Origin of the sequence: Pseudomonas sp. PH1b (assembly GCF_000633395.1) — a bacterium.
Taxonomy (GTDB): domain Bacteria; phylum Pseudomonadota; class Gammaproteobacteria; order Pseudomonadales; family Pseudomonadaceae; genus Aquipseudomonas.
The window spans coordinates 169,767-226,047 of record NZ_AYMU01000009.1 but is presented as its reverse complement, the minus strand read 5'-3'; the positions used below and the strand labels follow the sequence as shown (position 1 = coordinate 226,047).

Genomic DNA, 56,281 nt, shown 5'->3' with positions numbered 1-56,281 from the left:
ACAGGTTGGATGACTCGGGCAGCCGTGTTCCGATGCTGCCCAAAGCGGCGAAAAAGCGCAATCTTCTTGCAAAATCACGCTTGGGGCGGGCCCAGGAGGAAGTTGCCCTTCATATCCGCCGGCGAGTCGCTGTCCAGGGTCTGCACTTGCGCTTCGTCCTTGAGGTTCACCCCCGACAATTGCCGGCGGCAGGCCTCGCGCATCAGGTACAGCAGGCGATGGGCGGCCATGCCATAGCTCAGGCCTTCCAGGCGCACGTTGGAGATGCAGTTGCGGTAGGCATCGGTGAGCCCGACCTTCGGTTGATAGGTGAAATACAGCCCCAGGCTGTCCGGGGAGCTGAGGCCCGGGCGTTCGCCGATCAGGATCACGGTCATCTTCGCCCCCAGCAGTTCGCCGACCTCGTCGGCCACCGCCACTCGGCCCTGTTCCACCAGGATGACCGGCGACAGCGACCAGCCTTCAGCTGCGGTCTGCTCTTCCATGCGCGCCAAAAACGGCAGCGTGTGGCGATGCACCGCCAGGGCGGACAGGCCGTCGGCCACTACCACGGCCAGATCCACGCCACCCGGATGAGCGCTGGCGTAGTCGCGCAGGGCCTGGGCCGACTCATCGCTGAGGCGGCGCCCCAGGTCGGGGCGCTGCAGATAGCTGTGGCGATCGGTGGCGGCGCTATGCACCAGCAGACTGTCTCGCCCGCGCTCGGCCAACTGACGGCTCAGGCCCGGATGGTCGAAGGGCAGATGCACGGCGTCCCGGGCCTGGGCGTGGGCGAACTGGAAGTCCAGTTGGGCGCCGGTGGGCAGGCTGGTACCGGTGCGGCCCAGGGCAATGCGTGCCGGGGTCAGGCGGCGCAGTTCCAGCCAGGGGTTTTGTGGGTCGGTTGGATGTTTTTGCATGAACCTGTTCCTTATCCCAACTGGGCCAGCGCCTGGCGGAACGCCGGCGGCAGGTTGTTGCCGAAATGCACTTTGCCGTCGGCCTGGGTGAAGATCCCGGTCCTGGCCAGCCATTGCTCGAACTCCGGTGCAGGTTTCAGGCCAAGGGTCTGGCGGGCGTAGAGCGCATCGTGGAACGAGGTGGTCTGGTAGTTGAGCATGATGTCGTCGGAGCCGGGGATGCCCATGATGAAATTGATCCCGGCCACCCCCAGCAGGGTCAGCAGGGTGTCCATGTCGTCCTGGTCGGCCTCGGCGTGGTTGGTGTAGCAGATGTCGCAGCCCATGGGCACGCCCAGCAACTTGCCGCAGAAGTGGTCTTCCAGGCCGGCGCGGATGATCTGCTTGCCGTTGTAGAGGTACTCAGGGCCGATGAAACCGACCACGGTGTTCACCAAAAACGGCTTGAAATGCCGGGCCACGGCGTAGGCGCGGGTTTCGCAGGTCTGCTGGTCGATGCCGAAGTGGGCGTTGGCCGACAGGGCGCTGCCCTGGCCGGTCTCGAAGTACATCAGGTTCTGCCCGAGGGTGCCGCGGTTCAGGCTCAGGCCCGCTTCGTACCCCTCCTGCAGCACATTGAGGTTGATGCCGAAGCTGGCATTGGCCGCCTCGGTGCCGGCAATCGACTGGAACACCAGGTCCAGGGGCACGCCCCGGTTGATTGCCTCGATCGAGGTGGTGACGTGGGTCAGCACGCAGGCCTGGGTGGGAATCTCGTAGCGCTGGATGATGGCGTCGAGCATTTCCAGCATGGCGCAGATCGAGGCGATGCTGTCGGTGGCCGGGTTGATGCCGATCATGGCGTCGCCGTTGCCATACAGCAGGCCGTCGAGAATGCTCGCGGCGATGCCCGCCGGCTCGTCGGTGGGGTGGTTGGGCTGCAGGCGGGTGGACAGGCGTCCACGCAGGCCCAGGGTGCCGCGAAACTTTGTCACCACGCGAATCTTCTGCGCCACCAGCACCAGGTCCTGCACGCGCATGATCTTCGACACCGCGGCGGCCATTTCCGGGGTCAGGCCCGGGGCCAGGGCCCGCAGGCTCAGTTCGTCGGCGGCGTCGCTGAGCAGCCAGTCGCGAAAGCCGCCGACAGTGAGGTGACTGACGGTGGCAAAGGCGTCCTTGTCATGGCTGTCGATGATCAACCGGGTGACTTCGTCGGACTCATAGGGGATCAGCACTTCTTCGAGAAAGTGCTTCAAGGGAATATCCGCCAGGGTCATCTGCGCGGCGACCCGTTCGCCGTCGTTGAGGGCGGCGACCCCGGCCAGGAAGTCGCCGGAACGGGCCGGGCTGGCCTTGGCCATGACTTCCTTGAGGCTGTCGAAGCGATAGGTCTGAGAACCTACGCTGTGGGAAAATTGGGCCATCTCAGTCTCCGTTTCAACGATGTAGGGGCGTTGCCGAATGCTGGCGGATCATCAGGATGCCACCTTTTTCAGCAGGTTTTCCAGACGGTTGCCGGCAGCCCGGTGCTGGAGAATGGCAAAGGCCTTTTCCGCCACCAGACTGCCGCCTTCCAGCGGCGGCAGGCCACCGCTGTAGATGTTCGAGATCACTGTGTATTCGTAGCGGATCTGCGGGTTGCCGCTGAACTGCGCCGCGGCCTGGCGAGCCTTTTCGTCCGGCAGGCGGTAGCCCATGTAGGCGGACATGCTGCGCGAGGCCAGGGCATCACCGCCGGGGCGTTCGCCGATCAGCACGATGATCAGTTGCGGTTGCAGGGCCTCGCCCACCGACTCCGCCAGCTTGACCCGGCCATAGGGCGCCAGGATCGGCTGGCCAATACGCAGCTCACGGCTCTGCAGGCCGTCGAGCAGCACGGGCAGCAGCTCGGGGATGTTGTGGTGGATAGCTTCGGCGCTGAGGCCGTCGGAGATCACGATCTGCACGTCGTTGTATTCCGGCTGCAGGTGCTTGAGCACTTCTTCGGTGAGCCGCGCGCCCAGCTCCGGGTCTTGCAGGTGAGCCAGTTTGTCGGGGGCGGCGGTGTGCAGTTCTCGCAGGGGAATCTCGCCGATCTCGGCCGGGCGCAGGTCGACGTAGATCGCCTCCCGGGCTACCGCCAGGTTGGCGCGCACGGTGCGCGAGACGCTGTTGGCCGGGCGTGGCCCGGCGTTGTCGAAACCGTAGGTGGCCGGGGTGGACTCCAGCAGGCGCTGGAAGTCGATGTCCGACTCGCAGAAGATCCGCGGGTTGCCCCAGTTCGGCCCGCGCTGCACGTTGCCGTGGGCATCCTCCTCGAAAATCCCCCGGCCCAAGGCCCAGCGCAGGTACTCCGGGGCCGGCGACAGGTCGTGGACTTCCCGCAGGGTCTGGTTGTCATGGGCGCTGGTGTCGAAGTAGGCGAGCATGCGGTCGGTGCTCAGGTACACGTCCATGAAGAAGTTGGCCCCGGCCGCGGTGAGCAGCTCGGTAGCCATCTGCTGGCCTTCCAGGGTCACTTGGGAGTGCAGGGTGTAGCAGGGCGCCATGCCCATGGGCAGGCCCATCAGCTTGCCCATGAACTGGTCCTGCAGGCAGGAATAGGTCATCTCGAAGTTGTCGAGGTGGGTTTCCGGGCCGATGAAGCCGGTGACGTTGTTCACCATGTACGGCCGGTAGCGCCGTGCCAGCCCGTAGCACAGGGCCTCGCAGGTGGTCATGTCGAGGCCTTCGTGCTTGCCGTAGGTCAGCTCGCTGCCCTGGCCGGTCTCGAAGTACATGAAGTTTTCCGCGACGTCCCGCAGCGGGCCGCGTTCGGCCATGGTCTGCCAGGCCTGGTCCAGCAGCGCCACGGTGACGTCGAATTCGTCGGTCAGGGTGCGCTCGGTGCCTGCCAGGCTCTGGAACATGATTTCCACCGGGGCGCCCTGGTCGAGGCAGGCCAGTTGGGTCTTGATGTGCGAGAGCACGCAGATCTGCGTGGGGGCTCCGGTTTCCCGGCGCAGCTTGTCCAGGTGGCGCAGGGTGGCGCTGATGTTGTCGACGGTGTCGATGGCCGGGTTGAGGCCGATCAGGGCGTCCCCCGAGCCCATGCTCAGGCCGGTGTAGACCAGCAGGGTGATGCCACTGAGGTTGTCGGTGGGGTGGTTGGGCTGCAGCCGTGACGACAGGGTGCCGGGCAGGCCCACCAGGGTCCGGGCCTTGGCGGCCGCGCCGCTCTTGAGCTTCTTCGACAGCAGGATCAGCTCGTGCACGTCCAGCAGCTTGGTCAATGCCGCCACCATCACCCCGGTCAGGGCGCTACCGATGCGACGTATTTCAGTGCCATGGCTGCGCAGCAGGCGATCTTTCAGGGCGCCCAGGGGCAGTTCGGCAATCTCGCTGAAGACTTCGTGGTCAATGTCGTAGTTGACCTGCATGACGCTGTCGATACGGCCCTGGCGATCAGTCAGCGGGTGCTGGAAATAATGCGCCAGAGTCAGTTCGGAGAGCACCTTGCGCGCGGCTTCGCGGGTGATTTCATCGGCCGCCGCCAGGCCGGCCACGCGATCGCCGGCCTTGCTGATATCGGCTGCGCCGAGCACCGCCTTGAGGCTGGCGAACTGGATCTCGCGATCCAGCACCCGGGTGCTGTAGGGGCGTTCGCCGGGGATGGCGGGCAAGCGGATCTGCGGCAGAGGGGTAAGTGACATGGCAAGACTCTCCTTGGCCGGCATCGGTCAGTGCACGCCGTAGAAGGCGACGGGCACGATGTGCTGGTGGGGTTTTCCCAGATTGATGAAGTGCGCCGAGCGTTCACGCACTTCGTCGATGACGATCAGATTGCAAGAGCTGCGCCCCCAATCTGTGGCGTAGTTGCCCAGGACCTTGCCGATATTGCTCTCCAGCAGCAGCACCAGTGGCCATTGGGGCCGAGCCTGGGCCAGCCCCCGGGACAGGCGAGCGCCCAGTTGGCGAATCTCTTCCAGGCGTGGTGCCTGGCCGCCATCGAGCAGTTGCAGGCAGGCCCCATCACGACTGCTCAGGGCCAGGGCCAGGGCATCGTCCAGCTGTTGCTGGGATGCGCGGATGGAGAGGCGAGCGACGATGGGCAGGTCTTTCAGGGGCAAGACCTCGGGCTGGGGCAGGAACAGGGTGCTGCCGGAGATTTCGGTGTTGTGCAGGGTCAGGCCGTAGACCGTGGCCCGACCGCGGTTTTCCGGAACCAGGTGGGAGGCATCCCGGACTAGGCGTGGATGGTCGGCGATGGCTCGGGCGAGTTCGATCCCCAGATCGCCGTAATGTGTAGTGCCGGGCAAGGCCTCGCCCTGCAGGTGGCGATAGAGCAGTTCGCCGACACCGCCGGAAAAGGTCAGGGCCACGGGCACAGGGTGGCGGGGCAGGATCAGCGGCAACTGTTCGGTCGCCTGTCCCAGGGGATTGGCGAAGAACCCCCGATCCCCGTCGACAATGGCCACCAGGGCCTCGACGTACCAGCGGACCACGGCGTGCAGCTCCCGGCTGTCGAGGTGTTGCCCTGAGACTTTGTCGATGCCCAGGTGCACCAGCAATGCCTGGCCAAACTCCGAGACACTGCTGAGTTGGTAGCTGCCCGGCTGGAATTGCAGGTGCCGGGCGCCGATGAAGTGGCAACCGCTGGCCTGTACGTTGCCTGCCAGGCCCCAGGCGGCATTGGTGGTGCCGCCACCGATATCCAGGTTGAGCATCGGCTGCTCGGCGTGGAACCTGCTCAGGGCCGAGCAACTGCCCATGAACGCCAGCCAGGATTCCAGGCCACCGTCATCGGCACGGGTGATCAGCGCATTGCCGATCAGTTGGCCTACCAGCCGTGCCAGGGCCTGGGCATTGCGCCGCCGTGCCGCCAGGCCGGTGATTATCACACCGCCGGAAAACAGCTGTTGCGGGCGCACGCCAGCCTGGTCGAGCCAGGCTTGGATAAGGCCGCGGATGGCGTCCTCGTCGATGACCTCGCCCTCGAAGGGGGTGAACACCGGGTCGCCACGAAACAGTACCCGAGGTTCATTGAGGGCCATGCGTCCGGTGATGCAATGGCTGCTGAGGCTGGCCTGGGCGATCAGCGCGCTGCTGGTGGTGGACCCGAAGTCCAGCCCCAGCAGCAGGACCTGGGCGCCATGGCTGTTGGCTTGCATGCAGGCGTTCCTCGCCGCGCCGGAATCAGGCCGTGGCCTTCTGCCCGGCCGGTACCGGGGACTCCACCGCCGTACCGCCCAGGTATTCGCCTTCGGCGATGATCCCGGCGGCCCGATCCTGAGCTTCCAGTTGCAGCGCCTTGGGCACCGACAGCCAATAGGCCAGGCCCACCGCGACGAACCCGGCGCTGATCTTGCCGATCAGCACCGGCAGGATGATGGTCGGCTGGAAGTTGGCGGTGAAGGACAGGTGGTCACCCAGCAGGAACGCCGCGCAGACACCGAAGGCGATGTTGATCACCTTGTCCTTGGGCGGCATGAAGCGCACCAGGCGGAACATGGCCAGGATGTTGGCGATGGTCGCCAGCATGCCGGCACTGCCCACCGCGCTGAGGCCGATCTTGCCGCCGAGGTTCTCCAGGGGGTTGCCCAGGTACTTGCGCAGCAGGTAGACCATGGGGAAGGCACCGGCCAGCATGATGCCGATGTAGCCGGCGGTTTCCAGGGCACGGGTCTGGTCCTCGGCGTCGGCGATGATCGGGTGGAAGCCCCAGCCACCGAACACCGCGGAGAACGCCCCGGTGAAGTATTCGACGATGGAGAACACCAGCACCAGTTTGATCGCGGCGTCCATGGCCCGGCCGAAGATGATGAAGCCCTTGATCATCATGTCCGGCAAGAAGCGCAGGCCCAGGGCCAGAGCCACGACGAAGATCAGGATCGGCAGCAGGTTGGCGAAGATGCTGCCCAGGCCCAGAGCCAGTTGGTAGCTGGCTTCACCGTTGGTGGTCACCAGTTCACGCACCACCGGGTTGCTGAAGGCCAGGATCAGGCTGGCGATCATGACCCCGACCGGAATGGTCAGGATCCCGGACATGATGCCCAGGGCCATGTACTTGTGGTCGCGCTTGTCGAGCATCGCCAGGCCCATGGGGATCGAGAAGACGATGGTGGCGCCGCCCATGAAGCCGGTGATCAGTGCCATCACCAGCGCTTCCTTGCTGGCTGCCAGGGCCGAGGCCAACTGATAGCCGCCCATGTCCGAGGCGATGATCATGGTCGCCGCCAGGGCCGGGTCGGCACCCAGGGAGTTGAAGAAGGGACCGAAGACCGTCTCGATGACCACGGTCAGGTAGGGGATGGAGGCCATGATCCCCGCCGCCGGGACGAAGATGTAGCCCGTGGCATGGATGCCTTCCATGAATTCCTTGCCCAGTCCGCGCTCGCTGTCATAGATAGCGGCGAAGGCGCCGAGTACGGCGCAGAGCATGATGAGGTAGAGCACGTAGTTGCCGATCTGATCCATTGGGAGCGTCCCTTGTTATTGTTTTTCAGCAGCCTCTTTGGGCCTTGTGCACGACTGTTTTGGCGCAGTACTTCCGACAGCAGTGTCCCGTCCGGCTGGCCCTGGGCGCCGGATCGGAACGGGTCAAGCGTGCGCGGCGATGCCGCAAGAGGCCTCCCGGCGACCTGGGTCGCCGGGAGGGTGGATCAGAAGAAGCCCAGCGGGTTGATGTCGTAGCTCACCAGCAGGTTCTTGGTCTGCTGGTAGTGGTCGAGCATCATCTTGTGGGTTTCACGGCCGACACCGGACTTCTTGTAGCCACCGAACGCGGCGTGGGCCGGGTACAGGTGGTAGCAGTTGGTCCAGACGCGGCCGGCCTTGATTCCGCGGCCCATGCGGTAGGCGCGGTTGATGTCGCGGGTCCAGACCCCGGCACCCAGGCCGAACTCGGTGTCATTGGCAATCGCCAGGGCTTCGGCTTCGTCCTTGAAGGTGGTGATGCTCACCACCGGGCCGAAGATTTCCTCCTGGAACACGCGCATCTTGTTGGTGCCCTTGAGCAGGGTCGGCTGGATGTAGTAACCGGTGGCCAGGTCGCCATCGAGTTTCTCCACCTTGCCGCCGGTGAGCAGCTGCGCGCCTTCGTTCTTGGCGATGTCGAGGTAGGAGAGGATCTTGTCGAACTGCTGTTCGGACGCCTGGGCGCCGACCATGGTGTCGGTGTCCAGGGGGTCGCCGCGCTTGATCTGCTCGATCTTCTTCATCACCACCTGCATGAATTCGTCGTAGATCGATTCTTGTACCAGGGCACGGGAAGGGCAGGTGCAGACTTCGCCCTGGTTGAAGAAGGCCAGTACCAGGCCTTCGGCGGCCTTCTCGATGAAGGTGGACTCGGCCTGCATGATGTCTTCGAAGAAGATGTTCGGCGACTTGCCGCCCAGCTCCACCGTGGACGGAATGATGTTCTCGGCCGCGCACTTCATGATGTGCGAGCCCACCGGGGTCGAGCCGGTGAAGGCAATCTTGGCGATGCGCTTGCTGGTGGCCAGGGCCTCACCGGCCTCGCGACCGAAACCTTGCACCACGTTGAGCACGCCGGGCGGCAGCAGGTCGCCGATCAGTTCCATCAGCACGGTGATGCCCAGTGGCGTTTGTTCGGCGGGCTTGAGCACCACACAGTTGCCGGCGGCCAGGGCCGGGGCGAGTTTCCAGGCGGCCATCAGGATCGGGAAGTTCCACGGGATGATCTGCCCGACCACGCCCAGGGGTTCGTGGATGTGGTAGGCCACGGTGTTGCCGTCGATTTCCGCGGCGCTGCCTTCCTGGGCCCGCAGGCAACCGGCGAAGTAGCGGAAGTGGTCAGCGGCCAGGGGAATGTCGGCGTTGAGGGTCTCGCGCACGGCCTTGCCGTTGTCCCAGGTTTCGCTGATGGCCAGCAGTTCCAGGTTCTGTTCGATGCGGTCGGCAATCTTCAGCAGGATCAGCGAGCGGGCCTGTACCGAGGTGGCGCCCCAGGCGTCAGCGGCGGCATGGGCGGCGTCCAGGGCCTTGTCGATGTCTTCGGCAGTGGAGCGGGGGAATTCGGCAATGGGCTGGCCATTGACCGGTGAAGTGTTGGTGAAGTACTGGCCTTTGACGGGCGCGACGAATTCGCCGCCGATGTAGTTGCCGTACTTGCTCTTGAACGAAACGATTGCGCCTTCAGTACCGGGGTGTGCGTAACGCATGGTGGGTATCTCCTGGCTTTTATGCTTATGGGGGAGGACGCGCTGTAGCGCATGACAAGCGTAGAGCAAAGGTCGGGCCAGCGAGGCGTGGGCCTTGTGCATCAAGGGGTTGCGGATGTTGTGAGGTATCGATGGCAGCCGCCTGTGACGGATCCGGCACAGCCATGAGTGACAGTTTGTAACCTATCTGGCACAAGCTGTGACTCACGGGTCAAGCCGGCATTGCAATGACAGGGCTGCTGGAGGATGCTGGTTCGCGTGCCGAATCTTGTCGGACAGATTCGTGGGGCTACCGCCGCCGCCACTGCTCGGGAAGAGCCGCGGGGGGGCGCGAGCAAGACCTTGCATCCATTTCATGGGGTGTCGTCCAGGACGAGCGTCACCTCCGCCAGCGGCTACAGGATGGCGTCCGCGCGTGACCGCGCAGCAGGAGAATAATAAGAAATGCACAGCAGCAATCATCTGACTCGGCATGCCCAGCAAGTGCTGACCGTGGCCCAGGGCAAAGCCCATTTGCAGGGCCCAGGCAGCGATCCTTCGATCGCCCGCTCCTGGCTGCGCTGCCTTGAGGACTATCACCTCGATCCGTCCCAGGCCATGGCCCCTACCGTGCTCGAGCATGGCCGCCTGCTGGAGAGCCGCGAGCGCCTGCAGGACGTGCTGCAAATTGCCGGTACCGAGATGGCCAACCTGCACCAGCAATTGTCCGGTGCCGGTCACGCGGTGCTGCTCACCGATGCCCGGGGCGTGATCCTCAACTGCATCACTGCCCCCAGCGAGCGCCGGATCTTCGAGCACGCGGGCCTCTGGCTCGGTGCCGACTGGAGCGAGGCTCGGGAAGGTACCAACGGTATCGGCACCTGCCTGGTGGAGCGCCAGTCACTGACCATTCACCAGGGCGAGCACTTCCGTGGTCGGCACACCGGCCTGACCTGTTCCGCGAGTCCGGTGTTCGATCCCCATGGCGAATTGCTGGCGGTGCTCGATGTGTCGTCGGCCCGCCAGGATGTCTCCCGCCAGAGCCAGTTCCATACCATGGCCCTGGTCAATCTCTCGGCGAAGATGATCGAAAGCTGTTATTTCCTGCGCTACTTCGAGAACCAGTGGCTGTTGCGCTTTCATCTGCAGGCCGAGTCGGTGGGGCTGTTCAGCGAGGGGTTGCTGGCATTCGATGGCGAAGGGCGCATCAGCGCGGTGAACCAGAGTGCCCTGAATCTGTTGGGGCACATCCGCGGCGGCCTGCTGGGCAAGCCGGTGGATAGTTTCTTCGACTGCTCGCTGGATGAGTTGCTGGCCCGTGCCAGTATCAACGCCAGCGCCAGTTGGCCGCTGCGGACCCGGGACGGGCGTCGTCTGTTCGCCTTGCTGCGGGGCCAGCCGCAACCGGCGGCGCAGCCCATGCCGCGGCCGTCGCTTGCTGTTGTAGCGCCACGGGCCTCGGGCGGCATTTGCCTGGGGGATGAAGGTCTGCAGAATGATTTTCGTCGGGCCCTGCGCGTATTCGAACGTGATGTGCCGCTGTTGATCAATGGCGAAACCGGCTCCGGCAAGGAAGCATTCGCCAAGGCGGTGCACCAGGGCAGCCCGCGTGCGGAAAAAGCCTTTGTTGCCCTCAACTGCGCGGCGATTCCAGAAAGCCTGATCGAAAGCGAGCTCTTCGGTTATCGCGGTGGCAGCTTTACCGGGGCGCGCAAGGAAGGCATGCGCGGCAAGTTGCAGCAAGCCGACGGTGGCACCTTGTTCCTGGATGAAATCGGCGACATGCCCCTGGCCTTGCAGACCCGCCTGTTGCGGGTCTTGGAAGACCGCCTGGTGGTGCCCATCGGCGGCGAGCCGCAGGCGGTCAACGTACGCATCATCAGTGCCACCCACCGTGATCTATTGGAACGGGTGCGCGATGGCAGCTTTCGCGAGGACCTGTATTACCGTCTCAATGGCCTGGAGATTGCGTTGCCGGCCCTGCGTGAGCGCAGCGACAAATCCCAGTTGCTGGACTTTCTCCTGGCTGAAGAGGCGGGAGGGCAGCCGGTGCAGATGGATGAGGCGGCGCGCCAGGCCCTGCTGGGTTACCCGTGGCCGGGCAACGTGCGGCAACTGCGCAATGTGCTGCGGACCTTGGCGGCCTTGTGCGAGGACGGCCGTATCGGCATGGAGGACCTTCCGCCCTTGATTCGCCACAGTCGCGCGGCGCCAGTCAGCGCTGCGGTCGATGGGGAAGTGGAGCGCCCCCTGGAAGATGCCGAGCGCCTGGCGTTATTGACGGCACTGGAGCAACAGCGCTGGCACATGACCCACACCGCGGAGCAGTTGGGGGTCAGTCGCAATACCCTGTATAGAAAGCTGCGCAAGCACGGTATCGCGCGCTGAGCCGGCCATCCGTTTGCGGATGGCCGCTGCCGCAGGCGGTGTTCGAGCTTCGGAGTCATAGCGAGCCGCATTCAGTCGCAGGCCTTGGGTCCCTGCACGGCCTGGCGCCACGGCTGCATCTCCCCGTCAGCTAAAGGGTGCGATTTACAGCCCTCTAGGCTAACCTGCGCCGATGTTTTATGAGGTCGACTATGCACATCCATATTCTCGGTATCTGCGGCACTTTCATGGGGTCGATGGCGGTTCTGGCCAAAGAGCTGGGCCATCACGTTACGGGCTCCGACGCCAACGTCTATCCACCCATGAGCACCCAACTGCAAGCCCAGGGCATCGAGCTGACTCAAGGCTATGATCCGGCCCAGCTGGACCCGGCGCCTGACCTGGTGGTCATCGGCAATGCCATGTCCCGGGGCAATCCGGCTGTGGAATATGTGCTGAACAAAGGCCTGCCTTATGTCTCCGGCCCGCAGTGGCTGGCCGACCATGTGCTGCAGGGCCGCTGGGTGCTGGCGGTGGCCGGTACGCATGGCAAGACCACCACCAGCAGCATGTTGGCCTGGGTCCTGGAGCATGCCGGGATGAGCCCGGGCTTCCTGATTGGCGGCGTGCCGCAGAACTTCGCCGTTTCGGCGCGTCTGGGCGACACGCCGTTTTTCGTGATCGAGGCCGATGAGTACGACAGCGCTTTCTTCGACAAGCGCTCGAAGTTCGTCCACTACCGCCCACGCACCGCGATCCTCAACAACCTCGAGTTCGATCATGCGGACATCTTCCCAGACCTGGCCGCCATCGAACGGCAGTTTCACCACTTGGTGCGGACCATTCCCAGCGAAGGCCTGGTGATCCATCCCACCACGGAGCCGGCGTTGCAGCGGGTGATCGAGATGGGCTGCTGGACCCCGGTGCAGACCACCGGTGACGGTGGCCAGTGGCAGGTCAAGTTGCTCAGTGAAGACGGTTCGGCCTTTGAAGTGATGTTCGAGGGTGTCAGCCAGGGCGTGGTGGAATGGGCGTTGACCGGGCAGCACAACGTCGCCAATGCCCTGGCCACTCTGGCTGCTGCACGGCATGTGGGCGTGGTGCCAGCAATGGGCATCGCCGGGCTGAGTGCGTTCAAGAGCGTGAAGCGGCGCATGGAGAAAGTGGCCGAGGTGCATGGCGTGACCATCTACGATGACTTTGCGCACCACCCGACCGCCATCGCCACGACCCTGGACGGATTGCGCAAGCGCGTCGGCGAGGCACAGGTGATTGCCATCATCGAGCCGCGCTCCAACTCCATGAAACTGGGCGCGCACCGTGACGGTTTGCCGGAAAGCGTCAAGCAGGCCGATCAGGTGATCTGGTATGCGCCGGCCAATCTCGGCTGGGACCTGGCGGCCATTGCCGGCCAATGCGCGGTACCGTCGACGGTCAGCGACTCCCTGGAAGGCATCATCGAACAAGTGAAAAGCCAGGCCGGGCCGGGCACCCAGGTGGTGATCATGAGCAACGGTGGTTTTGGCGGTCTGCACGGCAAGCTGGCCGAGGCGTTGCAATGAACAACGGCCCGGAACGCATCACCCTGGCGATGACCGGTGCCTCGGGCGCCCAGTATGGCTTGCGCCTGCTCGATTGCCTGGTGCGTGAGGATCGGGAAGTGCATTTCCTGATTTCCAAGGCGGCGCAATTGGTCATGGCCACGGAAACCGATGTGACCTTACCGTCCAAGCCGCAGATGATGCAGGCCTTCCTCACCGAGTACACCGGTGCAGAGGCGGGGCAGATCCGTGTCTATGGCAAGGAAGACTGGATGTCGCCGGTGGCCTCGGGCTCCGGCTCGCCGGCGGCGATGGTGGTGGTGCCCTGTTCCACTGGCACCTTGTCGGCAATTGCCACCGGTGCCTGCAACAATCTGATCGAGCGCGCGGCGGATGTGACCCTCAAGGAGCGCCGGCAGTTGATCCTGGTGCCCCGCGAGGCGCCGTATTCCAGCATCCATCTGGAGCACATGCTCAAGCTGTCGAACATGGGCGTGACCATCCTGCCGGCCTCGCCGGGCTTCTATCACCAGCCACAGACCATCGATGACCTGGTGGATTTCGTCGTGGCGCGGATTCTCAACCTGCTGAATATTCCCCAGGACATGCTGCCGCGCTGGGGCGAGCACCATTTGAGCAGTGATGAGTAAATTCCTGCTGATGCTGTTGGTGGTGCTGCAGGTGGGGGGCTGTGCCACGGTGCGCACCTTGAATGCCGCACAACCCGGCGCGCCGGTGGTGTATTCGGGCACCCGCCTGGATCTGTATGCGTTGCAAGGCGGCTGTTGCGCCATGGACCGCTTTGGCGCCGCAGCGCCCAGCTATCCAGGGGCGGACCTGCCGGCCAGTGCCTTGCTCGATACCCTGTTGTTGCCGCTGTCGGTGCTGACCGTGCTGGGCGTGGGGTTTCAGGCTACGGGAGGGTTGTAGGGGGATCGGCCTAACGGCGCCTGCGCAAGCAAGCACCGGTTCGCCAGTGATGGAGTCATTTGCCCAGCTTGCGCAACTCGTCCGATTCCACGACTCGGGTACCGCTTTGTTCTTCCAGGGCCAGGCGCCACATGGCACGGGCCAGTTGGCAGGCTTCGATGCCGCGGTACTTGCCCGGAATCAGCCGCGACAGCGGACCGGCCAGTTGTTCGCCCAGGCGCGGTTCGATCCGGTCACCCAGTAGCAGGGAGGGCCGGCAAATGGTCAGTTGTGGCCACCCTTGCTGCTTCAGGGCTTCTTCCATCTCGCCTTTGACCCGGTTGTAGAAGATCGACGACTTGGGATCGGCGCCCAGGGCGCTGATGACCACCAGATGCCGTGCGCCCATTTCCAGTGCGCGTTTGCCGAAGGCCACCACCAGGTCCAGGTCGACGGCGCGGAAGGCGGCCTCGGAGCCGGCCTGCTTGATGGTGGTGCCCAGGCAGCAGAAGGCGATTTCAACTTTGCCACTCAACTGCGGGAGAAGCACTGCGGGGTCACCGACGGGGTTTTCCAGCCGTGGGTGCTCGCTCAGTGGTCGCCGGCTGGGTGCGAGGACGCGGGTGATGGTGGGCTCGTTGAGCAGGCGATCCAGCAGTTGCTCTCCGGTCAGGCCGGAGGCGCCGGCGAGCAGGATGTGCTGAGGCGTCAAGTACATAGTCATTCCCCCTTGATACTGTTTCAGCTTAGTTGCTCTGTGCTTCCTTGCTGCTTATAGAGACACTTTGCAGTGCTTTTCGTGCCTGCTGTTTGCGCAGTTGCTGCCAGTGTGCAATGACGCCCTTTGGAGCCCAGATCTGCGGTTCGGACGCTTCGAAGTTATCGGCCTGTTCACGTTCGGCCACGGTAGCCCGCGCCAGTTTGAATGCGTGCTCCAGGTCGTCGGTCTGGTTCAGGGCCTGGGCGAACAGAGCGTCGCCGAAGTAGGTGAAGTCGGCCTCTTCCGAACAGCCGAAGGACACCCGGTCTGCCTGGGAGGCGGTCATGATCAAGGTGTGCTCGTCCTTGAGGGCGGGAATGAAGCCGCCGGAATAGCAGGACGAAATGACGATGATCTTGTCGCGATTTTTCAACGGCGCCAGGGCCGTGGCCAGTTCGTCGGCGGGCAGGTCCGCCAGTTCCAGGCGCGGCTGGTCGAGGACCAGTTCGTGGGCGCTGGTGCCGTGGCTGGTGAGGTAGATGAACACCAGGTCTTCGGGGCCGCTGCGCGCGGCCAGGGTCTGGGCGGCGCGGCGCAGGTTTTCCCGGGTGGCCATGGGGCGGTTCATCAGATGGTCGCGGTGGTTGACCAGGCGGATCTGGCCATAGGCGCCGAAGCGGCTGGCGAGCATGTTGCTGACGTAGTCGGCCTCACGCAGGAAGACGCTCTGCTTGCCATCGCCGGCCAGGGTCAGGCTGTAGAGTTCGATGGCTGCAGTAGAGGCGGGTACCGCATCGAGGGCTTCCTTGAGCAAGGTCCCCTGGACCAGCAGGGCGGTTTCCAGCGGGTCGGGCAGCAGCTTGCCATCGGCGTCGCGGACCCGCAGGCCGTTGTTCCACACGCCGCTTTGCACGCTGCCGTCACGCAGTACCAGGACTCCGTGGCCCTGGTAGTTGTCGCTGTCGAAGCCGCCGACATAAAAGCTGCCGTCGCTGAGGTTCAAGCGCCCCTCGCCGCTGAAGCGCCAGTCGCTGAAGGTGCCGACATAATGGCTGCCATCAGCGCCGATCAGTTCGCCTTTGCCGCCCAGTGCGCCTTCCTTGAACTGGCCGATCCAGACGTCGCCATCGGAGTTCTCATAGCGGCCCTTGCCATTGAGCTGGTTGTGTTTGAAGCCGCCGACGTAGATGTCGCCCTCGGCGCTGTTGAAGGTGCCATTGCCCTCCAGCTGGCCATTGACGAAGTGCCCGGTGAACTGGTTGCCGCTGGCGTCGCTGCGCTGGCCTTCGCCGTTGGGCTTGCCCTTGGCGAACTGGCCCTGGTATTGGCTGCCGTCTTCCAGCTCCAGGCGGCCCAGCCCCGAGTACAGGTCGGCCTTGAACTCGCCACGGTAGGTCATGCCGTCTTCTTTGAGGGTCCCTTCGCCGTCTCGGCGGCCCAGTTTGAAACCGCCGCTGTAGCTGCTGCCCTTGGTGGTCAGGGTGCCCTGGCCATGGAACAGGCCTTGCTGGAACTGGCCGCGGTAAACCTCGCCATTGCTGCCGTGCCACTCCCCCTGGCCATGCCATTGACCGTTGTCGAACTGGCCGGCGTACCAGCTGCCGTTGGGGTAGTCGATGCGCCCTTGACCCTGCAGCAGGCCGTTGACCAGTTCACCGCGGTAGCGCCCGCCGTCCGGCAGACGGGCATCGGGCGGCAACAATGACTCGCCGTCTCCGCAGGCACTGAGCAAAAGGGTCAAAACCAGGGGTGCAAGTGGGCGCATAACGGGTTCCGGATAATTAGGGGACCGAGTATGCCGCAGCGGTGTGGCTTATATATAGAGAGGTTGAGCGAAACAGCGTGAGCTGTTTCGCATCAGGGGGTATTTCAGACGAAGCAGAGCGACAGGGGTTCGGCGATGTAGGCGGGTTTTTCCTGGCCGTCGATCTCCAGGGTGGCGGTGGCCTTGAGCAGCCACTGGCCGGGTTTCTTCTCGGTGACTTCGGTCAGGTCGACCTTGAGTCGTACCTTAGAGTCGACCTTCACCGGCTGGATGAAGCGCACGCTGTCCAGGCCATAGTTGACCACCATCTTCAGGCCCTGGGGCAGCACGAGGATGTCTTCCATCAATTTGGGGATCAGTGACAGGGTCAGGAAACCATGGGCGATGGTGCTGCCGAACGGAGTTTGTGCCGCCTTGACCGGGTCCACGTGAATGAACTGGAAGTCGCCGGTGGCCTCGGCAAACAGGTTGATACGCTCCTGGTCAATGGTGAGCCATGGGGAACGTCCCAGTTCCTTCCCGACATAATCTTTGAGCTCTGCAACAGGAACATAGGGCATTGACACTCTCCTTGGTTCAACGATTTTTTAGTATTCGACGCAGCGTTTCGCGGTCTGAAACTTCCACTCTAGATCATCATGGCGATCTGGCCTGGTAAACATCCATGCTTTTGGCGAATGCCGATCCATAGCGTCTGCGTGCTTATAATGCGCGACGGGTCCTGGCTGGAGAGGCGGTATGTTGTTACGCGGTTTGACATGGCTGGTGCTGTTCCAATTGCTCGGGACGGCGCTCAATCATTTGCTGTTGCCCGTGCTTCCGGGACCGATCATCGGCCTGTTGCTGATGCTGGTATTCCTGATCGTGCGCGGTGAAGTGGGCGAACCGTTGAACCTGGCGGCCAGCAGCTTGCTGCGCTACCTGCCGTTGCTGCTGGTGCCGCCTGCCGTTGGGGTGATGGTCTATGCCCGGGATATCGCCGCGGATTTCTGGGCCATCACCGGCGCGCTGGTGCTGTCGCTGGTGGTGTCCATGGCCTTTGTCGGGGTGCTGATGCAGCGTCTGGTCAAGCGCCAGGCCCGGCGCGAGGAGCGCCCATGATTATCGATTGGCAGGGTGCCTGGGCGGCGGTGATTCACCACCCCTTGTTCGGCATTGGCATTACCCTCGGCGCCTATCAACTGGTGCTGGCGGCCTTCGAGAAGACCCGCTGGATGTTCCTGCAGCCGGTGCTGGTGTCCATGTTGTTGGTGATCGCAGTGCTGCTCGGCTGTGGCCTGAGCTACGCCGAATACCGCAAGAGCACGGAGATCCTGAGTATCTTGCTGGGGCCCGCCACGGTAGCCCTGGCAGTGCCGCTGTACCTCAATCTGCGGCGCATTCGCCAATTGTTCTGGCCGATTTTTACTACGCTGGTGGTGGGTGGGGTGGTGGCGACCAGTCTGGGGGTACTGTTGGGCGGGTGGTTTGGCGCCGAGCACATGATCCTGATGACCATGGCGCCCAAGTCGGTGACTTCACCGATCGCCATGCTGGTGGCCGAGCAGATTGGCGGTGTCGCAGCGCTGGCGGCGGTGTTCGTGTTGATCACGGGCGTGATCGGGGCGATCTTCGGCCCGGGCATCCTCAACCGCCTGGGAGTCCATGCGCCTGAAGCACGAGGCATGGCCCTGGGCATGACCGCTCATGCGGTGGGCACTTCGGTGGCCTTGCAGGAAAGCGAGGAGTGCGGCGCCTTTGCGGCGTTGGCGATGAGTCTGATGGGCGTGGCCACGGCGGTGTTGTTGCCGTTGGCGGTGTCTTTGCTGGTTTAAGGATGGGTGTATGAGCCTGGCGCTGTTTCCGCTGAATACCGTGTTGTTCCCTGATTGCGTCCTCGATCTGCAGATCTTCGAGGCCCGCTACCTGGACATGATCGGCCGCTGCATGAAGCAGGGCAGCGGTTTCGGGGTGGTGTGCATCCTGGAGGGCGACGAGGTCGGTGCGGCCGCACCGGGCTTTGCCTTGGTGGGGTGCGAGGCACTGATCACCGACTTTCATCAGCAGGGCAACGGGCTCCTGGGGATCCGGGTCAAGGGCGGTCGGCGCTTTCGAGTCCTGAGCAGCGAGGTGCAGAAGGACCAGTTGACGGTGGCGCAGGTGCAGTGGCTGGAGGAGGCTGAGGAGCAGCCGCTGCAGGACGAGGACGCCGACTTGATCGCGCTGCTCAAGGCCCTGGCCGAGCACCCGATGGTCGAAGCCCTCGACATGGGCGTCGAAGCCCGGGGCCAGTTGTCCCTGGCCAATCAACTGGCCTACCTGCTGCCCTTTTCCGAGCGGGACAAGATCGACCTGTTGCAACTGGATGAGCCGCAACAGCGGCTCGATGCCATTCAGGTGCTGCTGGATGAGTTGCAGGGCGAGCTCTTCGCCTGAGCGGCTGCCCTCTCATCACGGCTCAATAGGCGTACCGCAGCAGGGCATGGGGCAGATGCCGCATGGCCATGAACCCGCACATCAGTAGCATCACTGGCAACAGCAGCCACCAGGCTTTGGCCGGCATCGGCGGCAGTGGGCATCGCCACTGAATCAAGGTCAGGCTGGCGGCGCAGACACAGACTGCCAGCAAGGTACCCGCGAGGATGTCGGTGGGCCAATGGGCGCCTAGGTAAACCCGGGACAAGGCGATTGCCGCGGCCGGCAGGCAGCCCAGCAGCAGCCAGGTCAGGCGCATGCGCGGTGGCTGACCGCGACCGGCCAGCACCGCCAGGGTCAGGAACAGCGCAAAGGCCCCTGAAGAATGTCCGCTGGGCATGCTGAAGCTGGTGAGCGGTTCGCTCAGCACCTCGGGGCGGAGCCGGGCGAAAAACCATTTGCTACCGGTGTTGGCCAGGGCCGTGCACATCAGGGTTGCACCGGCAAATATCGCCTGGCGCCATTGACGCAATGCCAGCAGCAACAGGGTCAGCACCGCACTGAGGATGAACATGGCGCGAAATTCGCCGATCTGGGTGACCATCACCATGATCTTGTCCAGGACTGGCTCGCGGTGCTCCTGCACCAGGGCGATCAGTCCCTGGTCAAACTGGGTCAGGTAGGGAAAGCCGCTGAACAGCGCGACCAGGAGCAGCAGGCTCAGGCCGGACATGAGCTGGGTCGCCCGGCGATGACGGCGCAGACTGCTGTTGACGCTCAGGCCAATCAACGCGGCCAGGCTGGCGATGACGATCCCGGCCTGGGGCCAGAAACCTTCCGGCAATGGCAGGCGAATTGCCGCGCCTGTGGCCCAGCCAGGGAGCAGGTACGCCACCGACCAGCCGGTGGCAGCCAGCAGGCTGACGGCGAAAAAGCGCGGAAAAGGCATGTCGAACATGCCCGCGACCATCGGCAGCATTGGCCGCAGCGGGCCAATGAAGCGTCCTACCAGCAGGCTGGCAATGCCATAGCGCTGGAAATAGGACTCAGCGCCACTGATCCACTCTGGATGCTGGCGCAGGCCTGGCAGGCGGCGGATGCTCTGATGGAAGCGTCGTCCCAGCACGTAGGACACCACGTCCCCCAGCAAGCCGCCGAGCAGGCCCAGCAGCAGGGTTTCCCCCAAAGACAGCGCGCCGTTGCCGGCCAGCACGGCTATGGCGAACAGCAGCACGGTACCCGGGACGATCAGGCCGGCGATTGCCAGGCATTCTATGCAGGCCACGATGAAGACGGCGGCGGCCAGCCACTCTGGATGGGTGGTCAGCCAGGCGGTTACGCTGTCGAGCCATGGGCCCATAGATTCAACTCCATTGTCAGTGTCTGGCGGGTAGTGGGGCGTCAGTCGAGGCTGAGGTAATCACGGCCTTCGACTTGGCCGCGGCGCAGGGGGTTCCGTGTGCAGTAGGGGGCATAGGCGGCATCGACAAAGCGGTACATCAGGTGTTCGTCGCGCCCGTGGGGGATGCCCAGGCGAGTGGTTTGCAGAATGTGCGGTACGGCGGCGCCTACATCCTCGACCAAGAGGACTTCATGATCGAAGCGTTTCGCATCCCAGTCAGGGACTTTCAGGCCCAGGGCCTTGCACAGCAGTGTCTGGCCGGCACAGAGCTTCTGTGAAGGTCGCGGCCGGCCGGCGCTGTCGGGATTGTTCAAGAGCATTTGCGCCAGGCTGGCAGGTCCGCAGACGTCGTCGACCCAGGGGTAGGCGGATTTGATCAGTACCGCATTGCCGGGGCCCTGGGCGCTGAAGTTCAGCGAGTCACCACCTCGGGCGTAGTACATATAGATGTGCCCGCCATCCAGAAACAAAGCCTTACGCTTTTCTGTGTAGCCGAGGGAGGCGTGGCTGCCTTTTTCCTCGCAGTAATAGGCTTCGGTTTCGATAATCCGCGCGGATAACCACAACTCGCCGACTTTATGGCGGATGACTTTGCCCAGCAGTTCGCGGGCCAGAAGCTGCGCATCACGGTCGAAAAAGCAGTCGGGCAGGGCTTTGGGCAGTTTCGCGGAGGTCAGGATGGACATGGGGCGCAGGGTTATGGCGGAAAATGTGACGGAATCATAACAACTCCAGGCTTAATTCAGGCTGAACCACGAGTATTTCGACCATCCGCCCGTGACCGCTGTCCGTGGGCGGGCGCGACAGCTATAATCAGCCGCTTTCCTCTTTGCCAAGACCACACCAGACCATGACTGAGTCCGTTCTTGACTACATGACCCGTTTGGGTCGCGCTGCCCGCCAGGCCTCCCGGGTGATCGCCCGCGCTACCACCGCACAGAAGAACCGTGCGCTGCTGGCGGCTGCCGATGCATTGGACGCGGCGCGACCGGAACTGACGGCAGCCAACGAGCAGGATCTGGCCAATGGCCGGGCCAATGGTCTGGAGCCAGCGCTGCTGGATCGCCTGGCGCTGACGCCTGTGCGTATCGATGAAATGATCGAAGGTCTGCGTCAGGTGGCCAAGCTGCCTGACCCCATCGGTGAGATCCGCGATATGCGCTACCTGCCTTCGGGCATCCAGGTGGGCAAGATGCGCGTGCCCCTGGGGGTGATCGGCATCATCTACGAGTCACGGCCGAACGTGACCATCGATGCCGCCAGCCTGTGCCTGAAGTCGGGCAACGCCACCATCCTGCGGGGCGGTTCCGAGGCGATCAATTCCAATCGAGCCATTGCGACCTGCATTCAGCAGGGCCTGGCGGCTGCCGATCTGCCGGCCCATGTGGTGCAGGTGGTGGAAACCACTGACCGTGCCGCGGTAGGGGCGCTGATCACCATGCCCGAGTTCGTCGACGTGATCGTGCCGCGTGGCGGCAAGAGCCTGATCGAGCGGGTCAGCCGCGATGCCAAGGTTCCGGTGATCAAGCACCTGGACGGCGTCTGCCATGTGTTCATTGATGTGGCGGCAGACCTGGACAAGGCGATCCGTATCGCCGACAACGCCAAGACCCATCGCTACGCCCCCTGCAACACCATGGAAACCCTGCTGGTGCACGCTGCCATTGCCGATCGGGTATTGCCGCCGCTGGCCGCAATCTATCGCGACAAGGGCGTCGAACTGCGGGGCTGTGCCCAGACCCGTTCGATCCTGGGGGGCGATGTGCTGCAAGCCACTGAAGAAGACTGGCGTACCGAGTACACTGCGCCGATTCTTTCGATCCGGGTGCTGGATAACCTGGAGCAAGCCATCGAGCACATCAACACCTACGGTTCGCACCATACCGATGCGATCGTCACCGAGAACTTCAGTGACGCCCGGCGCTTCCTTAACGAAGTGGATTCCAGCTCGGTGATGGTCAATGCTTCGACGCGCTTTGCCGACGGCTTTGAATACGGCCTGGGCGCGGAGATCGGCATCTCTACCGACAAGCTGCACGCCCGTGGCCCGGTGGGTCTGGAAGGGCTGACCAGCGAGAAATATGTGGTCTTCGGCGACGGTCACGTGCGCACTTGATGGGCAAACGTATCGGTCTGCTGGGCGGCACCTTCGATCCAGTGCATATCGGCCACTTGCGTGGCGCGCTGGAGGTGGCGGAATCCATGCAGCTCGATGAGCTGCGCCTGACACCCAGTGCCAGGCCGCCTCATCGGGATACACCGCAGGTGTCGGCGCTCGACCGTCTGGCGATGGTCGAGTGTGCGGTGGCGGGCGTCTCCCCTCTGGTGGTGGACGATCGTGAACTGAAGCGGGACAAGCCGTCCTACACTATCGACACCCTGGAGCAGATGCGGGCCGAGCTGGCCGCAGATGACCAATTGTTTCTGTTACTGGGCTGGGACGCTTTTTGCGGCCTGCCCACCTGGCATCGCTGGGAGGAGTTGCTCCAGCATTGCCACATCCTGGTGCTGCAACGCCCGGATGCCGACAGCGAGCCGCCGGATGCCCTGCGCAACCTGCTGGCGGCGCGTTCGGTGAGCGACCCATTGGCCCTCAAGGGGCCGGGGGGACACATTGCATTCGTCTGGCAGACGCCGCTCGCGGTGTCTGCCACCCAGATCCGTCAACTGCTGGCCAGCGGTAAGTCGGTACGTTTCCTGGTGCCTGACGCGGTTCTGGCCTACATCGATGCGCACGGACTTTACCGTGCGTCGAACTAAAGCGGCGCGCTTGAAGGCACGAACAGTCGTGTATTGAAGCGCCCGAACATACGAGCAAAACGAGTTTTATATGACGAACAACGACGTAAACAAAGTAAAGCGCAAAGGCACCTTCAAAAGTGCACCGCTGCCGGAAAAAGTCATCAGTGGTGAGCCCCTCAAGGGCGAAGAGCTGGTCAAGGTTGCCGTAGCGGCCCTGGAAGACGTCAAGGCTCAGGACGTACTGGTGATCGACGTACGTGACAAGCAGAGCATCACCGACTACATGATCATCGCCACCGGTACCTCCAACCGCCAGATCGGCGCGATGCTGGACAAGGTGCGCGAGTCGGTCAAAGCCCAGGGCGTCAAGCCGCTGGGTGAAGAAGGCAAGGGCGACAGCGACTGGGTTCTGCTGGATATGGATGACGTCATCGTGCACATGATGACTTCCAATGCCCGTCAGTTCTACGACCTCGAGCGTCTGTGGAAAGGTGCCGAGCAGAGCCGTGCCGCCGATGGCAAGCACCACAGCCCTGAAGTCGGCCACGAGCACTTCAACAAGCTCAACAAAGACCAGGAATAAGGGGCGGTTGTGCGCCTGCGTCTGATCGCTGTCGGTTCACGCATGCCCAAGTGGGTGGAAGAAGGTTGGCACGAATATGCCAAGCGCCTGCCATCCGAGCTGGCGCTGGAACTGGTGGAAATACCGCTCAATACCCGGGGCAAGAACGCCGACGTGGCCCGCTTCATCCGCCAGGAAGGCGAAGCCATGCTGGCCAAGGTCGGGCAGAACGAGCGCATCGTTACCCTCGAGGTGCACGGCAAGCCCTGGAGCACCGAGCAGCTGGCGGTGGAGCTGGATCGCTGGCGCCTGGATTCGCGAACCGTGAACTTCATGGTCGGCGGCCCGGAGGGGCTGGCGCCTGAGGTGTGCGCACGGGCGGATCAGCGCTGGTCGCTGTCGCCGCTGACCTTGCCGCACCCGCTGGTGCGGATTCTCATCGGTGAACAACTGTATCGTGCCTGGACCGTGCTGTCCGGGCACCCTTACCACAAGTAGCCCGCGCCCCTAATGTCCCAGCCGATCCGTATCAAGGACCACGAAAAAGACGCCCGTCTGGTGCGTGGCCGGGTCGTGTTCGGCGCCATTATGGTGGTTTGCCTGATTGGGGTGCTGATTGCCCGGCTGTATTACCTGCAGGTGATCCAGTACGACTATCACTCGACCCTGTCGGAGAACAACCGGGTTCATGTGCAGCCTATTCCCCCCACTCGCGGGCTGATTTTTGACCGCAATGGTGTGGTGGTGGCTGATAACCGTCCCAGCTTCAGCCTGAGCATGACCCGAGAGCGTTCCGGCGATTGGCAGCAGGTGCTCGATGTGATTGTCGAGGTGCTGGAGCTGACCCCGGAAGACCGGGTGCTGTTCGAAAAGCGCATGAAGCAGGGGCGGCGGCCATTTGAGCCGGTGCCGATCCTGTTCGAGCTGACGGAAGAGCAGATCGCCCGCATCGCGGTGAACCAGTTCCGCCTGCCTGGGGTGGAGGTGGTTGCCCAGTTGGTCCGGCATTACCCTCAGGGGGCGCACTTTGCTCACTCTGTGGGGTACATGGGGCGGATCAACGAAAAGGAGCAGAAGTCCCTGGACCCGGTGAACTACGCGGGTATTCACCATATCGGCAAGACCGGCATCGAGCGTTTCTACGAGTCGGAGCTGCATGGCCAGGTGGGTTACGAAGAGGTTGAGACCAACGCCCGGGGGCGGGTACTGCGAGTGCTCAAGCGTACCGATCCGATTCCCGGCAAGGACATTGTTCTGAGCCTGGACATCAAACTGCAGGAAGCTGCCGAGCTGGCCCTGGGTGGGCGCCGGGGTGCCGTGGTGGCGCTGGACCCGAACACCGGCGAAGTCCTGGCAATGGTCAGTCAGCCGAGCTTCGATCCCAACCCGTTCGTCACGGGCATCAGTTTCAAGGCCTATGCCGAACTGCGCGACTCCATCGACCGGCCGCTGTTCAACCGGGTATTGCGTGGCCTTTACCCGCCAGGTTCCACCATCAAGCCGGCGGTGGCGATTGCCGGGCTGGACGCCGGGGTGGTCACGGCTTCGACCCGAGTCTACGACCCGGGTTACTACCAGCTGCCCAATTACGATCACAAGTACCGCAACTGGAACCGTACCGGTGACGGTTATGTCGACCTGGACACCGCGATCATGCGGTCCAACGACACCTATTTCTACGACCTTGCCCATAAGCTGGGCATCGATCGGCTTTCGGCCTATATGAACAAGTTCGGGATAGGCCAGAAGGTCTCGCTGGACATGTTCGAGGAGTCCCCGGGGTTGATGCCGACTCGCGAGTGGAAGCGCGCCACCCGGCGTCAGGCCTGGTTCCCGGGAGAAACCCTGATTCTCGGAATCGGCCAGGGCTATATGCAGTCGACGCCGCTGCAGCTGGCCCAGGCCACGGCACTGGTGGCCAACAAGGGCCGCTGGAATCGTCCGCACCTGGCCAAGAGCATCGAGGGCGAGAAGCCCGTGGATCACAACCCGATGCCGGATATTGTCCTGCGTGACCCCTCGGACTGGATGAAGGTCAACCACGGCATGCAGCAGGTGATGCATGGTGCCCGGGGTACCGCCCGCAAGGCTGCGGCCGGTTCGCCGTACCGGATTGCCGGCAAGAGTGGTACCGCCCAGGTGGTGGCGATCAAGCAGGGTGAGAAGTACGACCGCTCCAAGGTTCAGGAACGGCATCGCGACCACGCCCTGTTCGTCGGCTTCGCTCCGGCAGAAAACCCCAAGATCGTGGTCTCGGTGATGGTCGAGAACGGTGAGTCGGGTTCCGGTGTCGCAGCCCCGGTAGTGCGTCAGGTGATGGATGCCTGGCTTCTCGGCCAGGACGGCCAGCTCAAGCCCGAGTTCACCAGTCCTGTCAGCACGGAGGCTACGGCCCGTGAAGAGTAATTTTGACCGCATCCTCTCCAGTGAAGACGTGATGCGGCGTCGTGCCACACTGCTGCAGCGCTTGCACATCGACGGCCCCTTGCTGATCCTGCTGCTGACCCTGGCTGCCGGCAGTCTGTTCGTGCTGTATTCCGCCAGTGGCAAGAGCTGGGACTTGCTGGCCAAGCAGGCCACTTCGTTTGGCATCGGCCTGGTGTCGATGATCGTCATTGCCCAGTTCGAGCCGCGCTTCATGGCCCGCTGGGTCCCCTTGGGGTATGTGTTCGGCGTGGTGCTGCTGGTGGTGGTGGACGTCATGGGCCACAACGCCATGGGCGCGACCCGCTGGATCAACATCCCGGGGGTGATTCGCTTCCAGCCGTCTGAGTTCATGAAGATCATCATGCCGGCGACCATCGCCTGGTACCTGTCCAAGCGCACCCTGCCGCCTCATCTCAAGCATGTGGGGATCAGCCTGGTGCTGATCGGCATTCCCTTCATCCTGATCGTGCGCCAGCCAGACCTGGGTACGGCCTTGCTGATCCTGGCCGGGGGTACCTTCGTGCTGTTCATGGGCGGGCTGCGCTGGCGCTGGATCCTCAGCGTGCTGGCGGCGGCGGTGCCGGTGGCCATCGCCATGTGGTTCTTCATCATGCACGACTACCAGAAGCAGCGGATCCTGACCTTCCTCGACCCGGAAAGCGATCCCTTGGGCACCGGCTGGAACATCATCCAGTCCAAGGCTGCCATTGGTTCCGGCGGCGTGTTTGGCAAGGGCTGGCTGCTCGGCACCCAGTCGCACCTGGACTTTTTGCCGGAAAGCCACACCGACTTTATTATCGCGGTCATGGGCGAGGAGTTCGGCCTGGTGGGCATTTGCGCCCTGCTGCTGATCTACCTGCTGCTGATCGGGCGCGGCCTGGTCATCACTGCCCAGGCGCAAACGCTGTTCGGCAAGTTGCTCGCGGGCAGCCTGACCATGACGTTTTTTGTTTACGTTTTCGTCAACATCGGTATGGTCAGTGGCTTGTTGCCGGTGGTGGGGGTTCCGTTGCCGTTCATTAGCTACGGAGGAACTTCGCTGGTGACGCTACTGTCAGCGTTTGGGGTTTTGATGTCGATCCATACCCATCGCAAGTGGATCGCGCAGGTTTGATTAAGGTGAAGAACTCAATGCAAGTAATGCGTGGCTGGGCCGCTCGGCATGCGCCGTGGGTCGGTCTGGTAAGCATCCTTGGTGCAGCGCAATCCGCGTTCGCCGGTGATTACGAAGGTTCGCCGCAGGTGGCCGAATTCGTCGGTGAAATGACTCGGGACTATGGTTTCGCCGGGGAACAGCTGATGGGCGTGTTCCGCGAGGCCGAGCGCAAGCAGTCGATTCTTGACGCCATTTCGCGGCCTGCCGAGCGGGTCAAGCAGTGGAAGGAATACCGCCCGATGTTCCTCACCGACGCGCGCATCGCCCGCGGTGTGGATTTCTGGCGTCAGCACGAAGCCGTGCTGGCCCGTGCCGAACAGGAATACGGGGTGCCGGCCCAGGTCATCGTTTCGATCATCGGAGTTGAAACCTTTTTTGGCCGCAATACCGGTAATTACCGGGTGATCGACGCGTTATCGACCCTGGGTTTCGATTATCCGCCACGTGCCGAGTTCTTCCGCAAGGAGTTGCGCGAGTTCCTGCTGCTGGCCCGTGAAGAGCAGCTCGACCCCTTGAGCCTCAAGGGCTCCTACGCGGGCGCCATGGGGCTGCCACAGTTCATGCCGAGCAGTTTTCGCGCCTACGCGGTGGATTTTGACGGTGACGGGCACATCAATATCTGGACCAATCCGGACGATGCCATCGGTAGCGTGGCCAGTTACTTCAAGCGTCATGGTTGGGTGGCCGGCCAGCCGGTGGTCAGCCGCGCCGATGTGCGCGGCGATCGTGTGGATGAGGGCCTGACCACGGGTATCGAGCCGACCAAGACCGTCGGGGAGTTGCGGGCCTTGGGGTGGTCGAGTCATGATGCGCTGCGCGATGATATGCCGGTCACCGCTTTCCGTCTGGAAGGTGACAATGGCCCGGAATACTGGATGGGCCTGAAGAATTTTTACGCGATCACTCGCTATAACCGCAGCGTGATGTACGCCATGGCCGTACATCAGTTGTCTGAACAGCTGGTCCAAGCACGGGGCGTCAAGTAATGCTGGCAATGCCAATTCCAAAACCCCTGAAGCTGGTGGCTTTTGCCGCGTTGTCCCTGCTGGTGGTCAGTTGCTCGACGAGCCGCTCGCCGCAGCAGAAGTCTTCCAGCGCGGTGCGTTCGATGCCGGGCCTGGATGTCAACCGTGCCCACAAGGATGGCGCGCCCTGGTGGGATGTCGACGTGTCGCGGATTCCCGACGCCACTCCGACCCTGCACACCGGCCCCTACAAGGCCAATCCCTACACGGTTCTGGGCAAGACTTACTTCCCTATCCAGGAATCCAAGAACTACGTCGCGTCCGGCACGGCATCCTGGTATGGCACCAAGTTCCATGGCCAGAACACGGCCAACGGCGAGGTCTACGACCTTTACGGCATGAGTGCCGCGCACAAGACCCTGCCGCTGCCCAGTTATGTACGGGTAACCAACCTGGACAACAACCGCAGTGTGGTCCTGCGGGTCAACGACCGCGGTCCGTTCTATTCCGACCGGATCATCGACTTGTCCTACGCAGCAGCGAAGAAGCTCGGTTACGCCGAAACCGGCACTGCGCGGGTCAAGGTCGAGGGCATCGATCCGCAGCAGTGGTGGGCCCAGCGCGGGCGCCCGGCGCCGTTGATGCTCAATGAGCCGCAAGTGGCGCAGAACAACGCTCCGGTGATCACGGCTTCGGCCGGCACGGTCGAGCAATGGACTCCGCCGCCCCAGCAGCACGCAGCGGCTGTGGTTCCCGTACAAGTGAAAAACACCGCAGCAGCCTCTGGCCAGTATCTGCAGGTGGGCGCCTTCGCCAACCCGGACGCTGCCGAGCTGTTGAGGTCGAAACTGAGCGGAATGGTGAGCGCCCCGGTGTTCATCAGCTCGATCGTGCGTAACCAGCAGACGCTGCACCGAGTGCGCCTGGGGCCATTCGGTACGCCGAGTGAGGCCCAGCAAGCACAGAACAGCGTGCGCCTGGCCAACCTGGGCCAGCCGAGCGTGGTCACTGCCGAGTAGCAGTACTGAAGATTGAAGGTCCGCTTGCGGTATTGGGGGGCGGACCCGGGTTGTTGGCTCGTCGAACAACAAAAGCCCGGCAAGGGCCAGTGAGTGAGCAACTGCACACGCGATAGCCCTTCAGAAGGCTGTCTGAAATAGTTTTGCCCCTAGGGCAAGTTTCCATTAGCAACTTCGAGAGACGGATGAACATCACCACCTTTGCCAAACGCCTGTGCCTGCTTGTCCCGCTGATCATCACGCCCGCCGCCTGGGCGGTCGAAGCGATGCCGTCGCCACCGCAACTGGCTGCCAAATCCTATGTGCTCATGGATGCCAGCAGCGGTAACGTGCTGGTGGAGAACAATGGTGACCAGCGTCTGCCGCCGGCCAGCCTGACCAAGCTGATGACCGCCTACATCGCGACCCTGGAAATCCGTCGCGGCCAGATCGGCGAGAACGATCCGGTGACCGTCAGCGAGAACGCCTGGCGTACCGGCGGTTCGCGGATGTTCATCAAGGTCGGCTCGCAAGTCACCGTCAGCGATCTGCTGCACGGCATCATCATCCAGTCGGGCAACGACGCCAGCGTCGCGGTTTCCGAGCACATCGCCGGCAGCGAAGACGCCTTCGCCGACATGATGAACAAGACGGCAACCGACCTGGGCATGAGCAACAGCCACTTCATGAACCCTACCGGCCTGCCGAACCCCGAGCACTACTCGTCGGCCCACGACATGGCGGTACTGGCTCGCGCGATCATTCATGAAGATCCGGCCCACTACGCGATCTACTCGCAGAAAGAGTTCTTCTGGAACGGCATCAAGCAACCCAACCGCAACCTGCTGCTGTGGCGCGACAAGACCGTTGATGGCCTGAAGACCGGCCACACCGACGAAGCCGGCTACTGCATGGTGTCTTCGGCGGTACGTGACGGCATGCGCCTGATCGCCGTGGTGTTCGGCACCAACAGCGAACAAGCTCGTGCTGCCGAGACCCAGAAGCTGCTGACCTACGGTTTCCGTTTCTTCGAAACCCAGACCTTCTACCAGAAGGGCACCGAGCTGGCCCAGGCTCCGGTCTGGAAGGGCACTACCCACCAGGTCAAGGCCGGCTTGGCTGAAGATCTGACCATGACCATGCCTAAAGGCCAGCTTAAGAAACTGGCTGCGAGCATGACCATGAACCCGCAACTGGTCGCGCCGATCGCCAAGGGCGACGTGATTGGTAAGGTCGAAGTGAAGCTGGACGACAAGGTGGTGCACAGCGCCGACTTGATCGCTCTGGAAGCGGTCGACGAAGGTGGTATCTTCCGCCGCATGTGGGATAGCATCCGTCTATTCTTCTACGGCTTGTTCAACTGATATTGTCGACCCGCATGGCCCTCGCTCTGAAGTAGAGCGGGGGTCGTGTTCGTCGCCACGGCTTACGAGGCCGTTACTGCCATGACAGACACTGACGTTAAGTCGCACAAGATTGAATTTCCCGTCGACGACTATCCGATCAAGGTGATCGGTGACACGGTTGTCGGCTTCAAGGACACCGTGATCGAGATCCTTGCCAAGTACGCCACCCTGGATATCAAGTCCCTGGCCGAGCGTCAGAGCAGCAACGGCAAGTACACCACGGTACAACTGCACATCACCGCCACCGGTGAAGACCAACTGCGTGATATCAATAGTGCCCTGCGTGCTACCGGTGTCGTCCACATGGTGCTGTGATGCCACAGACGCTGGGCTTTCGTGAGCTTGGCCAGATGGCTTACGAGCCGGTCTGGCAGGCCATGCAGCGCTACACCAATGAACGCGGTACCGATGCCGCGGACGAAATCTGGCTGGTACAGCATCCGCCGGTCTTTACCCAGGGCCAGGCAGGCAAGGCCGAACACCTGCTGCTACCGGGAGAGATCCCGGTAGTGCAAGTGGATCGCGGCGGCCAGGTGACTTATCACGGTCCGGGCCAGTTGGTGGCCTATCTGTTGCTGGATGTGCGTCGCCTGGGTTTTGGCGTGCGCGACCTGGTGAGCCGGATGGAACTGTGCCTGATCGAGCTGCTGGCCAGCTATGGCGTGCCTGCGGCGGCCAAGCCCGATGCGCCGGGGGTCTACGTCAATGGGGCGAAGATCGCCTCGCTGGGCCTGCGTATCCGTCGCGGATGCTCCTTTCACGGGCTGGCTTTGAACGTGGACATGGATTTGCAGCCGTTTCGACGGATTAACCCCTGTGGTTATGCCGGGTTGGCCATGACCCAGCTGAGCGACCATGCAGGGCCGATTGATTTTGCCGAGGTAAGTGCCCGGCTGCGTGCGCAGCTCGTCAAACACCTCGACTATGCTGAGCAGACGACCCTAACGGGCGGAATCGACTGATATGACTACTGCGCAAGACGCTGTTCAAACCCTGATCCCGACGCTGGATATTTCCGAGCGAGCGGCCCGTCCGAAAGTTGAAGCCGGCGTCAAATTGCGCGGTGCGGAAAAGGTCGCGCGCATTCCGGTGAAGATCATTCCGACCACCGAACTGCCCAAGAAGCCCGACTGGATTCGCGTGCGCATCCCGGTGTCTCCGGAAGTCGATCGGATCAAGCAACTGCTGCGCAAGCACAAGCTGCACAGCGTCTGCGAAGAGGCGTCCTGCCCGAACCTGGGGGAGTGCTTCTCCGGCGGTACCGCGACCTTCATGATCATGGGCGACATCTGCACCCGTCGCTGCCCGTTCTGTGACGTGGGCCACGGTCGTCCGAAGCCTCTGGATGTCGATGAGCCGATGAATCTGGCAGTGGCCATCGCCGACCTGCGCCTGAAGTACGTGGTGATCACCTCGGTGGACCGCGACGACCTGCGCGATGGTGGTGCCCAGCACTTTGCCGATTGCATTCGCGAGATCCGCAAGCTGTCGCCGAACGTGCAGTTGGAAACCCTGGTGCCCGACTACCGCGGTCGCATGGATGTAGCTCTGGAAATCACCGCGGCTACCCCGCCGGATGTCTTCAACCACAACCTGGAAACCGTGCCGCGCCTGTACAAGGCTGCACGCCCGGGTTCGGACTACCAGTGGTCGCTGACCTTGCTGCAGAAATTCAAGCAGCTGGTGCCTCATGTACCGACCAAGTCCGGCCTGATGCTGGGCCTGGGCGAGACCGACGATGAGGTCATCGAGGTCATGAAGCGCATGCGCGAGCACGATATCGACATGCTGACCCTTGGCCAGTACCTGCAGCCGTCCCGCAATCACTTGCCGGTACAGCGCTTCGTGCACCCGGACACCTTTGCCTGGTTCGCCGAAGAAGGTTACCGGATGGGCTTCAAGAACGTTGCTTCCGGCCCGTTGGTACGTTCTTCCTACCACGCCGACGAGCAAGCGAAACTGGCCCGCGAAGGCCTGGTTTCCTGATTTGCCTGCCCGCAAGGCCTGAGTCTTGCGGGCAGTTTCCCGGCTCATCCGAGCACCTCTGCGGCTTGCGCTGCTTTCTTGCCTTCCCGGCTGTTTCAGCTCTTCTGTTTCGCGGCATTCATGGCTACTGTGCTTGGGTGAATCCACACAGGGAGAACTTGCATGCCCATCCAACCGACTGCTGCCCTTCATGCTCATCTGCCAGTACCGGCGTTGGCTGGTGAAGGCGTTATCGGCCTTATTGCGCCCGCCGGTCCGGCAGCGCTGGATACCGAAAAAGCCTTCCAATGGATGCGTTCACGGGGTTACGAGTTGCGTATCTTCCCCGGTGTCGGGCAGCAGGAAGGCTATCTCGCTGGCAGTGACGAGGTCCGTCTGAATGACTTGCACGGGGCTTTTGCCGACAGCGAAATCGACGCCATTGTGTGCCTGCGTGGAGGCTATGGCAGCCCGCGCTTGCTGGACAAGATCGATTTCGACCTGATCAGGCGCAATCCCAAGCCCTTTGTCGGCTATAGCGATATCACCGCCCTGCACCTGGCGATCAACCGTTATGCGGGATTTGTCAGCTTTCACGGGCCGATGCTCAATGCCGACCTGCTGGGGCAGAAGCAGCCGCCGACCGAGGCGTCGTTTTTCAATCTGCTCAGGGGCCAGGTCAGGGCCGGCAGCCTGCTGCCCCATCCTGTGGCTTTTCCCTTGACCACGGTGGAGCCGGGTATCGCACAGGGGCCGCTGCTGGGGGGCAACCTGTCGATGATTGCCAGTACCCTGGGCACTGCGTTTGAAATCAATTCCGATGGCAGCATCCTGTTTCTCGAGGACATCAACGAGCCGCTGTATCGGATCGACCGCCTGCTCAATCACCTGCGCCTGGCAGGCAAGCTCGATAAGCTGCGTGGCGTGTTGGTAGGGGATGTGGCAGGTGTGGATTTCACTGCGCTGTGCGGCCTGCTCAGGCAGACCTTCGAGCCGCTGAAGATTCCGGTGCTGGCCGGATGGCGCAGTGGTCATTGCGACCCCAATCTGACCTTGCCCATAGGGGCTTTGGTCAGGTTGGATGCGGGTGCCAGGGAGCTGACCCTGGCCCAGGATGTAGTGTTCAAGTAAGGCTGGGCCAGTGCAGAAGGGCTGCACCGGCCGGCCCTTCAGCGATTGCGCAGGCTGTCCAGCAGCTTGTGGGTTGGATAGCCGTCTGCGGGCCAGCCCAGCGCTTGCTGGGCGCTGCGAATGGCCTTGCGGGTATTGGCACCGATAATCCCGTCGGGGTTGCCGGCGTCGTACTGCCTGGCGCTGAGCAAGGTCTGCAGCTCGATGCGTTCGGAACGGCTCAGGGGCAGGTCGTCCTTGGGCCAGCTACCGCTGATCAGGCCGGCACCGACGAAACGCTCGGATAGCAGGTTCACGGCCAGGGCGTAGGACGATGAGTTGTTGTACTTGAGCACGGCGCGGAAGTTGTCCAGGATCAGGAACGCCGGGCCCCTGTAGCCGGCAGGCAGCAACAGGGACGCGGACAACTGGTCCGAACCATAAGGCAGTGCCTTGCCATTGACCGGGGTCATTCCCAGGCGCATCCATTCAGCCACTGTCTTGCGGGTGGAGGCATCAGCCAGGGAATAGTCGAAACCGCTGTTGAGCTGCACTTCGAAGCCCCATGGCTGGCCTTTTTGCCAGCCCGAGCTCTGCAGGTAGTGTGCGGTCGACGCCAGGGCGTCACCGGGGCTGTTCCAGATATCCCGGCGGCCGTCGCCGTCGAAGTCCACGGCGTGGGTGTTGTAGGTGGTGGGAATGAACTGGGTCTGGCCCATGGCTCCGGCCCAGGAACCGAGCATCTTCTCTGGCTGGATATCACCCTGTTGAATGATTTGCAGCGCGGCGATCAGTTGGCTGTTGGCGAAGGCTGGGCGGCGCCCTTCGTAGGCCAGGGTCGCCAGGGAGCGGATGACCGACTTGTTGCCCTGGAAATCGCCGAAATTGCTCTCCATGCCCCAGACCGCCACCAGTGCCTGGCGATCCACGCCATAGCGCTGTTCGATTCGTTGCAGGATATCGCCGTACTGGACCAGCAGCGCCTGGCCTTTGCGTACCCTTACCGGGGACAGTGCGCCGTCGAGGTATTCCCACACCGGGCGGCTGAATTCGGGTTGGCTGCGGTCCGCCTTGATCACGGCCATGTCCGGGGTCACGCCAGCGAAGGCGCGGTCGAATACATCGGCGCGAATTCCGGCGTTCAAGGCTTCACTGCGGAAGGCACTCAACCACTCGTCGAAGGTCTGGGCAGGCTGGATGTCCAGGTTGTCGGCCGTCAAGGGCGCGACAGTGGCCGGCGCGGCAAGGGGGGCTGCCTGGAGGGTGGGCAGCGGCTGGGCGTCGGCGGCGGTGGGTTTTTCCGCGCAGGCGACTAGCAGAACAAGGCTGGAGGCAGCGATCAGTTGGCGCATGTGCCAACGACGGGAAAGACAAAAGGGCATGCACGGGTCCAGAGAGAATAACAATCAGGTGCAGACCTTATCATGCCAGTGGGGGTCTGGGCTTCAGGCAGCCAGAAAGTAAGAAGCCTCCCAGCTTTTAGACTGGAAGGCTTCGCGGCGGTAGCTGCCTTTGCCCTTGGCGGGTCGTTCCTGACGGCTGCGGAACAGTGGCTGGGCAATGATGGATTTGGCCTTGTTGGGGCCATGCTTGGATGGCTTGCTCATCGGGTGTGCTCGCTTCATGAGGAGAGTGGGTGCTGCGGCGCAGATCATCGGCCAGAGTCGGGCTGTTGTCTAGTCCTGCCCATGTCCGAAGAGTGTCGGCGAGGAACTTGCCGAGGGTTATTCGGCCGGCAGGGCCAGGCGTTGGCCGGCCATCAGCAGTGACAGGCGGCTCAGGCTGCTCCATGGGGAGCCGCTGGCCTGTCCCTTGATTTGCGCATCGATGCGCTGGGCGTCGAGCAGCAATTGCGCCCAGCGCTGTGCGGAATAGCGTTGCAGCGCTTTGCTCATCAGGGGTTTGCGCTTGTCCCAGACAGGAGGGCGAGCCTGGCTGAACACTTTGTCCAGAGGCGTGCCCTGGCTGAACTGCAGGGCCAGGTTGGCCAGCAGTCGCAATTCCCGGGACAAGGCCCAGAGAATGACCGGAGGCTCAACGCCTTCCCCCCTCAGGCCTTCAAGCATGCGCAAGGCATGGGCGGCCTCACCATTGAGAATGGCGTCCACCAGCCCGAACACGTCGAAGCGAGCACTGTCGGCCACGGCGGCCTGTACGGTTTCGACAGTGATCTGTCCGCCTTCAGCCATCAGCTTGAGCTTTTCGATTTCCTGGGCTGCAGCCAGCAGGTTGCCTTCTACCCGGGCGGCGATCAGTTCCACCGCATCCTGGCTGGCGGAGAGGCCCGCCTGGGATAGGCGTTGGCGAATCCACTGCGGGAGCTGGTTGGCATCCACTGGCCAGATCTGCACGAACTGAGTCTGGGCCCCTTCAACCAGTGCCTTGCCCCACTTGGTCTTCTGCGCACTGCCATCGAGCTTGGGCAGGCTGATCAGCAGCACCGTGTCTTCTGCCGGGCGCGAGCAATACTCGATCAGTGCCGCAGCGCCCTTGTCCCCCGGCTTGCCCGAAGGCAGGCGCAGCTCCAGCAGACGCTTTTCAGCGAACAGCGACATGCTGGCACCGGCTTGCAGCAGGGTGCCCCAATCGAAGTTGGCATCGGCGCTGAATACCTGGCGCTCGTCAAAACCCTGCTGGCGAACAGCAGTACGAATGGCGTCGGCGGCTTCCTGGCAGAGCAGAGGATCATCGCCGCTGATCACATAGACCGGGGCGAGGGTGCCTTGCAGGTGTTTGCCGAGTTGGGCGGGGGCAAGTTTCATAGGCGAGGGCCAGCGGGGCGCTTGCGCGCCCCACGAGGCTTACTGGTTCGGCAGTTCCAGAGGCGACTGACGCGGGGTGTTCGCTTCAGCCTTGCGTGCTGCTTCCAGGGCGTCGGCGTCTGCCTTGGCTTTGGCTTCTGCGGTGGCTTGCAGCTGGGCAAGTTGCTCCGGAGTCAGCAGTTGCAGGCGGATCAGCATGCGCTGGACCAGGTCGCGACGCATTTCCTTGTGGGTTTCGGCGGACTCCTGGTCGGAGCCGGTGATGTTGTTGCCGTCGTGCAGGAAGACCTTCTGCACTTCCAGCTTGTCGCCCAGAAGGTGCAGGTTGTCATGAGTCAGGATCTCGTAGTTCAGCGTGGTGCTGATCTCGTACTCGGCCGAGCTGCCGCCGCCGGTATAGCTGAGCGTGCGCTGGCTGGCCTGCTCGCTGAGCAATACCAGCTTGTAGGGCGCGCCCGCATGGATGCGCACGCCACTGCTTTCCAGTTGCTGTTGCAGCAGCTTCACCGTGGTGCCATAGGCGTCCCGGGCACTCAGGTCGAGCTCCTTGATGGTCAGCTCCTGGGTTCCTGTGCCGCGCAACTGGAAGCCACAGGCGCTCAGCAGCAAGGCCAGGCCCATCACCAGCAGGTTACGTTTGATCATGTGTTGCTCCCCTTGAAACCATATGGGCCAACCTTGTGGCCCTGGAGGTTTTGTTCGGCGCCCGATCCCGGATCGGGCGCCTGATCCAATTAGCTGGCGACGATATTGACCAGTTTGCCCGGTACCACGATGACCTTGCGAATGGTCAGTCCTTCGGTGAAGCGCAGCACGTTTTCGTTACTGCGGGCCGCGGCCTCGACTTCTTCACGGCTGGCACTGGCCGGCATCTCGATCTGGCCACGCAGCTTGCCGTTGACCTGAATCACCAGTTGCAGGCTGTCCTGGACCAGGGCGCTTGCGTCCACCACGGGCCAGCCAGCATCGATAATGGCACCTTGCTGACCCAGTTGGGTCCACAGCTCATGGCTGATGTGCGGTGTGATCGGGGCCAGCAACAGGGCTACGGCCTGCAAGCCTTCCTGCAGCAATGCACGGTCCTGTTCGCTGCCTTGCGGGGCTTTTTCCAGGACGTTCATCAGGGTCATCACCTGGGCAATGGCGGTGTTGAACTTGTGGTGCTGGCCGACATCCTGGCTGGCCTGCTTGATGGCCAGGTGGATGGAACGACGGATGGCTTTCTGCTCATCGTTCAGCGACGGCACATCCAGGGCTTGCGGCAGCCCTTGACCGACATGGGCCTGGGCCAGGCGCCAGACGCGCTTGAGGAAGCGGTGTGCGCCCTCGACACCGGAGTCGGACCATTCCAGGCTCATGTCGGGCGGCGAGGCGAACATCATGAACAGGCGGCAGGTATCGGCGCCGTACTGTTCGATCATCGATTGCGGGTCGACGCCGTTGTTCAGCGACTTCGACATCTTCTGCGTGCCACCGATTTCCACCGGCAGGCCGTCGGCCTTGAGCTTGGCGCCGATGACCTTGGCTTTGGCGTCGAGTTCGACATCCACGTCGTCCGGGTTGAAGTAGTCCCTGCCGCCGTTCTCGAGGGTGCGATGGTAGGTATCGGCTACCACCATGCCCTGGGTCAGCAGGTTCTTGAACGGTTCGTTGGAATTGACCAGCCCTTCATCGCGCATCAGCTTGTGGAAGAAGCGCGCGTAGAGCAGGTGCAAGATCGCGTGCTCGATGCCGCCGATGTATTGGTCCACCGGCAGCCAGTGCTCGGCCGCCGCCGGATCTACCAGGCCACCTTCATAGTGTGGTGACGCGTAGCGGGCGTAGTACCACGAGGACTCGACGAAGGTGTCCATGGTGTCGGTTTCGCGCTTGGCCGGCTTGCCGCATTTCGGGCAGCTGCACTCGTAGAACTCGGGCATGCGGGCCAGGGGCGAACCGGCGCCGTCGGGTACTACGTCTTCCGGCAGGATCACTGGCAACTGGTCCTCGGGGACTGGCACGTCGCCACAGCTGTCGCAGTGAATGATCGGGATCGGGCAGCCCCAGTAGCGCTGGCGGCTGATGCCCCAGTCGCGCAGACGGAACTGAGTGCGGGACTGGCCGAGGTTTTTTTCCAGCAGAGCGACTTCGATGGCGTCAAACGCGCCCGGGAAGTCCAGGCCGTTGAAGGTGCCGGAGTTGATCAGCTCGCCGTGCTCGCCATAGGCGTCTTGCCATGGTGCCGGAGTTTCATCGCCGGCACTGGTGCGCACCACGGCCTTGATCGGCAGGCTGTACTTGGTGGCGAATTCGAAATCCCGCTCGTCGTGGGCCGGTACGGCCATTACTGCGCCATCGCCGTAATGCATCAGCACGTAGTTGGCTACCCAGACCGGGAGTTTCTCGCCAGTCAGCGGGTGTTCGACGAGCAGCGAGGTGGGCAGGCCTTTCTTTTCCTGGGTCGCCATGTCGGCTTCGGCGACGCTGCCGCCCTTGCATTCGGCAATGAACGCCTGCAATTCAGGATCGTTCTGTGCCGCCAGGGTGGCCAGAGGGTGTTCGGCCGCCACCGCGACATAGGTCGCGCCCATCAGGGTGTCCGGACGGGTGGTGAAGACCTTCAGGGCGCCGGCTTCGCCGATGGACGCCTGATCGTAGGGGAACTGTACTTCCATGCCGCGGGACTTGCCGATCCAGTTGCGCTGCATGGTCTTGACCTGTTCGGGCCAGCCCGGCAAGTCGTCGAGGCTCTCCAGCAGCTCATCCGCATAGGCGGTGATCTTGAAGTAGTACATCGGGATTTCGCGCTTCTCGATCAGCGCGCCCGAGCGCCAGCCGCGCCCGTCGATCACCTGTTCGTTGGCCAGTACGGTCTGGTCAACCGGGTCCCAGTTGACGGTACCGTTCTTGCGGTAGATCACGCCTTTCTCGAACAGGCGAGTGAACAGCCATTGTTCCCAGCGGTAGTAATCCGGCTTGCAGGTGGTGATTTCGCGGGACCAGTCCACCGCCAGGCCCAGGCTGCGCAGCTGGGTCTTCATGTAGGCGATGTTTTCGTAGGTCCACTTGGCCGGGGCGACGTTGTTCTTCATCGCGGCGTTTTCCGCCGGCATGCCGAAGGCGTCCCAACCCATGGGTTGCAGGACGTTCTTGCCCTGCATGCGCTGGTAGCGGGAGATCACGTCGCCGATGGTGTAGTTGCGCACGTGCCCCATGTGTAGCTTGCCGCTGGGGTAAGGGAACATCGACAGGCAGTAGTAAGTCTCCTTGCCTGGCTGTTCACTGACTTCAAAGGACTTTTGCTCATCCCAGAACGACTGGGCGGCGGCTTCGATTTCACGGGGCTGATAGTGTTCGTGCATGGCTACTTTTGTATTGACTAGGGGTGGCCTAATCCTCTTCAACGCAACGTCGGGTGGTGATGGCGCCAAATACGCCGATTGCAGTGCCCGATGGAGCTGGAAGTGGAGTTACAGGAAGCGCCGTAGCATACATGACCGCGCTCTACCGAGGGAAACCCTGATTGCTCGAGCGGGCCGTTGGTCGCGGCGGCGCGTTGCTTCCAGCGGCCCGGCTAAGCTGAAAAAGGGGAGTGAGTCTTATCTTCGATGAGGTGAACGGATGCTTGAATCGCAGCGAAAAGTAACAGAGCCGGAGGTGTATGAAAGGCTGCTGAATCGACTGGCTCTAGCCCTGGATGCGGTAAATACTGCGAATCGACTGCGCAATGAGCGGCCTGTCGAGTTGGAGCTACGGGGTTTGAGTCATGCCGAGTTCGAGTTGATCAGGGCTTACCTGGCGCGCAGCCAGCGGGAAATGCAGATCAACGTACTGGGCAGTCTGCAAAATCAGGAGGCGCCTCGTTCTGCCAAGATCATTTGGTTGAAGGATCAGGCGCCCGTCAAGGAGTCGGTGAAGGTCCGCTCCCGGCAGTTCAAGTAGATCCAGGGACTCTTCATTGGGTCGATGGAGGCCGCTTCCGAGGGCCTCGAATGCAAAATTGCTTCGCATCGGTTGTTGCAGGATGGATATCCCCTTTAGGCTTCGGGCATCTTCTGGAGATGCTCGATGCCTTTTCGCTATTTCATCAAACAGTTACTGCTCCCCCCCGGCATTCTCTTGCTGCTGCTTCTGCTTGCCTGGTGCCTGCGGCGCTCAAGGCCCAGACTGGCCCGTTGCTGCTTTATCCTCGGGCTGGGCGGCTTTTGGCTGATGAGCCTGCCAGTCATGGTGGAGTGGGGCGCCAGGGGGCTTGAACAGTTGCCGCCTCTGCCACGGAGCCAATGGGCGAGCCTCGCCGAGCAGGCGGATGCAATCGTGGTCCTGGGCTCGGGCCGTGAGCGGGGAGATCCGGCCTGGGGTTCTGACCAGCCTACCGGGGTGGGCCTTGAGCGCGAGCGCTACGCGGCACGATTGGCCAAGGCTTCCGGGCTGCCAATATTGACCAGTGGCGGTTTGCATTACGGCACGCCGCCCACCGAGGCGGCGCTGATGGCTGAATCAATGCTCGGCGACTTTGGGGTGAATGTGCGCTGGCAGGAAGGCCGCAGCCGCACCACCTGGGAAAACGCTCAGCTCAGTGCGCAGGTGTTGCAGCCTCAGGGGGTCAAGCGCGTGGTGGTGGTGACCCAGGCCTGGCACATGCCTCGCGCGGCGTGGAGCTTCGAGCAGGCGGGGTTTGTGGTGGTGCCGGCGCCAGTAGGCTTCCTGGGGGTGGATAACGCCCGCCCGCTGGGGGGCTGGATGCCGGAGTTCAAGTCGATCTGGCAGAGCGGCCAGTTACTCAATGAAGCGGTAGGCCAGTTGGGTTATCGGCTTTTCTATCGCTGAGAGCCGGCGCCCGGCTCGCAAGGAACCGGGCCACCGACCAGCATGCTCAGACGGTCTTGGCAATGCGGCTGGCCAGCAGGGCCCAGCCAAACAGCAGAATGCACAGCACTACCAGTGGCCATGAGCGCCACTGCAGGTAAGGCGTCAGGTTGTGCATGGGGACTACTTCGCCATACAGGATGCCGCGTTCGAACTGGGGAATCTGCACGGTGATCTTGCCGAATGGGTCAATCAGGCCGGTGACCCCGTTGTTGGTGGCGCGGATCATCCAGCGGCCGGCCTCCAGGGCCCGCATCTGGGCCATCTGCAAGTGCTGCAAGGGGCCGATGGAGGTGCCGAACCAGGTGTCGTTGCTGATGGTCAGCAGCAGGTCGCTGCGGGCCGAGAGGCCGGCGGCGAACTCGGGGTAGACCACTTCGTAGCAGATGAATGGCGCAATCTGATACCCCTTGGCCTGCAGCAGCGGCTGGTCGGCCGGGCCGCGGGCGAAGTCCGACATCGGCAGGTTGAAGAAGTCGATCAGTCCGCGCAGCAGTTCCTGCAGAGGCACGTATTCGCCGAACGGCACCAGCTTCTGCTTCAGGTAGGTGCCATCCCCTTCACCGGTCACGGTGATGCCGTTGAAGTAGCGTTTTTCATGGTGCACCAGCTGGCGCACCGGTACCCCGGTGATCAAGGCGGAGTGACGGTCGGCGGCGAAGCTGCCCATCATCGTCAAGTAGCCCTCGGCCGACTCCTTGAGCACCGGAACGGCGGTTTCTGGCCAGACCAGCAGGTCCACTCGCTTGCTGCCGAAGCTCATGTCCCGGTACAGCGCCAGCTGGGCGTTGAGCTCTGCCGGGTCCCATTTCATGCTTTGTTCGATATTGCCCTGGATGGCCGCGACCGACAGCGGCTCGCCCGAAGGGCTGGTCCAGGCGTGGCCCTTGAGTGCCAGGCCGGTTGCCCAAGGTGCAGCCAGCAGTACCAGGCCTGCCACGATGAAGCCTTTACGTCCGGCCTTGAACAGTCGTGGCAGGTTGTAGAGCAGCGCGGCGGTCAGGGCCAGGGAGAAGGAGATCAGCCAGATGCCACCCAGCGGCGCAAGCCCGGCCAGGGGGCCATCGAGCTGGCTGTAGCCGGAGTAGAGCCAGGGGAAACCAGTGAGGAACCAGCCGCGAAAGGCTTCCTGGCCCAGCCACAAGGCGGCAAACGCCAGGGCGTCGGCCAGTGGGGCTTCGTTGCGGCGCAGCCAGCGGGCCCAGAGCCAGGCCGGCAGGGCAAAGAACCAGGCGATGGCGGCGATGAAGGCCAGCATCAGCAGGCCGGCGAGCAGGGCTGACGCGCCGCCGTAGGTATGGATGCTGACGTAGATCCAGCTGGTGCCGGCGCCGAACAGGCCGAAGCCGAAGCACCAGCCGCGCCCCAGGGCCTGGCGTGGGCTCAGCTCGCGCAGCCCGGCATAGAACATGCCCACCGCCAGCAGCGCCAGTGGCCAGATGTTGTACGGGGCCAGGGCCAGGGTGGTGATGGCGCCAGCAGCCATGGCCAGCAGGTTGCCGGGCCAGCCGGGACGGGTTGCGCGCTGCAAGAGGCGTTTCATCAGCTCGTTCCTGTGTCGTGCCGAGCAAGGCACGAGGAGAATGGTGGTCGGGGTTCAGAGGAGCTTCGGATCATGCAGTGCTGTTCCATTCGCTCGCGTTCCGAGGTTTATCGCCCGGGATCGGGTTGCAGATCCCAGGGCGATAGTCCGGTGCGCAGCAAGGCTGATGAGCCTTTCCCTCAGCGGGAAATGGGAGTCAGGCGCAGCAGATGGATCCGTCGGCTGTCGGCATTGAGCACACGGAACCGATACGCGCCGATTTCAGTGATTTCATTGCGTTTTGGCAAGTGGCCGAAGGCGCTCATCACCAGGCCGCCAACGGTGTCGAACTCGTCATCGGAGAATTCGCTGTCGAAGAACTCGTTGAAGTTCTCGATCGGCGTCAGCGCCTTGATCAGGAAATCGCCGCTGGGCAGGGGCTTGATGTAGCTGTCTTCCTCGACGTCATGCTCGTCTTCGATATCGCCGACGATCTGCTCCAGCACGTCCTCGATGGTCACCAGGCCCGCCACGCCGCCGTACTCGTCGATGACGATGGCCATGTGGTTGTGGTTGGCGCGGAACTCGCGCAGCAGCACGTTCAGACGCTTGGACTCGGGGACGAAGGTCGCCGGGCGCAGCAGGTCCTTGATGTTGAAGCTGTCGCCGTTTTCCTTGAGGATCAGTGGCAGCAAGTCCTTGGCCAGCAGGACGCCCATCACGTCGTCATGGCTTTCACCGATCACCGGGTAGCGCGAATGCGCGGAGTCGATGACCGCGGGCAGGAACTCCCGGGGCGTCTGGGTCGCCTTGATGCTGATCATCTGCGAGCGCGGGACCATGATGTCCCGGACTTGCAGGTCAGCCACCTGGATGGCGCCCTCGACGATGGCCAGCGCCTCGCTGTCCAGCAATTTGTTCTGATGGGCTTCGCGCAGCAACTCCAGCAGTTCCTGACGGTTTTTCGGCTCATGGGCAAAAGCCTGGGTCAGTTTGCCCAGCCATGACTTTTGCCCGTTGCTCGATCGATCTTCGCTCATAGCGATTGCTCTGAATCCTTGGTTGTTACAGGGGGTTGTTGATCAGTTTTCGTCATCTGCATAGGGATCGGGATGACCCAGCTCTGCAAGCAACGTTCGTTCCAGTGCTTCCATTTCTTCGGCTTCGTCGTCATCTATATGGTCGTAGCCCAACAGATGCAAGCAGCCATGAATCACCAGGTGAGCCCAGTGGGCCTGCAATTCCTTGCCTTGTTCGGCGGCTTCGCGTTCGACCACCGCAACGCAGATCACCAGGTCTCCCAGCAAGGGGATATCCAACAGCTCATCCGGTACGTCGGCGGGAAATGACAGCACATTGGTGGCGTAATCTTTATGACGCCAAGTGTGATTCAGCTCACGGCCTTCGGCTTCGTCCACCAGGCGGATGGTCAGCTCCGAGTCGGCTGTGCGCTGGCGCAGGGCCAGCTCGCACCATTGGCGGAACTGTTCATCACTGGGGGCCGGCTGTTGGCTGGCACGCTGCAGATCAAGCTCAAGCATCGTGACGGTTGCCTCTGTCGGCAGGAGCCTGGGCGGCGTCGAGCTCGAAACGCTCGTAGGCCTCGACGATGCGTTGCACCAGTGGGTGGCGCACCACGTCCTTGGGCATGAAGTGAGTGAAGCTGATGCCTGGGACATCCTTGAGCACGTTGATCACCTGGGCCAGGCCGGACTTGGTGCCCTTGGGCAGGTCGACCTGGGTGATGTCACCGGTGATCACTGCCGTGGAGCCGAAGCCGATCCGGGTGAGGAACATCTTCATCTGTTCCACGGTGGTGTTCTGGCTTTCGTCGAGGATGATGAAGCTGTTGTTCAGGGTGCGGCCGCGCATGTAGGCCAGCGGCGCAATCTCGATCACTTGACGCTCGATCAGCTTGGCGACGTACTCGAAACCGAGCATTTCATACAGTGCGTCATACAGCGGGCGCAGGTACGGGTCGATTTTCTGTGCCAGGTCGCCGGGCAGGAAACCGAGCTTTTCACCGGCTTCAACGGCTGGGCGCACCAGCAGGATGCGACGCACCTGCTCGCGTTCCAGGGCATCCACGGCGCAAGCCACGGCCAGATAGGTCTTGCCGGTACCGGCCGGGCCAATGCCGAAGTTGATGTCGTTGCCGAGGATTTCCTTGACGTAGCGCTGCTGGTTCAGCCCGCGAGGGCGAATCATGCCTTTCTTGGTGCGCAGGGCCACGGCGGCGTCGGCGACGGGTGGGTTATCCAGTTCTTCCACGGCGGATTCCTGCAGGAACAGGTGCACCAGGTCCGGCGACAGCTCGGTGCCCTTGGTCTCCCGGTAGAGACGGCGCAGAAGATTTTCCGCGGAGGTGGTGTGCTTGGGTTCGCCGATCAGTTCGAACTGATTGCCGCGGTTGCGGATCTCGATCGTCAGGCGCTGTTCGATCAAGCGCAGATGCTCGTCGAATTGCCCGCACAGATTGGCGAAGCGGCGAGCCTCGAAGGGTTCGAGGATGAAGCGATGAGGTTCTATGGGTGCGTTCAAGGTCGTTTTTTAGCCGCCCAACGGCAATTAAGATGAATTCAAGGATAACGCCAGCAGCCTGGGTGCGAAAGCTCTTATGCGGCGCAATGACTCTGGGGGCTATTGCCCTCGCCCCGGCGTGCCACTGATGGCGGCCCGCTGGGCACTGTCACTGGTCCGCCAGGCCCCGGCCCGCCTGGTTCGGTGGCGAGCGGTTCCTAGGCGAGCAGCGAGCCGCGCAGCGAGTGGGGTTGCGCCGAGTCGATGTGCACGTCGGCGAACTGGCCAATCAGCGTGGGATTGTCGCAGCGGAAGTTGACGATCCGGTTGTTCTCGGTCCGCCCCTGCAGTTCTCCAGGGTCTTTCTTGGAATAGTCGGTGACCAGGATGCGCTGGGTAGAACCGACCATTTGTCGGCTGATTTCAAACCCCTGCTGGTTCAGCCGGTGTTGCAGGGCATTCAGGCGCTCCTTCTTCAGCGCTTCCGGCGTCTCGTCAGCCAGGTCGGCGGCTGGGGTGCCCGGGCGCTGGCTATAGACGAAGGAGTAGGAGAAGTCGAAACCGACGTCCTCGATCAGCTTCATGGTTTGCTGGAAGTCTTTTTCCGTTTCGCCGGGGAAGCCGACGATGAAGTCCGAGCTGATGCAGATGCCGGGCACTGCGGCTCGCAGCTTGCGCAGCTTCGACTTGTACTCCAGGGCGGTGTGGTTGCGCTTCATCGCCGCGAGGATGCGGTCGGAGCCCGATTGCACTGGGAGGTGCAGGTGTTTTACCAGCTCCGGCACTTCGGCATGGGCCTGGATCAGGCTGTCGGAAAACTCCAGGGGGTGCGAGGTGGTGTAGCGAATCCGTTCGATGCCGTCGACCGCTGCGACCACGCGAATCAGTTCGGCCAGGTCGGCCATGCGCCCGTCGTGGGTCTGGCCGCGGTAGCCATTGACGTTCTGGCCCAGCAGGGTCACTTCACGGACACCGTTTTCCGCCAGGTGAATGATTTCGGCGATCACGTCGTCGAAGGGCCGGCTGACCTCTTCGCCACGGGTATAGGGCACGACGCAGAACGTGCAGTACTTGCTGCAGCCCTCCATGACCGAGACATAGGCACTGGGGCCGTCGATCCGCGGTTCGGGCAGGTGGTCGAACTTCTCGATCTCCGGGAACGAGACATCCACCTGTGGCAGTTTGGTGATGCGGGCGGTGTCGATCATTTCCGGCAGGCGGTGCAGGGTCTGTGGGCCGAAGACCACGTCTACATAGGGGGCTCGGTCACGGATGGCCGCGCCTTCCTGGCTGGCCACGCAACCACCGACGGCAATCACCATCTCCGGGTTGGCCAGCTTCAGCTCGCGCCAGCGTCCGAGCTGGGAGTAGACCCGGTCCTGGGCCCGCTCGCGGATGGAGCAGGTGTTGAGCAGGATGACGTCGGCGTCTTCGGCGCGGGCGGTGACTTCCAGGGCCTGATGTTCACCCAGCAGATCGACCATGCGCGAGCTGTCGTACTCGTTCATCTGGCAACCGTGGGTTTCGATGTATAACTTCTTGGCCATGGACGGGGTCATCACGTGATTCAAAGAACCGCGCATTATAGGGGCCATGCCCACAGGTTCCTAGCACTGAGCATCGGGTAGCTATGCTATAGTTCGCGCCCTATTTTTGTCCCCCGATGTGTTACCCGCCCACCATGACCAAACGTGAAGCTCCAATCTACAAGGTGATTTTCCTCAACCAGGGCCAGGTGTTCGAAATGTACGCCAAGCAGATCTATCAGAGCGATCTGTGGGGTTTCCTGGAAGTGGAAGAGTTCGTCTTTGGCGAGCGCACGCAGGTGGTCGTCGATCCGAGCGAGGAAAAGCTCAAGGCCCAGTTCGAAGGCGTGGTGCGCAGCTTTGTGCCGATGCATTCGATTGTGCGCATCGATGAAGTGGAGCGCCTGGGTACGCCGAAGATCAGTGAAGCTCGGGGCATGAGCAACGTCATGCCATTCCCGATGCCAATGCCTGAAAAATAAGCCTGGCTGAGGCTCGTCGGTCAGCAGGGACGCAGAGGTTTATGGCAGGGGAGAAAAGGGCGAACGCCCATCGGCGCTCTGCAGTTCCATCAGGTACTTGCGGAAAATCTGCCCCAGGACCTGGGTCGCGACTTCCAGCTCATCGCGCTGCATGTGCTCGGCGACTTCGTCGGCGGTGTCCAGGGCGTCTTCGGCGCCATTGACCGCGGCCATCTTCAGCACGATGTAGGCCTGGACGTTGTTGGCGGGTACGCCTTCGCCATGGAAGAACATGGTGCCCAGCTTGAATTGCGCCTGGGCATGGCCTTGCAGGGAGGCTTTCTCGAAATAGCTCAGGGCTTGATTGAGGTCTTGCGGCGCGCCTTTGCCTTCATAGTAGAACTCACCCAGCTCGTATTGCGCCTGGGCATCCCCTTCATCAGCGGCCTTCTGGCAGGCGGCAAGCGCCTCGGCCTGTTCCTGTGCCTGGGGATCGAGGGTGCAGCGACCCATCGCTGGGATCAACAACGAGTTGCCGCCTGCTTCTTGTGCGTGCGCGAGCAGGGGCTGAAGGAGCAACAGGCAGCCCAATGTCAGGGCGCGGCCGGTGCGGTTCATGGGAATCGACTTACCTCTGAGGGGCGCGCGGACCCGGCGAGGGGTCCAATAAGCGCGCATTATGAAATAAGCAGGGCCAACCTTACAAAGTCTTTACTCGTTTTTCTGCTGCGTGGCCGCGATATCCGGTGGTTTCGGGCGTTTTTGCTGATTCGGCAGGAGAAAAGTTCGAGTAAAGCACGTGACTGGCGTAGCGCATCACCACGCCAGTCGTACAGCACTTACTTCAAGGCAGCAAATGCGCGCTCTGCCGCATCCAGGGTCAATTGCAGCTCGGCTTCGCCGTGGGCGATCGAGGTGAAGCCGGCTTCGAAGGCGCTCGGTGCCAGGTACACGCCGCCTTCCAGCATCAGGTGGAAGAAGCGTTTGAACAGGTTGGCATCGCTGGCCATCACATCCTCGAAGGTCACGATGTCGTCGGCACCGCTGAAGTACAGGCCGAACATGCCCCCGGCCTGGGTGGTGACGAAGGGAATGCCGGCGGCATCGGCGCGCTGTTGCAGGCCTTCGAGCAGGCGGCTGGTGTAGTCGCTCAGTTCGGCGTGGAAGCCCGGACGGCTGATCAGGCGCAGGGTGGTCAGGCCTGCGGCCATGGCCAGCGGGTTGCCGGACAGGGTGCCCGCCTGGTAGACCGGGCCCAGGGGCGCGATGTGTTGCATGATCGAGCGCTTGCCGCCGAAGCAGCCTACTGGCATGCCGCCGCCAATGATCTTGCCGAAGGTAGACAGGTCAGGGGGCACGCCGTAATGGGCCTGGGCACCGCCGAGGGCCACGCGGAAACCGGTCATCACTTCGTCGAAGATCAGCACCACGCCGTGTTGGTCGCACAGACTGCGCAGCCCCTGCAGGAAGCCCGGTGCCGGTGGTACGCAGTTCATGTTGCCGGCCACCGGCTCGACGATGATGCAGGCTACTTCCTGGCCGACATCGGCGAGCATTTTTTCCACGGCTCCGATGTCGTTGAACGGCAGGGTCAGGGTGTGCTTGGCGAAGGCTGCCGGGACCCCGGCGGAGCTTGGCACGCCTTGGGTCAAGGCGCCGGAGCCGGCCTTGACCAGCAGGCTGTCGGAGTGGCCGTGGTAGCAGCCTTCGAACTTGATGATGCTGTCGCGACCAGTGAAGCCGCGGGCCAGGCGAATCGCGCTCATGGTGGCTTCAGTGCCGGAGCTGACCATGCGCACCATTTCCATGGACGGCACGATGGCGCAGACCAGGTCGGCCATTTCGGTTTCCATGGCGGTCGGGGCGCCATAGGACAGGCCGTGCTCCAGCTGCTTGCGCACCGCGTCGAGCACGTCCGGATGGCTGTGGCCGAGGATCATCGGCCCCCAGGAGCCGACATAGTCGACATAGCGCTTGTCGTCTTCGTCGGTGACGTAGGCACCTTCGGCGTGCTTGAAGAACAGCGGGGTGCCGCCCACGCTCTTGAAGGCGCGCACGGGCGAGTTGACGCCACCGGGGATGTGTTTCTGGGCGTTGGCAAACAGGGTTTCGGAACGAGACATGATTGGGCTCTCAAAAAGTCAGCAGATGGCTATTCAACGATTGAACAAGGCATTGAAGGCGCGGGCGCGGCGAGTCACGTCTGCGGCGCTCTCGGCACCGAACAGGCCATGGACCACGGCCAGCAGGTCGGCGCCGTGCTCGACCAGCGGAGCGGCGTTGTCCAGGGTGATGCCACCGATCACGCAGATCGGCAGGTGCAGGCTGGCCCGGGCCTGGTCCAGCAGTTCCAGGCTGGCCGTCGGGGCCCCTGGCTTGGTGTTGGAGTTGAAGAAACGACCGAAGGCGACATAACTGGCGCCTTCCTTGGCGGCCTGCTCGGCCAGGGGCAACTGGGCGTGGCAGGTGGCGCCGATGATCGCCTGGCGGCCTAGCAGGGCCCGTGCCGGAGTCAGCGGGCCGTCGGTTTGGCCCAGGTGCACGCCGGCACCAATGCGCGCCGCCAGCTCGGCGTCATCGTTGATGATCAAGTGAGTCTTGTAGCGCTCGCACAAGGTGAGCAGGGTTTCGGCTTCCCGCAGGCGGCGAGCCTGGTCGTCGCTTTTGTCGCGGTACTGCAACAGGGTGACACCGCCATCCAGCGCTGCCTCCACGTACTTCAGGAACTTGCCGGCCAACAGCTGGCTGTCGGTGATGGCGTACAGACCACGTAGTTTCATTGAGCGGGCCTCATGACATTACGAGCAGAAATCCAATGGCAAGCGGCGCGGGACAAACTGGCCGCGGCCCAGTTGCTCAGCATCGCGCAGGGTGCGCCAGGTGTAGTCGAGGGCGGACTTCACCGCGCTGGCCAGCTGTTCACCTTGCGCCAGGCGCCCGGCCAGGGCACTGGCCAGGGTGCAGCCGGAACCATGGTAGCTGCCCGGCAGGCGCTGGCAGGTATAGGTTTCGCGCAGGCCGTCACGGCTGTAAAGACGGTTGTGCACTTCATGTTCATCGCCATGGCCGCCGGTAATCAGCAGGTGCTTGACGAAGGGCAGGAGTTTTTCAGCGCACTGGTCGGCACCGCCTTCCGGCAGTTCGGCAAGGATTCGGGCTTCAGGAAGGTTGGGGGTGGCGATGGTGGCCAGGGGCAGCAGGCGCTCGCGCATGGCATAGCCCACTTCGTCCTTGCCCAGGCGGCCGCCGCCGCCGGCGCGCAGCACTGGGTCGCAGATCATCGGCAGGTGCGGATGGGCCTGCAGCAATTCGACGACGGTGTCGACCATTGCCAGGGAACCGAGCATGCCCAGCTTGACCGCGGCGACCCTGGAGTCGTTGAGCACGACATTGGCCTGGGCCAATACCCACTCGCGATCCAGGACACGGAAATCGCTGACGTTGACCGTGTCTTGCACGGTCAGCGCGGTGACAGCCGGAGCTGCATGACAACCCTGGGCCAGCAGGGCTTCGATATCTGCCTGCAAGCCGGCGCCACCACTGGGGTCGTGGCCGGAGAGACAGAGGACAACGGGGCGAGAGCTGTAGATATTCATGGGCGGCGAGCTTACCACCAAACGATTTTTTTCGCGGTGCCTGGCGTGGAACAGGACCTGCTGCTTTGCCATCGCCGAGTCTCTTCATCGGTGCAACAGCTCTAGCCCGCTGGATTGCGCTGAGAGGCCCGTTCTAGAGCCTTTAGACTAAAATTTTCAATGGTGTTCAATGGCCATCAGCGGCTATGCTAGAGTGGATTCAAATCAATAACAGGTCATGCCGGTTCTACGTCTGCTCAAGGGAAATGGGGGACTTCCTGACACCACCGGACAAGCCACGCTGGGGCTTTATGCGCTATTTGCTGATGTTGCTGTTGAGCTTGCCGATGCTGGTTGGCGCCGCTGAGTTCGACGAGTTCACTCAACGCCTGCCCTTGGGCCGAGTGATGCAAGTGCTCGAAGACACGGGTGGTAAAGCGACGATCGCCGATGTCAGCTCGGGGCCTTTGGCTGAACAGTTCAAGCCTCACGATAAAGACACGCTCAACGCCGGTTATTCACGTTCGGCATTCTGGTTGAAGATCGACCTCGACTACCGCCCCGCCAATCCGGCCGCGCAACGCAGCTGGTTGCTGGAACTGGCCTACCCGCCCCTGGATCACCTTGAGCTCTACGTCCCCGATGAGGCCGGCGGCTATCGGCTGGCAGGACGTACCGGCGATGCCTTGCCCTTCGACAGCCGGCAGATCCGCCAGAACAACTACCTGTTCAACCTGAATTTTTCCCCCCATGAACACAAGACCGTGTTTCTGCGCCTGGCCAGCGAAGGCTCGATCCAGGCACCGGTGAGCCTCTGGTCCAGTACCGCCTACCTGGAAGCCCAGCCGGTGCGGCTCTATATCCTGGGGCTGATCTACGGTGTGCTGCTGGGCATGCTGGTGTACAACCTGTTCATCTACCTCAGCGTGCGCGACACCAGCTACCTCTACTACATCGTCTACATCGCCTCGTTCGGCCTCTATCAACTGTCGGTCAACGGCGCTGCAGTGGAATACTTCTGGCCCAACAGCCCTTGGTGGGCCAACGCCGCGACGCCGTTCTTCATCGGCTCGGCGGGGCTGTTTGGCAGTCAGTTCGCCCGCAGCTTCCTGCAGACTTCCCGTCACAGTCCCTGGGTCGACCGCGTACTGCTGGCGCTGATGCTGTTCGGTGCCGTGGTCATGGCCCTGTCGCTGATGACCAGCTATGCCCTGGCCTTGCGCCTGGCCACCACCCTGGCGCTGCTGTTCACGGTGGTGATCTATGTGGCCGGGATCGTGGCCTGGTGCCGCGGGCTACGGGTGGCGCGCTACTTCATCATCGCCTGGTCGGCCTTTCTGTTCGGAGGGGTGATCAATACCCTGATGGTTCTGGGTTACTTGCCGAATGTGTTCCTGACCATGTACGCCAGCCAGATCGGCTCGGCGATCGAGGTGGCGCTGTTGTCCCTGGCCTTGGCCGACCGGATCAACGCCATGCGCGAACAGCAGGCCCAGACCCTGCAGGAGGCCGGGCAGAAGCTCGAACTGCTGAACCAGCAACTGGCCCACAGCAACCGCCTCAAGGATGAGTTCCTGGCGACCCTGACCCATGAGCTGCGTACGCCGATGAACGGCGTCATCGGCTCCCTGGAGTTGATGCAGACCCTGGAGCTGGACCCGGAGCTGGAGCAGTACCAGCAGACCGCCGCTGGTTCCGCGCGGGACATGATGCGCATGGTCAATGGCATTCTGACCCTTACCGAACTGCAGGCCGGCAAGCTCAGCGCCCAGCGCCAGCCATTCAGTCTGCGTTCGCTGCTGACGGTGTTGCAGACTCAGTTCGGCGCCAGCGCCGCCGCCAAGTCCCTGTCCTTTCAGATCGACCTGGGGCCCGAGCTGCCCGATCGTTTGCAAGGTGATCGCTGCAAGCTCAGCCATTGCCTGGAGTGCCTGCTGGACAACGCCGTCAAGTTCACCCTGTCCGGTGGCGTGGTGTTGCGGGTGGTCACCCGGGGCATCACGGCGGAACGGGTGAGCCTGACCTTCGAAGTGATCGACAGCGGCATCGGCTTCGTCAATCTGGATGAGGCGACCCTGTACCAGCGCTTCTTCCAGCTCGACGGTTCGATGACCCGGGAGTACGGCGGCCTGGGCATCGGTCTGGCCATCTGTCGGCAACTGGTGGAACTGCTGGGCGGGCATTTGACCCACGAATCCAGCCCCGGCCGGGGCAGCTGTTTCCGCCTGCAGGTGGAGTTCGACGCCCAGGAACCGCTCCAGCGCTCACCAGTGGTCGTCCACCGACGCTTGCCACCCGACTGCACGGTGCTGTTGGTGGATGACAACGATGTCGATCAATTGGTGGTGCGGGGCATGCTGCTCAAGCTCGGCTACCGAGTGCGCACCGCAGACAATCCCACAGATGCGCTGCAACTGCTGGGGCGTGAGTCCATCAGTGCCGTGTTGATCGATGGCCAGTTCTCCAGCGCGCAACTGGGGGCCTTCCGTCTGCAGGCCCAGGCATTGCCCGGCTATCGTCACCTGCCGATCCTGCAGGCCTGCATTCCCGGTACTGAGGGGGGCGTGGCAAATGGGGAATACCTCGGCAAACCGGTGAAATTCGAGGCATTGCAAGCGCTGTTGGCGAAATGCGTGCTGCACGCGGAGCAGGGTGAAAGCGCCGACATTTAGGCGGATATGCCACTTTGTTCGCGCCGGAGCGAGTGCTTAACTGGGGTCTTGGCACACCCTGAAGGAGCCCCGCGATGAACCTCCACCAGTTCGCTGAAACCCACGAAGTCACCAATCAGCCGCCCGTCCTGGACGGCGCCAACCTCTATCGGATCGACTTGCCGCTGCAGCAATGGATGCAGCGCTTCGATGCCGGCTGGGCCGAGTCGCGGGTCGATGCCTATGGCGCCCTGGCCGGCGGTCCGTTGATGGAAGCGGGTTTCTTGGCCAATCAGAACAAGCCGGTGTTCGCCAGCCATGACCGTTTCGGTCACCGGATCGACCTGGTGGAGTTCCATCCGGCCTACCACCAGCTGATGCAGGCTGCGATCGAAGGCGGCCTGACCTCGTTGCCCTGGACCGATCCGCAGGCGGGTGCCCATGTCGCCCGGGCCGCCATGACCTATCTGCACAGCCAGGCCGAGGCCGGCAGCGGCTGCCCGCTGACCATGACCTTTGCCTGTGTACCGGCGCTGAAGCTGCAGCCGGATATCGCCGAGCAATGGCTGCCGAAGATCCTTGCCACCCAGTACGACCCGCGCAATGTCGGCATGCAGCACAAGGCCGGGCTGACCATCGGCATGGCCATGACCGAGAAGCAGGGCGGCACTGACGTCCGTGCCAACACCACCCGGGCCTATCCGGTGGGCGCCTCGGGGCCGGGGCAGGCCTATGAACTGGTGGGGCACAAGTGGTTCTGCTCGGCGCCGATGTGCGATGCGTTCCTGACCCTGGCCCAGACCGAAAAAGGCCTGACCTGTTTCCTCCTGCCTCGCCATCGCCCCGATGACAGTCGCAATCAGTTCTACATTCAACGGTTGAAGAACAAGCTCGGCAACTGCTCCAACGCCTCCAGCGAGGTGGAGTTTCGCGGTGCCCTGGCCTGGATGATCGGCGAGGAAGGGCGTGGCGTGCCGACCATCATCGAGATGGTGGCCATGACCCGTTTCGATTGCATGGTCGGCTCCAGTTCACTGATGCGCCAGGCGCTGACCCAGGCCAGCCATCACTGTGCCCATCGCAGCGTCGGCGGGCGGGTGCTCAGCGAACAGCCGCTGATGCAGAACGTGCTGGCCGACCTGGCCCTGGAAAGCGAAGCGGCCCTGGCCCTGAGCATGCGCATGGGCAGGGCCCTGGATCACCAGGATGACGCCCAGGAAATGAAGTTCTCACGGCTGGTGACGGCGGTGGGCAAGTATTGGATCTGCAAGCGTGCCCCGGCCATGATCAACGAAGCCGCCGAGTGCATGGGCGGCGCCGGGTATGTCGAGGACAGCATCCTGCCGCGGTTGTACCGCGAAGCACCGGTGAACTCCACCTGGGAAGGTTCGGGCAACGTGCAGTGCCTGGACGTGCTGCGGGCCCTGTCGAAAGAGCCCGGGGTGCTGGATGCCCTGTTTGCCGAGCTGGGCGATGGCCATGGCGACACTCACCTGGCGGCGCACATCGCCGGCCTGAAGGCGGGGTTCAAGGACACCGACGAGATCCAGTACCGGGCCCGGCAACTGACCGAGGACATTGCCCTGGGCTTGCAGGCCAAGCTGCTGCTGGAGGCTGGCAATGCGACGGTCAGCGATGCCTTTATTACCAGTCGCCTGGGTGGCCAGAGTGGCCGGGTCTACGGCACCTTGCCACGAGGGTTGGATGTGGCCGCCATCGTCGCCCGTTCCACCCCTCAAGGCTTCTGACCCGGTGGCAGCGGCTTTCCAATGAAAGCCGCGTCTGCCTTGGCGAGGCCTTTCTGGGGGCCATTTTTGGCAAGCCGGCTCCGGCAGTGATTCCGTGGTTTCCGTGGGACGGCGTTGCAGGCAAGATGAACGCCTGCAAGATCAGAACACAGGATGCTTATCGTGACCGAAGCTTTTATTGTCGTTCAAACCGCCGAGCAAGCCGTGGATCGGCTTGCCGCTTTGCATGAGCGGGCCACCACGGCGCTGAGCCAGGCACTCAAGCGCTACCTCAAGGATCGGGCCGAGCCGGATGCCGAACAGCGGGCGCTGTTTCGCTACCCCGAGTTGCGCCTGACCTACCGCTGCCAGGGTGAAGTCCCACAGACTACCCGGGCCTATGCCAAGGTCCAGCTGCCGGGCACCTACAGTGTCACCGTCACTCATCCCGCCGCCTTCCGTAACTACCTGCTCGAGCAGTTGGTGCCGCTGATGCACGACTTCACCGTCACGGTGGAAGTGGGCGTCAGCGAACAGAACATTCCTTATCCCTATGTGGTGGAGCAGGGTGATGAGCTGGCTGGCTCCGGGGTGACCGCCGCGGCCCTGGCTCGGGTCTTTCCGAGCACCGACCTGTCGGCGGCTACCGATGGCATCGCCGATGGCCTCTACGATTGGGAGAACACCCATCCGCTGCCGCTGGCGCTGTTCGATGCCGCACGCGTGGACTTTTCCCTGCGTCGCCTGGTGCACTACACCGGCAGCGACTGGCGGCATGTGCAGCCATGGATCCTGCTGACCAACTACCATCGTTACGTCGACCAGTTCATCGTCCATGGCCTGGAGCAGCTGCGCAGTGATCCGCGTTTTGTGCGCATGGTCCTGCCGGGCAACGTGATCATCGAGAAAAGCATGGATCACGGCGAGGCCTCGGCGATTGCTGCCGGGGTGGTCTGGCACCGCTACCAGATGCCGGCCTATCACCTGCAGGCCAGCGACGGTCACGGCGTGACTCTGGTGAACATCGGTGTCGGCCCGTCCAACGCCAAGAACATCACCGACCACCTGGCAGTACTGCGCCCTCATTGCTGGCTGATGATCGGCCACTGTGGCGGCCTGCGGCAGTCCCAGACCATCGGCGACTACGTGCTGGCTCACGCCTATATGCGCCGTGACGGCATTCTCGATCGGGTGGTGCCGCCGAACATCCCGATTCCGGCCCTGGCCGAAGTCCAGCTGGCGTTGCAACAGGCCGCGGCCAACGTCACCGGAGAGAAGG

Annotated in this window: 51 protein-coding genes (1 of these 51 running past the window's edge); 26 read left to right on the top strand and 25 right to left on the bottom strand. The window is 62.8% G+C overall.

Annotated elements, in window-relative coordinates:
- Window positions 1-74: 74 nt before the first annotated feature.
- From eutC to U873_RS0116540, 6 genes are all read right to left on the bottom strand, one after another.
- Window positions 75-899: an ethanolamine ammonia-lyase subunit EutC gene (gene eutC, locus U873_RS0116565; RefSeq protein WP_025129323.1), complete on the bottom strand. Its 825-nt coding sequence runs from the start codon at window positions 897-899 to the stop codon at window positions 75-77.
- 11 nt (window positions 900-910) lie between these two features.
- Window positions 911-2,305 (bottom strand): ethanolamine ammonia-lyase subunit EutB, encoded by a 1,395-nt coding sequence (locus U873_RS0116560; RefSeq protein ID WP_025129322.1) that lies wholly within the window; start codon window positions 2,303-2,305, stop codon window positions 911-913.
- Window positions 2,306-2,356: 51 nt separating this feature from the next.
- A complete protein-coding gene (locus tag U873_RS0116555) occupies window positions 2,357-4,552 on the bottom strand; it encodes an ethanolamine ammonia-lyase (RefSeq protein WP_025129321.1) in 2,196 nt (731 codons plus the stop codon).
- A 27-nt stretch (window positions 4,553-4,579) separates the two neighbouring features.
- Entirely contained in the window at window positions 4,580-6,010 is a 1,431-nt protein-coding gene (locus tag U873_RS0116550) for an ethanolamine ammonia-lyase reactivating factor EutA (protein ID WP_025129320.1), read from the bottom strand.
- A 25-nt stretch (window positions 6,011-6,035) separates the two neighbouring features.
- Window positions 6,036-7,316, bottom strand: a complete 1,281-nt coding sequence (eutH, locus tag U873_RS0116545; RefSeq protein ID WP_025129319.1) for an ethanolamine utilization protein EutH — start codon at window positions 7,314-7,316, stop codon at window positions 6,036-6,038.
- A 185-nt stretch (window positions 7,317-7,501) separates the two neighbouring features.
- Entirely contained in the window at window positions 7,502-9,022 is a 1,521-nt protein-coding gene (locus U873_RS0116540; protein ID WP_025129318.1) for an aldehyde dehydrogenase family protein, read from the bottom strand.
- 444 nt (window positions 9,023-9,466) lie between these two features.
- Between U873_RS0116540 and U873_RS0116535 the strand changes: the two genes are divergently transcribed.
- The 4 genes from U873_RS0116535 to U873_RS0116520 all read left to right on the top strand — a co-directional run bounded on the left by U873_RS0116535 (window position 9,467) and on the right by U873_RS0116520 (window position 13,839).
- Window positions 9,467-11,389: a sigma-54-dependent Fis family transcriptional regulator gene (locus tag U873_RS0116535; protein WP_025129317.1), complete on the top strand. Its 1,923-nt coding sequence runs from the start codon at window positions 9,467-9,469 to the stop codon at window positions 11,387-11,389.
- Between the two features lie 191 nt (window positions 11,390-11,580).
- Window positions 11,581-12,930, top strand: a complete 1,350-nt coding sequence (mpl, locus tag U873_RS0116530; RefSeq protein ID WP_025129316.1) for a UDP-N-acetylmuramate:L-alanyl-gamma-D-glutamyl-meso-diaminopimelate ligase — start codon at window positions 11,581-11,583, stop codon at window positions 12,928-12,930.
- Window positions 12,927-13,559 (top strand): flavin prenyltransferase UbiX, encoded by a 633-nt coding sequence (gene ubiX / locus U873_RS0116525; RefSeq protein ID WP_025129315.1) that lies wholly within the window; start codon window positions 12,927-12,929, stop codon window positions 13,557-13,559. The genes mpl and ubiX overlap by 4 nt, the downstream gene beginning before the upstream one ends.
- Window positions 13,552-13,839, top strand: a complete 288-nt coding sequence (locus U873_RS0116520; RefSeq protein WP_025129314.1) for a YceK/YidQ family lipoprotein — start codon at window positions 13,552-13,554, stop codon at window positions 13,837-13,839. Before ubiX ends, U873_RS0116520 begins: the two co-directional genes overlap by 8 nt.
- Window positions 13,840-13,894: 55 nt before the next feature.
- Here U873_RS0116520 and U873_RS0116515 read toward each other — a convergent pair whose 3' ends face one another.
- The 3 genes from U873_RS0116515 to U873_RS0116505 all read right to left on the bottom strand — a co-directional run bounded on the left by U873_RS0116515 (window position 13,895) and on the right by U873_RS0116505 (window position 16,843).
- Complete coding sequence (locus tag U873_RS0116515) at window positions 13,895-14,536, bottom strand: oxidoreductase (protein ID WP_025129313.1); 642 nt, start codon at window positions 14,534-14,536, stop codon at window positions 13,895-13,897.
- 28 nt (window positions 14,537-14,564) lie between these two features.
- Window positions 14,565-16,283, bottom strand: a complete 1,719-nt coding sequence (locus U873_RS0116510) for a C13 family peptidase (RefSeq protein ID WP_025129312.1) — start codon at window positions 16,281-16,283, stop codon at window positions 14,565-14,567.
- A gap of 104 nt (window positions 16,284-16,387) precedes the next feature.
- Window positions 16,388-16,843, bottom strand: a complete 456-nt coding sequence (locus U873_RS0116505) for a MaoC family dehydratase (protein WP_025129311.1) — start codon at window positions 16,841-16,843, stop codon at window positions 16,388-16,390.
- Window positions 16,844-17,021: 178 nt separating this feature from the next.
- On the opposite strand from U873_RS0116505, the gene U873_RS0116500 reads away from it, so the two are divergent.
- The 3 genes from U873_RS0116500 to U873_RS0116490 are packed head-to-tail and all read left to right on the top strand — an operon-like array spanning window position 17,022 to window position 18,698.
- Window positions 17,022-17,384 (top strand): CidA/LrgA family protein, encoded by a 363-nt coding sequence (locus tag U873_RS0116500; protein WP_025129310.1) that lies wholly within the window; start codon window positions 17,022-17,024, stop codon window positions 17,382-17,384.
- Window positions 17,381-18,097, top strand: coding sequence for an LrgB family protein (locus tag U873_RS0116495; protein WP_025129309.1), 717 nt, complete (start codon window positions 17,381-17,383; stop codon window positions 18,095-18,097). The genes U873_RS0116500 and U873_RS0116495 overlap by 4 nt, the downstream gene beginning before the upstream one ends.
- 10 nt (window positions 18,098-18,107) lie before the next feature.
- Window positions 18,108-18,698: an LON peptidase substrate-binding domain-containing protein gene (locus tag U873_RS0116490; protein ID WP_025129308.1), complete on the top strand. Its 591-nt coding sequence runs from the start codon at window positions 18,108-18,110 to the stop codon at window positions 18,696-18,698.
- A gap of 22 nt (window positions 18,699-18,720) precedes the next feature.
- Here U873_RS0116490 and U873_RS0116485 read toward each other — a convergent pair whose 3' ends face one another.
- Together U873_RS0116485 and U873_RS0116480 are read right to left on the bottom strand one after the other, a co-directional pair.
- Window positions 18,721-20,037 carry a bifunctional DedA family/phosphatase PAP2 family protein gene (locus U873_RS0116485; protein ID WP_025129307.1) on the bottom strand — a complete coding sequence of 439 codons (1,317 nt, stop codon included), beginning with the start codon at window positions 20,035-20,037 and terminating at the stop codon, window positions 18,721-18,723.
- Between the two features lie 41 nt (window positions 20,038-20,078).
- Window positions 20,079-20,765 carry a DNA-3-methyladenine glycosylase gene (locus U873_RS0116480; protein WP_025129306.1) on the bottom strand — a complete coding sequence of 229 codons (687 nt, stop codon included), beginning with the start codon at window positions 20,763-20,765 and terminating at the stop codon, window positions 20,079-20,081.
- A 164-nt stretch (window positions 20,766-20,929) separates the two neighbouring features.
- On the opposite strand from U873_RS0116480, the gene U873_RS0116475 reads away from it, so the two are divergent.
- The 13 genes from U873_RS0116475 to U873_RS0116415 all read left to right on the top strand — a co-directional run bounded on the left by U873_RS0116475 (window position 20,930) and on the right by U873_RS0116415 (window position 33,431).
- A complete protein-coding gene (locus U873_RS0116475; protein ID WP_025129305.1) occupies window positions 20,930-22,195 on the top strand; it encodes a glutamate-5-semialdehyde dehydrogenase in 1,266 nt (421 codons plus the stop codon).
- The gene (gene nadD / locus U873_RS0116470) at window positions 22,195-22,839 is read left to right on the top strand and encodes a nicotinate-nucleotide adenylyltransferase (RefSeq protein WP_025129304.1); all 645 of its coding nucleotides are present in this window, start codon (window positions 22,195-22,197) and stop codon (window positions 22,837-22,839) included. The genes U873_RS0116475 and nadD overlap by 1 nt, the downstream gene beginning before the upstream one ends.
- 70 nt (window positions 22,840-22,909) lie before the next feature.
- On the top strand, window positions 22,910-23,404 hold the full coding sequence (gene rsfS / locus U873_RS0116465; protein ID WP_025129303.1) for a ribosome silencing factor: 495 nt from the start codon (window positions 22,910-22,912) through the stop codon (window positions 23,402-23,404).
- Window positions 23,405-23,413: 9 nt separating this feature from the next.
- Entirely contained in the window at window positions 23,414-23,881 is a 468-nt protein-coding gene (rlmH, locus tag U873_RS0116460) for a 23S rRNA (pseudouridine(1915)-N(3))-methyltransferase RlmH (protein ID WP_009051038.1), read from the top strand.
- 12 nt (window positions 23,882-23,893) lie between these two features.
- Window positions 23,894-25,789: a penicillin-binding protein 2 gene (mrdA, locus tag U873_RS0116455; RefSeq protein WP_025129302.1), complete on the top strand. Its 1,896-nt coding sequence runs from the start codon at window positions 23,894-23,896 to the stop codon at window positions 25,787-25,789.
- A 31-nt stretch (window positions 25,790-25,820) separates the two neighbouring features.
- Window positions 25,821-26,924: a rod shape-determining protein RodA gene (rodA, locus tag U873_RS0116450; RefSeq protein ID WP_051586088.1), complete on the top strand. Its 1,104-nt coding sequence runs from the start codon at window positions 25,821-25,823 to the stop codon at window positions 26,922-26,924.
- 17 nt (window positions 26,925-26,941) lie between these two features.
- Window positions 26,942-27,952 (top strand): lytic murein transglycosylase B, encoded by a 1,011-nt coding sequence (gene mltB, locus U873_RS0116445; protein WP_025129300.1) that lies wholly within the window; start codon window positions 26,942-26,944, stop codon window positions 27,950-27,952.
- On the top strand, window positions 27,952-28,950 hold the full coding sequence (locus tag U873_RS0116440) for a septal ring lytic transglycosylase RlpA family protein (protein ID WP_025129299.1): 999 nt from the start codon (window positions 27,952-27,954) through the stop codon (window positions 28,948-28,950). The genes mltB and U873_RS0116440 overlap by 1 nt, the downstream gene beginning before the upstream one ends.
- Before the next feature lie 185 nt (window positions 28,951-29,135).
- Complete coding sequence (locus U873_RS0116435) at window positions 29,136-30,293, top strand: D-alanyl-D-alanine carboxypeptidase family protein (protein ID WP_025129298.1); 1,158 nt, start codon at window positions 29,136-29,138, stop codon at window positions 30,291-30,293.
- Between the two features lie 81 nt (window positions 30,294-30,374).
- Entirely contained in the window at window positions 30,375-30,650 is a 276-nt protein-coding gene (locus U873_RS0116430; protein ID WP_025129297.1) for a DUF493 domain-containing protein, read from the top strand.
- Entirely contained in the window at window positions 30,650-31,297 is a 648-nt protein-coding gene (gene lipB, locus U873_RS0116425; RefSeq protein WP_025129296.1) for a lipoyl(octanoyl) transferase LipB, read from the top strand. The genes U873_RS0116430 and lipB overlap by 1 nt, the downstream gene beginning before the upstream one ends.
- A gap of 1 nt (window position 31,298) precedes the next feature.
- Window positions 31,299-32,321, top strand: coding sequence for a lipoyl synthase (lipA, locus tag U873_RS0116420; protein WP_025129295.1), 1,023 nt, complete (start codon window positions 31,299-31,301; stop codon window positions 32,319-32,321).
- Between the two features lie 162 nt (window positions 32,322-32,483).
- Window positions 32,484-33,431, top strand: a complete 948-nt coding sequence (locus U873_RS0116415) for an LD-carboxypeptidase (protein WP_025129294.1) — start codon at window positions 32,484-32,486, stop codon at window positions 33,429-33,431.
- A 38-nt stretch (window positions 33,432-33,469) separates the two neighbouring features.
- Here U873_RS0116415 and U873_RS0116410 read toward each other — a convergent pair whose 3' ends face one another.
- The 5 genes from U873_RS0116410 to leuS form a co-directional block, all read right to left on the bottom strand.
- The gene (locus U873_RS0116410; protein ID WP_025129293.1) at window positions 33,470-34,792 is read right to left on the bottom strand and encodes a lytic murein transglycosylase; all 1,323 of its coding nucleotides are present in this window, start codon (window positions 34,790-34,792) and stop codon (window positions 33,470-33,472) included.
- A 63-nt stretch (window positions 34,793-34,855) separates the two neighbouring features.
- Window positions 34,856-35,017, bottom strand: coding sequence for an alternative ribosome rescue factor ArfA (gene arfA, locus U873_RS0116405; protein ID WP_007927093.1), 162 nt, complete (start codon window positions 35,015-35,017; stop codon window positions 34,856-34,858).
- Window positions 35,018-35,134: 117 nt separating this feature from the next.
- The gene (holA, locus tag U873_RS0116400; protein ID WP_025129292.1) at window positions 35,135-36,172 is read right to left on the bottom strand and encodes a DNA polymerase III subunit delta; all 1,038 of its coding nucleotides are present in this window, start codon (window positions 36,170-36,172) and stop codon (window positions 35,135-35,137) included.
- A gap of 39 nt (window positions 36,173-36,211) precedes the next feature.
- Window positions 36,212-36,817 (bottom strand): LPS assembly lipoprotein LptE, encoded by a 606-nt coding sequence (gene lptE, locus U873_RS0116395; protein WP_025129291.1) that lies wholly within the window; start codon window positions 36,815-36,817, stop codon window positions 36,212-36,214.
- Between the two features lie 89 nt (window positions 36,818-36,906).
- Complete coding sequence (gene leuS / locus U873_RS0116390) at window positions 36,907-39,513, bottom strand: leucine--tRNA ligase (protein WP_025129290.1); 2,607 nt, start codon at window positions 39,511-39,513, stop codon at window positions 36,907-36,909.
- 259 nt (window positions 39,514-39,772) lie between these two features.
- On the opposite strand from leuS, the gene U873_RS0116385 reads away from it, so the two are divergent.
- Window positions 39,773-40,093: a hypothetical protein gene (locus tag U873_RS0116385; protein WP_025129289.1), complete on the top strand. Its 321-nt coding sequence runs from the start codon at window positions 39,773-39,775 to the stop codon at window positions 40,091-40,093.
- A gap of 126 nt (window positions 40,094-40,219) precedes the next feature.
- Window positions 40,220-40,981: a YdcF family protein gene (locus U873_RS0116380; protein ID WP_025129288.1), complete on the top strand. Its 762-nt coding sequence runs from the start codon at window positions 40,220-40,222 to the stop codon at window positions 40,979-40,981.
- A gap of 46 nt (window positions 40,982-41,027) precedes the next feature.
- Here U873_RS0116380 and lnt read toward each other — a convergent pair whose 3' ends face one another.
- The 5 genes from lnt to miaB all read right to left on the bottom strand — a co-directional run bounded on the left by lnt (window position 41,028) and on the right by miaB (window position 46,609).
- Entirely contained in the window at window positions 41,028-42,551 is a 1,524-nt protein-coding gene (lnt, locus tag U873_RS0116375; protein ID WP_025129287.1) for an apolipoprotein N-acyltransferase, read from the bottom strand.
- A gap of 191 nt (window positions 42,552-42,742) precedes the next feature.
- Window positions 42,743-43,582 (bottom strand): HlyC/CorC family transporter, encoded by an 840-nt coding sequence (locus U873_RS0116370; protein ID WP_025129286.1) that lies wholly within the window; start codon window positions 43,580-43,582, stop codon window positions 42,743-42,745.
- Between the two features lie 42 nt (window positions 43,583-43,624).
- A complete protein-coding gene (gene ybeY / locus U873_RS0116365; RefSeq protein ID WP_025129285.1) occupies window positions 43,625-44,083 on the bottom strand; it encodes an rRNA maturation RNase YbeY in 459 nt (152 codons plus the stop codon).
- The gene (locus U873_RS0116360) at window positions 44,076-45,083 is read right to left on the bottom strand and encodes a PhoH family protein (protein ID WP_025129284.1); all 1,008 of its coding nucleotides are present in this window, start codon (window positions 45,081-45,083) and stop codon (window positions 44,076-44,078) included. The genes ybeY and U873_RS0116360 overlap by 8 nt, the downstream gene beginning before the upstream one ends.
- Before the next feature lie 197 nt (window positions 45,084-45,280).
- Window positions 45,281-46,609 carry a tRNA (N6-isopentenyl adenosine(37)-C2)-methylthiotransferase MiaB gene (gene miaB, locus U873_RS0116355; protein ID WP_025129283.1) on the bottom strand — a complete coding sequence of 443 codons (1,329 nt, stop codon included), beginning with the start codon at window positions 46,607-46,609 and terminating at the stop codon, window positions 45,281-45,283.
- A gap of 134 nt (window positions 46,610-46,743) precedes the next feature.
- On the opposite strand from miaB, the gene U873_RS0116350 reads away from it, so the two are divergent.
- Entirely contained in the window at window positions 46,744-47,070 is a 327-nt protein-coding gene (locus U873_RS0116350; protein ID WP_020295297.1) for a DUF1820 family protein, read from the top strand.
- 39 nt (window positions 47,071-47,109) lie between these two features.
- On the opposite strand, the gene U873_RS0116345 is transcribed toward U873_RS0116350, so the two are convergent.
- From U873_RS0116345 to U873_RS0116330, 4 genes are all read right to left on the bottom strand, one after another.
- Entirely contained in the window at window positions 47,110-47,667 is a 558-nt protein-coding gene (locus U873_RS0116345; RefSeq protein ID WP_025129282.1) for a tetratricopeptide repeat protein, read from the bottom strand.
- 221 nt (window positions 47,668-47,888) lie between these two features.
- Window positions 47,889-49,172, bottom strand: coding sequence for a glutamate-1-semialdehyde 2,1-aminomutase (hemL, locus tag U873_RS0116340; RefSeq protein ID WP_025129281.1), 1,284 nt, complete (start codon window positions 49,170-49,172; stop codon window positions 47,889-47,891).
- Between the two features lie 33 nt (window positions 49,173-49,205).
- On the bottom strand, window positions 49,206-49,829 hold the full coding sequence (gene thiE / locus U873_RS0116335; protein WP_025129280.1) for a thiamine phosphate synthase: 624 nt from the start codon (window positions 49,827-49,829) through the stop codon (window positions 49,206-49,208).
- Window positions 49,830-49,847: 18 nt separating this feature from the next.
- Window positions 49,848-50,645 (bottom strand): hydroxymethylpyrimidine/phosphomethylpyrimidine kinase, encoded by a 798-nt coding sequence (locus U873_RS0116330; protein ID WP_025129279.1) that lies wholly within the window; start codon window positions 50,643-50,645, stop codon window positions 49,848-49,850.
- Window positions 50,646-50,935: 290 nt separating this feature from the next.
- Between U873_RS0116330 and U873_RS0116325 the strand changes: the two genes are divergently transcribed.
- The 3 genes from U873_RS0116325 to amn all read left to right on the top strand — a co-directional run.
- On the top strand, window positions 50,936-53,296 hold the full coding sequence (locus U873_RS0116325) for a 7TM diverse intracellular signaling domain-containing protein (protein ID WP_025129278.1): 2,361 nt from the start codon (window positions 50,936-50,938) through the stop codon (window positions 53,294-53,296).
- 74 nt (window positions 53,297-53,370) lie between these two features.
- Complete coding sequence (locus U873_RS0116320; protein ID WP_025129277.1) at window positions 53,371-55,023, top strand: acyl-CoA dehydrogenase family protein; 1,653 nt, start codon at window positions 53,371-53,373, stop codon at window positions 55,021-55,023.
- Between the two features lie 153 nt (window positions 55,024-55,176).
- On the top strand, window positions 55,177-56,281 hold the 5' portion of the coding sequence (gene amn, locus U873_RS0116315; RefSeq protein ID WP_177330278.1) for an AMP nucleosidase. Its footprint extends 368 nt past the window's final position; 1,105 of the gene's 1,473 nt are visible here — the first part of the coding sequence; it begins with the start codon at window positions 55,177-55,179; the stop codon falls past the right edge of the window.

What these genes read in the sequence shown, in the direction of transcription:
- eutC (WP_025129323.1), bottom strand. Translation starts at nt 899, where the DNA reads ATGCAAAAACATCCAACCGACCCACAAAACCCCTGGCTGGAACTGCGC.
- U873_RS0116560 (WP_025129322.1), bottom strand. Translation starts at nt 2,305, where the DNA reads ATGGCCCAATTTTCCCACAGCGTAGGTTCTCAGACCTATCGCTTCGAC.
- U873_RS0116555 (WP_025129321.1), bottom strand. Translation starts at nt 4,552, where the DNA reads ATGTCACTTACCCCTCTGCCGCAGATCCGCTTGCCCGCCATCCCCGGC.
- U873_RS0116550 (WP_025129320.1), bottom strand. Translation starts at nt 6,010, where the DNA reads ATGCAAGCCAACAGCCATGGCGCCCAGGTCCTGCTGCTGGGGCTGGAC.
- eutH (WP_025129319.1), bottom strand. Translation starts at nt 7,316, where the DNA reads ATGGATCAGATCGGCAACTACGTGCTCTACCTCATCATGCTCTGCGCC.
- U873_RS0116540 (WP_025129318.1), bottom strand. Translation starts at nt 9,022, where the DNA reads ATGCGTTACGCACACCCCGGTACTGAAGGCGCAATCGTTTCGTTCAAG.
- U873_RS0116535 (WP_025129317.1), top strand. Translation starts at nt 9,467, where the DNA reads ATGCACAGCAGCAATCATCTGACTCGGCATGCCCAGCAAGTGCTGACC.
- mpl (WP_025129316.1), top strand. Translation starts at nt 11,581, where the DNA reads ATGCACATCCATATTCTCGGTATCTGCGGCACTTTCATGGGGTCGATG.
- ubiX (WP_025129315.1), top strand. Translation starts at nt 12,927, where the DNA reads ATGAACAACGGCCCGGAACGCATCACCCTGGCGATGACCGGTGCCTCG.
- U873_RS0116520 (WP_025129314.1), top strand. Translation starts at nt 13,552, where the DNA reads ATGAGTAAATTCCTGCTGATGCTGTTGGTGGTGCTGCAGGTGGGGGGC.
- U873_RS0116515 (WP_025129313.1), bottom strand. Translation starts at nt 14,536, where the DNA reads ATGTACTTGACGCCTCAGCACATCCTGCTCGCCGGCGCCTCCGGCCTG.
- U873_RS0116510 (WP_025129312.1), bottom strand. Translation starts at nt 16,283, where the DNA reads ATGCGCCCACTTGCACCCCTGGTTTTGACCCTTTTGCTCAGTGCCTGC.
- U873_RS0116505 (WP_025129311.1), bottom strand. Translation starts at nt 16,843, where the DNA reads ATGCCCTATGTTCCTGTTGCAGAGCTCAAAGATTATGTCGGGAAGGAA.
- U873_RS0116500 (WP_025129310.1), top strand. Translation starts at nt 17,022, where the DNA reads ATGTTGTTACGCGGTTTGACATGGCTGGTGCTGTTCCAATTGCTCGGG.
- U873_RS0116495 (WP_025129309.1), top strand. Translation starts at nt 17,381, where the DNA reads ATGATTATCGATTGGCAGGGTGCCTGGGCGGCGGTGATTCACCACCCC.
- U873_RS0116490 (WP_025129308.1), top strand. Translation starts at nt 18,108, where the DNA reads ATGAGCCTGGCGCTGTTTCCGCTGAATACCGTGTTGTTCCCTGATTGC.
- U873_RS0116485 (WP_025129307.1), bottom strand. Translation starts at nt 20,037, where the DNA reads ATGGGCCCATGGCTCGACAGCGTAACCGCCTGGCTGACCACCCATCCA.
- U873_RS0116480 (WP_025129306.1), bottom strand. Translation starts at nt 20,765, where the DNA reads ATGTCCATCCTGACCTCCGCGAAACTGCCCAAAGCCCTGCCCGACTGC.
- U873_RS0116475 (WP_025129305.1), top strand. Translation starts at nt 20,930, where the DNA reads ATGACTGAGTCCGTTCTTGACTACATGACCCGTTTGGGTCGCGCTGCC.
- nadD (WP_025129304.1), top strand. Translation starts at nt 22,195, where the DNA reads ATGGGCAAACGTATCGGTCTGCTGGGCGGCACCTTCGATCCAGTGCAT.
- rsfS (WP_025129303.1), top strand. Translation starts at nt 22,910, where the DNA reads ATGACGAACAACGACGTAAACAAAGTAAAGCGCAAAGGCACCTTCAAA.
- mrdA (WP_025129302.1), top strand. Translation starts at nt 23,894, where the DNA reads ATGTCCCAGCCGATCCGTATCAAGGACCACGAAAAAGACGCCCGTCTG.
- rodA (WP_051586088.1), top strand. Translation starts at nt 25,821, where the DNA reads ATGCGGCGTCGTGCCACACTGCTGCAGCGCTTGCACATCGACGGCCCC.
- mltB (WP_025129300.1), top strand. Translation starts at nt 26,942, where the DNA reads ATGCAAGTAATGCGTGGCTGGGCCGCTCGGCATGCGCCGTGGGTCGGT.
- U873_RS0116440 (WP_025129299.1), top strand. Translation starts at nt 27,952, where the DNA reads ATGCTGGCAATGCCAATTCCAAAACCCCTGAAGCTGGTGGCTTTTGCC.
- U873_RS0116435 (WP_025129298.1), top strand. Translation starts at nt 29,136, where the DNA reads ATGAACATCACCACCTTTGCCAAACGCCTGTGCCTGCTTGTCCCGCTG.
- U873_RS0116430 (WP_025129297.1), top strand. Translation starts at nt 30,375, where the DNA reads ATGACAGACACTGACGTTAAGTCGCACAAGATTGAATTTCCCGTCGAC.
- lipB (WP_025129296.1), top strand. Translation starts at nt 30,650, where the DNA reads ATGCCACAGACGCTGGGCTTTCGTGAGCTTGGCCAGATGGCTTACGAG.
- lipA (WP_025129295.1), top strand. Translation starts at nt 31,299, where the DNA reads ATGACTACTGCGCAAGACGCTGTTCAAACCCTGATCCCGACGCTGGAT.
- U873_RS0116415 (WP_025129294.1), top strand. Translation starts at nt 32,484, where the DNA reads ATGCCCATCCAACCGACTGCTGCCCTTCATGCTCATCTGCCAGTACCG.
- U873_RS0116410 (WP_025129293.1), bottom strand. Translation starts at nt 34,792, where the DNA reads ATGCCCTTTTGTCTTTCCCGTCGTTGGCACATGCGCCAACTGATCGCT.
- arfA (WP_007927093.1), bottom strand. Translation starts at nt 35,017, where the DNA reads ATGAGCAAGCCATCCAAGCATGGCCCCAACAAGGCCAAATCCATCATT.
- holA (WP_025129292.1), bottom strand. Translation starts at nt 36,172, where the DNA reads ATGAAACTTGCCCCCGCCCAACTCGGCAAACACCTGCAAGGCACCCTC.
- lptE (WP_025129291.1), bottom strand. Translation starts at nt 36,817, where the DNA reads ATGATCAAACGTAACCTGCTGGTGATGGGCCTGGCCTTGCTGCTGAGC.
- leuS (WP_025129290.1), bottom strand. Translation starts at nt 39,513, where the DNA reads ATGCACGAACACTATCAGCCCCGTGAAATCGAAGCCGCCGCCCAGTCG.
- U873_RS0116385 (WP_025129289.1), top strand. Translation starts at nt 39,773, where the DNA reads ATGCTTGAATCGCAGCGAAAAGTAACAGAGCCGGAGGTGTATGAAAGG.
- U873_RS0116380 (WP_025129288.1), top strand. Translation starts at nt 40,220, where the DNA reads ATGCCTTTTCGCTATTTCATCAAACAGTTACTGCTCCCCCCCGGCATT.
- U873_RS0116370 (WP_025129286.1), bottom strand. Translation starts at nt 43,582, where the DNA reads ATGAGCGAAGATCGATCGAGCAACGGGCAAAAGTCATGGCTGGGCAAA.
- ybeY (WP_025129285.1), bottom strand. Translation starts at nt 44,083, where the DNA reads ATGCTTGAGCTTGATCTGCAGCGTGCCAGCCAACAGCCGGCCCCCAGT.
- miaB (WP_025129283.1), bottom strand. Translation starts at nt 46,609, where the DNA reads ATGGCCAAGAAGTTATACATCGAAACCCACGGTTGCCAGATGAACGAG.
- U873_RS0116350 (WP_020295297.1), top strand. Translation starts at nt 46,744, where the DNA reads ATGACCAAACGTGAAGCTCCAATCTACAAGGTGATTTTCCTCAACCAG.
- U873_RS0116345 (WP_025129282.1), bottom strand. Translation starts at nt 47,667, where the DNA reads ATGAACCGCACCGGCCGCGCCCTGACATTGGGCTGCCTGTTGCTCCTT.
- hemL (WP_025129281.1), bottom strand. Translation starts at nt 49,172, where the DNA reads ATGTCTCGTTCCGAAACCCTGTTTGCCAACGCCCAGAAACACATCCCC.
- thiE (WP_025129280.1), bottom strand. Translation starts at nt 49,829, where the DNA reads ATGAAACTACGTGGTCTGTACGCCATCACCGACAGCCAGCTGTTGGCC.
- U873_RS0116330 (WP_025129279.1), bottom strand. Translation starts at nt 50,645, where the DNA reads ATGAATATCTACAGCTCTCGCCCCGTTGTCCTCTGTCTCTCCGGCCAC.
- U873_RS0116325 (WP_025129278.1), top strand. Translation starts at nt 50,936, where the DNA reads ATGCGCTATTTGCTGATGTTGCTGTTGAGCTTGCCGATGCTGGTTGGC.
- U873_RS0116320 (WP_025129277.1), top strand. Translation starts at nt 53,371, where the DNA reads ATGAACCTCCACCAGTTCGCTGAAACCCACGAAGTCACCAATCAGCCG.